44 protein-coding genes and 1 tRNA gene (2 of these 45 running past the window's edge) are annotated in these 57,671 nt (G+C 35.0%); 24 read left to right on the top strand and 21 right to left on the bottom strand.

The window, feature by feature from the left end; all coding sequences use genetic code 11:
* A protein-coding gene (locus tag Dongsha4_RS10850) for a YaaW family protein (protein ID WP_330202411.1) crosses the window boundary here: on the bottom strand, nt 1-729 show its 5' portion. Its footprint begins 105 nt before the window's first position; only the first 729 of its 834 coding nucleotides appear in the window; the start codon lies at nt 727-729; its stop codon lies beyond the left edge, outside the window.
* A gap of 246 nt (nt 730-975) precedes the next feature.
* On the bottom strand, nt 976-1,824 hold the full coding sequence (locus tag Dongsha4_RS10855; RefSeq protein ID WP_330202412.1) for an EI24 domain-containing protein: 849 nt from the start codon (nt 1,822-1,824) through the stop codon (nt 976-978).
* 64 nt (nt 1,825-1,888) lie between these two features.
* Here Dongsha4_RS10855 and cobT point away from each other — a divergent pair, with 64 nt between their 5' ends.
* Complete coding sequence (gene cobT / locus Dongsha4_RS10860; RefSeq protein ID WP_330202413.1) at nt 1,889-2,986, top strand: nicotinate mononucleotide-dependent phosphoribosyltransferase CobT; 1,098 nt, start codon at nt 1,889-1,891, stop codon at nt 2,984-2,986.
* Between the two features lie 48 nt (nt 2,987-3,034).
* Here the strand turns inward: cobT and Dongsha4_RS10865 are convergent, their stop codons facing one another.
* Nucleotides 3,035-3,511, bottom strand: coding sequence for a hypothetical protein (locus tag Dongsha4_RS10865; RefSeq protein ID WP_330202414.1), 477 nt, complete (start codon nt 3,509-3,511; stop codon nt 3,035-3,037).
* A gap of 225 nt (nt 3,512-3,736) precedes the next feature.
* Here Dongsha4_RS10865 and Dongsha4_RS10870 point away from each other — a divergent pair, with 225 nt between their 5' ends.
* From Dongsha4_RS10870 to pheA, 6 genes are all read left to right on the top strand, one after another.
* On the top strand, nt 3,737-4,891 hold the full coding sequence (locus Dongsha4_RS10870; protein ID WP_330202415.1) for an extracellular solute-binding protein: 1,155 nt from the start codon (nt 3,737-3,739) through the stop codon (nt 4,889-4,891).
* 70 nt (nt 4,892-4,961) lie between these two features.
* Nucleotides 4,962-5,339 (top strand): YccF domain-containing protein, encoded by a 378-nt coding sequence (locus tag Dongsha4_RS10875; RefSeq protein ID WP_330202416.1) that lies wholly within the window; start codon nt 4,962-4,964, stop codon nt 5,337-5,339.
* Nucleotides 5,340-5,426: 87 nt separating this feature from the next.
* Nucleotides 5,427-6,227 (top strand): 5'/3'-nucleotidase SurE, encoded by an 801-nt coding sequence (surE, locus tag Dongsha4_RS10880; RefSeq protein WP_330202417.1) that lies wholly within the window; start codon nt 5,427-5,429, stop codon nt 6,225-6,227.
* A 152-nt stretch (nt 6,228-6,379) separates the two neighbouring features.
* Nucleotides 6,380-6,577: a hypothetical protein gene (locus Dongsha4_RS10885; RefSeq protein ID WP_324281977.1), complete on the top strand. Its 198-nt coding sequence runs from the start codon at nt 6,380-6,382 to the stop codon at nt 6,575-6,577.
* 210 nt (nt 6,578-6,787) lie between these two features.
* Nucleotides 6,788-7,126: a 30S ribosomal protein PSRP-3 gene (locus Dongsha4_RS10890; RefSeq protein WP_155083415.1), complete on the top strand. Its 339-nt coding sequence runs from the start codon at nt 6,788-6,790 to the stop codon at nt 7,124-7,126.
* Nucleotides 7,127-7,246: 120 nt separating this feature from the next.
* Nucleotides 7,247-8,116, top strand: coding sequence for a prephenate dehydratase (pheA, locus tag Dongsha4_RS10895; RefSeq protein ID WP_330202418.1), 870 nt, complete (start codon nt 7,247-7,249; stop codon nt 8,114-8,116).
* Between the two features lie 205 nt (nt 8,117-8,321).
* Here pheA and Dongsha4_RS10900 read toward each other — a convergent pair whose 3' ends face one another.
* Both Dongsha4_RS10900 and Dongsha4_RS10905 read right to left on the bottom strand, forming a co-directional pair.
* A complete protein-coding gene (locus Dongsha4_RS10900; protein ID WP_330202419.1) occupies nt 8,322-8,585 on the bottom strand; it encodes a DUF1816 domain-containing protein in 264 nt (87 codons plus the stop codon).
* A gap of 261 nt (nt 8,586-8,846) precedes the next feature.
* On the bottom strand, nt 8,847-9,371 hold the full coding sequence (locus Dongsha4_RS10905; protein ID WP_330202420.1) for a Ycf51 family protein: 525 nt from the start codon (nt 9,369-9,371) through the stop codon (nt 8,847-8,849).
* Between the two features lie 177 nt (nt 9,372-9,548).
* Here Dongsha4_RS10905 and Dongsha4_RS10910 point away from each other — a divergent pair, with 177 nt between their 5' ends.
* On the top strand, nt 9,549-10,697 hold the full coding sequence (locus tag Dongsha4_RS10910; protein WP_330205423.1) for a histidine kinase: 1,149 nt from the start codon (nt 9,549-9,551) through the stop codon (nt 10,695-10,697).
* Here the strand turns inward: Dongsha4_RS10910 and Dongsha4_RS10915 are convergent, their stop codons facing one another.
* A complete protein-coding gene (locus Dongsha4_RS10915) occupies nt 10,698-12,278 on the bottom strand; it encodes a tetratricopeptide repeat protein (RefSeq protein ID WP_330202421.1) in 1,581 nt (526 codons plus the stop codon).
* 63 nt (nt 12,279-12,341) lie between these two features.
* Entirely contained in the window at nt 12,342-13,175 is an 834-nt protein-coding gene (locus tag Dongsha4_RS10920) for a metal ABC transporter permease (protein ID WP_330202422.1), read from the bottom strand.
* A 308-nt stretch (nt 13,176-13,483) separates the two neighbouring features.
* Between Dongsha4_RS10920 and Dongsha4_RS10925 the strand changes: the two genes are divergently transcribed.
* Together Dongsha4_RS10925 and Dongsha4_RS10930 are read left to right on the top strand one after the other, a co-directional pair.
* On the top strand, nt 13,484-16,888 hold the full coding sequence (locus tag Dongsha4_RS10925) for a CHAT domain-containing tetratricopeptide repeat protein (protein WP_330202423.1): 3,405 nt from the start codon (nt 13,484-13,486) through the stop codon (nt 16,886-16,888).
* Between the two features lie 360 nt (nt 16,889-17,248).
* Entirely contained in the window at nt 17,249-17,422 is a 174-nt protein-coding gene (locus Dongsha4_RS10930) for a hypothetical protein (protein WP_330202424.1), read from the top strand.
* A gap of 73 nt (nt 17,423-17,495) precedes the next feature.
* Here Dongsha4_RS10930 and psb28 read toward each other — a convergent pair whose 3' ends face one another.
* Nucleotides 17,496-17,831 carry a photosystem II reaction center protein Psb28 gene (gene psb28 / locus Dongsha4_RS10935; protein ID WP_330202425.1) on the bottom strand — a complete coding sequence of 112 codons (336 nt, stop codon included), beginning with the start codon at nt 17,829-17,831 and terminating at the stop codon, nt 17,496-17,498.
* Between the two features lie 145 nt (nt 17,832-17,976).
* On the bottom strand, nt 17,977-18,624 hold the full coding sequence (locus Dongsha4_RS10940) for a lysophospholipid acyltransferase family protein (protein WP_330202426.1): 648 nt from the start codon (nt 18,622-18,624) through the stop codon (nt 17,977-17,979).
* Between the two features lie 71 nt (nt 18,625-18,695).
* Here Dongsha4_RS10940 and Dongsha4_RS10945 point away from each other — a divergent pair, with 71 nt between their 5' ends.
* The 5 genes from Dongsha4_RS10945 to Dongsha4_RS10965 all read left to right on the top strand — a co-directional run bounded on the left by Dongsha4_RS10945 (nt 18,696) and on the right by Dongsha4_RS10965 (nt 23,448).
* Nucleotides 18,696-19,598: a D-alanyl-D-alanine carboxypeptidase gene (locus Dongsha4_RS10945; protein ID WP_330202427.1), complete on the top strand. Its 903-nt coding sequence runs from the start codon at nt 18,696-18,698 to the stop codon at nt 19,596-19,598.
* Between the two features lie 69 nt (nt 19,599-19,667).
* Entirely contained in the window at nt 19,668-20,048 is a 381-nt protein-coding gene (locus Dongsha4_RS10950) for a DUF3110 domain-containing protein (protein ID WP_330202428.1), read from the top strand.
* 108 nt (nt 20,049-20,156) lie between these two features.
* Nucleotides 20,157-20,696 (top strand): DUF3782 domain-containing protein, encoded by a 540-nt coding sequence (locus tag Dongsha4_RS10955; protein WP_330202429.1) that lies wholly within the window; start codon nt 20,157-20,159, stop codon nt 20,694-20,696.
* A gap of 88 nt (nt 20,697-20,784) precedes the next feature.
* Nucleotides 20,785-21,678, top strand: coding sequence for an N-acetylmuramic acid 6-phosphate etherase (gene murQ / locus Dongsha4_RS10960; RefSeq protein ID WP_330202430.1), 894 nt, complete (start codon nt 20,785-20,787; stop codon nt 21,676-21,678).
* A gap of 183 nt (nt 21,679-21,861) precedes the next feature.
* Nucleotides 21,862-23,448: a site-2 protease family protein gene (locus tag Dongsha4_RS10965; RefSeq protein ID WP_330202431.1), complete on the top strand. Its 1,587-nt coding sequence runs from the start codon at nt 21,862-21,864 to the stop codon at nt 23,446-23,448.
* Between the two features lie 133 nt (nt 23,449-23,581).
* On the opposite strand, the gene cobM is transcribed toward Dongsha4_RS10965, so the two are convergent.
* Both cobM and Dongsha4_RS10975 read right to left on the bottom strand, forming a co-directional pair.
* Nucleotides 23,582-24,367, bottom strand: a complete 786-nt coding sequence (gene cobM / locus Dongsha4_RS10970; protein ID WP_330202432.1) for a precorrin-4 C(11)-methyltransferase — start codon at nt 24,365-24,367, stop codon at nt 23,582-23,584.
* 376 nt (nt 24,368-24,743) lie between these two features.
* Entirely contained in the window at nt 24,744-25,871 is a 1,128-nt protein-coding gene (locus tag Dongsha4_RS10975) for an ISAs1 family transposase (RefSeq protein ID WP_330202433.1), read from the bottom strand.
* An 83-nt stretch (nt 25,872-25,954) separates the two neighbouring features.
* On the opposite strand from Dongsha4_RS10975, the gene Dongsha4_RS10980 reads away from it, so the two are divergent.
* Nucleotides 25,955-27,172, top strand: coding sequence for an RNA-guided endonuclease TnpB family protein (locus Dongsha4_RS10980; protein WP_330202434.1), 1,218 nt, complete (start codon nt 25,955-25,957; stop codon nt 27,170-27,172).
* Nucleotides 27,173-27,250: 78 nt separating this feature from the next.
* Nucleotides 27,251-28,849, top strand: a complete 1,599-nt coding sequence (locus Dongsha4_RS10985) for a flavin monoamine oxidase family protein (protein WP_330202435.1) — start codon at nt 27,251-27,253, stop codon at nt 28,847-28,849.
* A 477-nt stretch (nt 28,850-29,326) separates the two neighbouring features.
* Here the strand turns inward: Dongsha4_RS10985 and Dongsha4_RS10990 are convergent, their stop codons facing one another.
* From Dongsha4_RS10990 to Dongsha4_RS11005, 4 genes are all read right to left on the bottom strand, one after another.
* On the bottom strand, nt 29,327-30,559 hold the full coding sequence (locus Dongsha4_RS10990) for a sensor histidine kinase (protein WP_330202436.1): 1,233 nt from the start codon (nt 30,557-30,559) through the stop codon (nt 29,327-29,329).
* An 8-nt stretch (nt 30,560-30,567) separates the two neighbouring features.
* Nucleotides 30,568-31,242, bottom strand: coding sequence for a response regulator transcription factor (locus Dongsha4_RS10995; RefSeq protein ID WP_330202437.1), 675 nt, complete (start codon nt 31,240-31,242; stop codon nt 30,568-30,570).
* A gap of 159 nt (nt 31,243-31,401) precedes the next feature.
* On the bottom strand, nt 31,402-32,142 hold the full coding sequence (locus tag Dongsha4_RS11000; protein WP_330202438.1) for a hypothetical protein: 741 nt from the start codon (nt 32,140-32,142) through the stop codon (nt 31,402-31,404).
* 162 nt (nt 32,143-32,304) lie between these two features.
* On the bottom strand, nt 32,305-33,063 hold the full coding sequence (locus Dongsha4_RS11005) for a hypothetical protein (RefSeq protein ID WP_330202439.1): 759 nt from the start codon (nt 33,061-33,063) through the stop codon (nt 32,305-32,307).
* 359 nt (nt 33,064-33,422) lie between these two features.
* Between Dongsha4_RS11005 and Dongsha4_RS11010 the strand changes: the two genes are divergently transcribed.
* The gene (locus Dongsha4_RS11010; protein WP_330202440.1) at nt 33,423-33,878 is read left to right on the top strand and encodes a hypothetical protein; all 456 of its coding nucleotides are present in this window, start codon (nt 33,423-33,425) and stop codon (nt 33,876-33,878) included.
* A gap of 73 nt (nt 33,879-33,951) precedes the next feature.
* On the opposite strand, the gene Dongsha4_RS11015 is transcribed toward Dongsha4_RS11010, so the two are convergent.
* Together Dongsha4_RS11015 and Dongsha4_RS11020 are read right to left on the bottom strand one after the other, a co-directional pair.
* Nucleotides 33,952-35,058 (bottom strand): RNA-guided endonuclease TnpB family protein, encoded by a 1,107-nt coding sequence (locus Dongsha4_RS11015; RefSeq protein WP_330202441.1) that lies wholly within the window; start codon nt 35,056-35,058, stop codon nt 33,952-33,954.
* Nucleotides 35,055-35,687 carry an IS607 family transposase gene (locus tag Dongsha4_RS11020; protein WP_330202442.1) on the bottom strand — a complete coding sequence of 211 codons (633 nt, stop codon included), beginning with the start codon at nt 35,685-35,687 and terminating at the stop codon, nt 35,055-35,057. Before Dongsha4_RS11020 ends, Dongsha4_RS11015 begins: the two co-directional genes overlap by 4 nt.
* Before the next feature lie 44 nt (nt 35,688-35,731).
* Between Dongsha4_RS11020 and Dongsha4_RS11025 the strand changes: the two genes are divergently transcribed.
* The gene (locus Dongsha4_RS11025; RefSeq protein ID WP_330205424.1) at nt 35,732-36,007 is read left to right on the top strand and encodes a phosphatase PAP2 family protein; all 276 of its coding nucleotides are present in this window, start codon (nt 35,732-35,734) and stop codon (nt 36,005-36,007) included.
* A gap of 103 nt (nt 36,008-36,110) precedes the next feature.
* Nucleotides 36,111-36,269 carry a hypothetical protein gene (locus Dongsha4_RS11030; protein ID WP_330202443.1) on the top strand — a complete coding sequence of 53 codons (159 nt, stop codon included), beginning with the start codon at nt 36,111-36,113 and terminating at the stop codon, nt 36,267-36,269.
* A gap of 90 nt (nt 36,270-36,359) precedes the next feature.
* On the opposite strand, the gene Dongsha4_RS11035 is transcribed toward Dongsha4_RS11030, so the two are convergent.
* Together Dongsha4_RS11035 and Dongsha4_RS11040 are read right to left on the bottom strand one after the other, a co-directional pair.
* Complete coding sequence (locus tag Dongsha4_RS11035; protein WP_330202444.1) at nt 36,360-37,280, bottom strand: hypothetical protein; 921 nt, start codon at nt 37,278-37,280, stop codon at nt 36,360-36,362.
* A 262-nt stretch (nt 37,281-37,542) separates the two neighbouring features.
* Nucleotides 37,543-37,839, bottom strand: coding sequence for a hypothetical protein (locus Dongsha4_RS11040; protein ID WP_155084180.1), 297 nt, complete (start codon nt 37,837-37,839; stop codon nt 37,543-37,545).
* 196 nt (nt 37,840-38,035) lie between these two features.
* On the opposite strand from Dongsha4_RS11040, the gene Dongsha4_RS11045 reads away from it, so the two are divergent.
* The 3 genes from Dongsha4_RS11045 to proB all read left to right on the top strand — a co-directional run bounded on the left by Dongsha4_RS11045 (nt 38,036) and on the right by proB (nt 42,758).
* Nucleotides 38,036-41,140 carry an efflux RND transporter permease subunit gene (locus Dongsha4_RS11045; protein WP_330202445.1) on the top strand — a complete coding sequence of 1,035 codons (3,105 nt, stop codon included), beginning with the start codon at nt 38,036-38,038 and terminating at the stop codon, nt 41,138-41,140.
* A 147-nt stretch (nt 41,141-41,287) separates the two neighbouring features.
* A tRNA-Phe gene (locus Dongsha4_RS11050) sits at nt 41,288-41,360 on the top strand.
* A gap of 285 nt (nt 41,361-41,645) precedes the next feature.
* Nucleotides 41,646-42,758 (top strand): glutamate 5-kinase, encoded by a 1,113-nt coding sequence (proB, locus tag Dongsha4_RS11055; RefSeq protein WP_330202446.1) that lies wholly within the window; start codon nt 41,646-41,648, stop codon nt 42,756-42,758.
* 195 nt (nt 42,759-42,953) lie between these two features.
* Here proB and Dongsha4_RS11060 read toward each other — a convergent pair whose 3' ends face one another.
* Nucleotides 42,954-44,204: an L-lactate MFS transporter gene (locus Dongsha4_RS11060; protein WP_330202447.1), complete on the bottom strand. Its 1,251-nt coding sequence runs from the start codon at nt 44,202-44,204 to the stop codon at nt 42,954-42,956.
* Between the two features lie 360 nt (nt 44,205-44,564).
* Here Dongsha4_RS11060 and Dongsha4_RS11065 point away from each other — a divergent pair, with 360 nt between their 5' ends.
* The gene (locus tag Dongsha4_RS11065) at nt 44,565-56,000 is read left to right on the top strand and encodes a Calx-beta domain-containing protein (protein ID WP_330202448.1); all 11,436 of its coding nucleotides are present in this window, start codon (nt 44,565-44,567) and stop codon (nt 55,998-56,000) included.
* Between the two features lie 396 nt (nt 56,001-56,396).
* On the opposite strand, the gene Dongsha4_RS11070 is transcribed toward Dongsha4_RS11065, so the two are convergent.
* A protein-coding gene (locus Dongsha4_RS11070; RefSeq protein WP_330202449.1) for an EAL domain-containing protein crosses the window boundary here: on the bottom strand, nt 56,397-57,671 show its 3' portion. The gene runs 891 nt beyond the window's last position; only the last 1,275 of its 2,166 coding nucleotides appear in the window; the start codon falls outside the window, past its right edge; it ends in the stop codon at nt 56,397-56,399.

Genomic DNA, 57,671 nt, shown 5'->3' on the forward strand with positions numbered 1-57,671 from the left:
AAAACAAGCCCATAAAGCAGGAGTAAGAAAAGCAAAAAAACTTCTCACCGCAGTATATCGGGCAGAAGCCATCACCATACCCCTTTTAGCCATTTGTAAGCTGACATAACTTTGTAATTGGTTAGCAGTGGCTAGACTGCCTTTAATCAAAGTATTTTTAGTAACTTGATATGTAGCGAAATGAATAGCAAATTGTTGGGCTATTTTTTGCAATAACCAAGGTTTAAGGAAGGAATTGACGGCAACTAAACTCCCCCCCTTAACTAAAATTTTGAGAGGATCATGTTGTAAACTAACAGGTAAAGGTTGAGGTTGAGGATGATTCGCCAAAGAGTTAATTACCTTTTGTCTTAAAGAATATTGCTCCCTTGGAGACATTTTTTCCCATGCCTTTTGCAACAAATGTAAAAAGATTTCCGACTCAAGTGCGATCGCATCCATACTTCTACTATAAGATATTTGTAGATAACGACATACCCGAATTAAAATATCTTTGTATCTTAAAGAATGATACTCTCTTCGTAAAACAGTGAAACCATCTGCGGCTAAAAACTTAAATCTATTTTCAATATAATCTAAAGATGTTTGCCAATCTAAACTCTGAATATCATGGGGGGTAGGAGTTTGCCAATAATCCAAAGGGTTAAAACGACGACAGAACAAAATTTGAGTAACTTGATGGATTTCTTCTTCGGATGCTAACTCTAATACTTCCCTTAACTCATCCACGACTTTAACCTATCTCACACGCATTTAATTATTCATTTCATTATAAGCAGAAATTAAGAAATGATTATAACTCTTAAGAAACAGATTGAGGAATTTATTAACTTTAGTTTGGTTTCAGAATATCGGATAAGAGTAGGTTTCAGGCTTCAGATTGCAGGTGCTAGGGGATTGGGATGTTAGGGTTTGTGTTAATTAAACATAGAGATTAGAGACATGGCAATAGGTTTCATGTGAAAACTAAGTTGATTATGCAATAGTATTATTTTCTTCATGAGGTTTTATATTGCGATTATTCCGTAATGTATTATACTCACAAATTAATAAAGTACCTGCTGAAACACAAATAGGAATAGCAATTAAGTTAACCAAAGGAATACTTATTAAAGCTAAACAAATCAAACCAAAACCAGTAGTAAGAGGAAAACCTCCCCAAACAAATTTCAGTTTTTCTCGAAAAGATAGTCTTTTTCTTTCTAGGGTAGCATCAAAAAAATCTAAACAAATAATCGTTATGGTGATAGATAATCCCCCGATTAATGAGATTAAATTACCAAAAGCTGGAATAAAATTTAGTAAAAATAAAGGAATACTAAAAACGATAATGAATAATAGTTTTTTTAATTCAAATAAAATAGCCCTAAAAATTTCTTTAACAATATTAATTTCAATTAGATCTAAATTACCTTTTTTCAAAATTTCTACCTTTTCCGACAACTTTCCATAAAAAGGAGAACCCAAAATACCCCCAAATTGTAAAATAATAAAACCAACTAAAATCAATAAAATTACGATAATTATTCCTTTTAAAAAAGATGCGATCGCACCTATGATATAAGTAAGAAAATCTAGCCATTGAGGAAGATTATCAATTAATTGATCAACTCTGAGAATGAGATTATTAGTAAAATTATCATAAAAATTTAAACTAGGATTGAGTAATAAAATATAGGAAGTAATCCCGACCAAAATATTGATCAAAATAGGAATAATTAAATATTGCCATAAAGTTTTATTTTGCCAAATAATTTTAAGTGCTAAAAAAGGATAAAAAACTCCTGAAAAAAAGCCAAATCCTGTTAATATTGATCTACTCATAATTTTAATTAATCTAGTCTTTGTTTCTAATTGCTAATTACTAACTGCCAATTCTTAATTTTTAATGATGCTTTTTAAAAATGATATAAAAATCTATACTCAATTAGAACAGGGAAAGAGATGGTTAAGCAAATATATTAATTGTCTTCCTCTTTTCACTTGCACATTAGGGTTTACAAATACAGCTTTAATTGAGGGCATTTCCACCGCAGGGGCAACCGTTGACTCTCGCCGCTACACTGCCTTAGCTGATGCAGAGTTTTTGGTAAAAGGTGTTCAAACAAAATCAATTTTTCCTTTACCCCCCTTAGATGTAGGAATCTCTCCTACTTTTATTAGTCGTGCAGTGGTAGAAAAATTTAATCTACCTGTAATTATATTCAATGCAGGGTTACTTCAATCTCCCTCCGTTGCCAATATTGACTTAGGAGGAAAAAGTGCTAATTGTGTTTCCACGGGAAAAGCCTTACCCCTAGATACTGTCAAACATCTCTATCAAGAAGGATTACAATGGGGAAAAATCCTTGCTCAACAAGCAGAAGATAGCTATTTAATTCTAAGTGAGTGCGTAGTGGGAGGTACAACTACAGCTTTAGCGGTGTTAACTGCTTTAGGTATTGAAGCTCAAGATAAAGTTAACAGTAGCCATCCTATATGTAATCATCAACAAAAATGGGAGATTGTCAGCCGAGGATTAAAAAATAGTAATTATAATTTTAATGATCCTTTAGAAATTATCGCCGCCGTGGGTGATCCCATGCAAATAGTAGTAAGTGCGATCGCTCTTTCTGCTAGTAAAACAGTGGGAGTAATGTTGGCAGGAGGCACACAAATGTTAGCTATCTATGCTCTAATCAAAGCCCTAAATCGTTACTATAACCTGGAAACCTGTTTAGACAATATTATAGTTGGTACAACTCGGTGGGTAGTGGAAGACTCCACGGGAGACACCGTCGGATTAGCTCAATTAATCGGGGATGTATCTGTTTGTGCAACACAATTGAATTTTAGTAATTCCCGTTTTCCCAGTTTGCAAGTTTATGAGCAAGGTTTTGTCAAAGAGGGAGTGGGAGCAGGAGGAAGTGCGATCGCATCTCATTTATTAGGTATGACAAAAGAAGAATTATTATCAGCCATAGAAAAGATTATTATTCGGTTTTAAATCTAGCTAATTTCAATAAATTTCAGGCATTTAGCCTGAGTTACAATTTTACTGTAAACGATAAAAATCATCATCTCTATGAGCCAAATCATGACGGAATGCCAATAATTGTTCCTCCAAACAGGCAATACGGTAATAAGCGGCGGTTAACTGGGCAGTTAAACGATTAACCTGCTCTTCATAAGATATATTGATATTGTCAGAAACAGAAGAGTAAGAATTAGAAAAAGAAGTCTGCAAAGAATTATCATCCACCAAAATATCTTTATGATTATTTAATAACTGGTGATGCTCGGAAGAAAAATTTTCTCTACCATTAAACTTAGAGGCTTGAAAAGAATCAGAAGAAGATTGATTTAAAAGATCCATTTGTTGAGAAGTTAGATTCATTAAATCATTATCTAAACTCATATTAGAATTATCTATTCCCTGCCATCCGACGTGTTCGGCTAATTGTTTCATCATTAAGTATATTTGGCTAATTCTCTTGTGAATTTTCTTCAAATCTTGTTGTTTATCAGTCATAAATAGAATATCTCGTAAAATTAAGGAAAATAGTTTATCTTTTCTTCTTTCTATGCTAAAGTCTGTTATAAAATTATCCTCAGTATTCCTGATTAATTTAAGATTTATCAACAGTATCTTGTTAACCATTGTAAAAGTAAAAACATAAAAAAATACTTTAAGAAATACAATAAAAAACAAGTTGAAAGTAGATTCCCCTATCGGTGAAATCAAGATCAAATTTTTATGCTTAGTCGTCGCTTATTTTTATTAGGTAGTGGTAGCGTTGCCCTCTCTAGCGTTTTATCTGGTTGTGAAAGTGCCTCTGATTTATCCATTGCCATTTTAGAAGGTTCACTCCCTAACCAATTAATTACAAATATCAAACAAGAATCAGCAAAATTAGGTATTGTCAAGCTAAAACCAGAATCCACCCTAGAAAAACTTTATCAGTCTCTATTGACTCAGCAAGAAAAGACAATTAATAAAACAATTAATAACCTTAATAATAATTTTCAAAAATCCACTCACCAATTATCAATCATCGGCAATAATCAAACGGAAATCAAAAAACAAGATTTAACTACTTTAGGTAACTATTGGCTACCATTTGCCATTGAAAATGAATTGATAGATCCCCTAGACTTAAAAATATTAGAAAATTGGTCTAAATTATCTCCCCTATTCCAAAAATTAGTGACAAGAAACAATCAGGGCAAATTAGATAATCAAGATCAAATCTGGGGCGCACCTTACCGTTGGGGATATACCATGATTGCCTACCGAGAAGATAAATTTCAAAACTTAGGATGGCAACCTCAAGATTGGGGAGATTTATGGAAACCAGAAATAAAACATCGTTTTTCCCTTCTTAATCAACCAAGGGAAGTTATTGGCTTAGTGTTAAAAAAACTAGGTTATTCTTACAATACAAAGAATCTTAAGCAAATTACTAACCTATTACAAGAATTACAAACTCTCAATCAACAAGTAAAATTTTATGACTCTCGTAACTATTTACAACCTCTAATTTTAGGTGATACATGGTTAGCGGTGGGATGGTCAACGGATATAATTCCCTTAATAGAAAGATACCATAACATTAAAGCAGTAATTCCTATTTCTGGTACTTCTCTATGGGCAGATATATGGGTAAAACCTCGCAGTCAATCATCAGAGTTGGAAAAAATTTATAATTGGATTGATTTTTGTTGGCAATCAAAATCTGCACGGCAAATTAGTTTATTTAGTAGTGGAATTTCTCCTGTAGAGACAAGTTTTTCGGAAATTAATCGTCAAATACCCTTAATATCTCCCGAAGTTTTAGCAAAAAGTGAATTTATTGAGCCTCTTGAAAGTCAGTTTTTTGCAGAATATGAAAAAATATGGACTCAACTATAAATAAAAACAAAAATTGGGATGTGATAAAATTCAAAAATCGAGAATCTTCATGAAAAATTAGGGGATTATTATGGCTCTACTTGGCAATATTATTTGGTTAATCTTTGGCGGTTTTGTGAGTGGATTAGGCTATATCATTGGTGGCTTAAGTCTTTGTTTAACAATTATCGGCATCCCTTTCGGTTTACAAACTATAAAAATTGGCATAGCTACTTTAACTCCTTTTGGTAAAATTAATGTCGTTGCTGAAGATTCTAGTAATCTTTTGACCATGATTTTTAATGTTATTTGGGTAGTTTTATTTGGTTGGGAAATCGCTCTTTCTCATCTTGTTCATGGTTTAATTTTAGCTATTACTATTATTGGTATTCCTTTTGCTCAACAACATTTTAAGTTGATTCCAATTGCCTTATTTCCTTTTGGCAGAAATTTGCAAGATGTTAACTAATTACCAATTAATAATTCTTCTTGATAATCTCTTTCTTAATTTCACTTTCAATTTAACTTTATAACCTTTTAATTTATTACTCAAAAAATGCGTATATTAATTAGTAATGATGATGGTATTTTTGCCAAGGGAATTAGAACATTAGCAAATGCGATCGCATCTTGTGATCATGAGGTGACAGTTGTAGCACCAGACAGAGAAAGATCAGCTACAGGTCATGGTTTAACGCTCCATCAACCTATTCGTGCAGATATAATTGAAGGAATTTTTCACGAAAAAGTAACAGCATGGTCTTGTTCTGGTACACCATCAGACTGTGTAAAATTAGCATTAAGTGCCATTTTGAAAGATAACCCCCCCGATTTTGTTCTTTCGGGAATTAATGAAGGTCCTAATTTGGGAACAGATGTCTTATATTCGGGTACTGTCTCTGCCGCCATGGAAGGCACAATGGAAGGAATTACAAGCATAGCTTTTAGTTTAGCCAGTTTTACCATCAAAGAATTTCAACCCGCCGCCAATTACGCCCTAAAGCTAATTCAACAATTAACGGAAAATCCTTTACCAGAAGCAACTTTATTAAACGTAAATATTCCCCCCATTTCTGAACCAGAAATCAAAGGAGTAAAAATCACCCGTCAGGGTATAAGACGCTATACAGAGAATTTTCACCAAAGATTTGACCCCAGAGGAAAAAGTTATTATTGGTTAGCAGGGGAAGTAGTCGAAGAAATTGAACAACCCGAACATATTTACTTACCTCCAGATTTACCCACCGATGTTCAAGCAAATAAGGATAACTATATCACTATTACACCCTTGCAATATAACCTAACAGATGTGGTTACAGTTCAACGGCTAGAACAAAAATTGATCATTAATAACTAGCTTCCTCAAAAAAAGCCTTACAAAAGCTATTAAGAAATATTAAAAATCAGTAATAATAATTCTAATACCACCGAATAATCTTGACTGTTCAGAAAAAAAATGATAAATTCTGAGCTAAACAAACAGGCTATATATAAAATTTTTATCATCCTATGAACTTACCGTCATCTGCCTTTCATCAACACAAAAAAGAGGATGTGAGTGATTATGTAGCTCATTTACAAATACACATGAGTCTGCAATCTCGTAATCTTTTACCCCAAATTGACCAAGTAAAAGATAGTCGTGATAACTTGTTATATCAAACTCAAGCCAATATTGAAAAGCTAACCTCTCGTGAGTTAGTTTAAATCATAGCTATAACTAAAAGAGTTCGGGGTTTTTAATTCTTAATTATCAACTATTTACCTTTGCCCCTTGCCCTTTTAACTTTGCCCCTTGCCCTTTCAACTTTGTCCTATTCCTTTTTGATATTTTAAAGATATTGGTCTGTATTTAGGGTATAATGTTAATTTGTATAAATATTATTTGTATTTAAGTAGTTTTATTCGGAGGTTTAATTGGAAACCACTATAGAAAATCAATTAGAAACAAACATTGACGGTCGTTTCGTGCTAAAGGTAGTTTGGTTAGATAAAAATGTTGCCTTAGCTGTAGATTATGTTATTAGTAAAGGTATCAGCCCTTTAACACCTTATTATTTCTGGCCTCGTACCGATGCTTGGCAAGAATTAAAAGATGAATTAGACACAAAAACTTGGATTACTGAAACTGAGAAAATTGAACTATTAAACCAAGCAACAGAAGTAATTAATTTTTGGCAGGAAAACGCTGGAAAAACTACCATGTTTCAAGCTCAAGAGAAGTTTCCTGCAGTGGTATTTTCTGGTACAAACTAGGATAAACTCTGGAAGAGGGATGAAATCGGTGAAAAATAGAAGAAACCTTGATTCATCCTGCTTCTGCTTTGATAAGATAAATATCGGCAGAAGGCATCATTTCCGACGAGATAAGATAATATGACAAAAATTATTGCCTATTTAGGGCCAGAAGGTACATACTCAGAAGTAGCGACACTTTACTATTCTCGACTCCTCAAAGAAATTCATAACATTGAATCTGAGTTAATTCCTATACCTAGTATTTCTCAAACTTTGCATACTCTAGCACAGGGAAAAGCAGATATAGCAGTAGTGCCAATAGAAAATTCTATTGAAGGCACTGTAGCTATTACCCTCGATACTTTATGGCAATTGGATGGTTTATATATTCGTAAAGGTTTGACTATTCCAATTATACATAACTTGCTTTCTCGTGGTCGTTCTTTAAAGGGGATTAAAACAATATATTCTCACCCTCAAGCATTAGCACAATGTCAGAAATGGTTAGAAAAAAATCTTTCTCAAGCCCGTTTAATTCCTACTAATTCCACAACAGAGGCTTTACATCACCTAAATCAAGAGCCTACGGCAGGGGCTATTTCTTCTTCTCGTGCGGCACAATTGTATGATTTACCAATAAAAGCCAGAAATATTAACGATTATCCTGATAATTGTACTCGTTTTTGGGTTGTCGATCGCATCGGAAAAACAAGAGGAAATCATGTGTCAGTTGGTTTTGCTTTTGAAGCCAATATTCCGGGGGTGTTGGTAAAGCCATTAGAAATTTTTGCCCAGAAACAAATTAATTTGACAAAGATAGAGTCTCGCCCTACTAAGCGTTGTTTAGGAGAATATCTTTTTTTCCTTGATTTACAGGGAGATAGTGACGGAAAACCCATTCAAGAAGCCTTAAAAGAGTTAGAAAAAGTTACAAAAACTGTAAAAATTCTCGGTAGCTACGATGTTGAAAAAGTTGATCTTAATCAATTATATTCAGAGAAATCATAACTTGATCTAGGAAAATGTAGTCAACAGGCAACGAGCAAGAATTTTTTTGAAATACTCACATTATCACCCCGCTAATTATAATAAGAGTTAATGCTCAAAAATTTTGAATTACTAATAGCAATTAACTTTAAATTAAAATCATGTATGCTTAATTTGGTTTTTCTTTTCCCTCTAAGAATAAAAGAAATAGTTATAAGATTTAATCTCAGACAACACTAACAGATTTAGAATAGGATATATCTTCATCGAAAATAGTCAAAGTTTTAGGTTTACAACGCCTAAATTTAGCTATTATTCCGATGGCATTTTCTTCTTTTAAATCCTCAATATAACCTTGGGTATAAGATTGGGCTTCTCTTTGGTTTAAAAAAGGTCCAAAATAATAAATACATTCGGGATGATTAGTCGTAATTTCTAACCAACAAGCTAAACCAAAAAAATCTAAAACGGTAATTAGTTGCTCTCTCATTGAATTCTCCTGTGAATATAGTTTATAAATAATTAAAAATGATGCCTAAAATACAAAAAGAAAGAGCCACAATGGTAACAGCAAATTACCGAGCTAACTTATCTATTAATTTAAGGTTTTATTCTTCGATAAACAAGGGGCAACATACCCAAAAATTTAATTTAATGAAAAATTTTGAATAAAAATAAATAAAATCTGAGCAAAGAAAAATCAACCCAAAGCCTAAAACCTAAAACCCAACTATGATGAAAATTTATCTGCCTAACTCAGGTTAATGAGAGATTGTCTTTTACGTAAGCTATCTTGAAATATTGTAATTTCTGGGTTGTCATCCTCTCTTGTAATTAAAGAGCGTCTAATTTGTCCTAAATATAGAGGATAAGTAGTATTTTCCTTGTGAATCTGCACTCTTGCCCTAATAGTTAATTGATCATCTCCATTACTTGCGGTTCTACCATAAGAGAATAAATCGATCGCAGCTTGTTGTAAAGTAGCTTTTAATTCAGTTTCTGTAATCTCTTCCTCAACGGCAATAACTGCTTGATTAGTACCAGTATCATAGACTAAATTATATCTGAGAGCATTAGGTATTTCCACACGCTCAAATAAACCCAAACTTAAAGCAAATAAGCCTACAGTTAAAACTGCCATAAATCCTGTCACCCCTACAAAACGGAAGCGAAAACCCCATTGAAAAATAAATCCTAAAATCGCTAATAACAAAAATGCGATCGTGCCATATACTGACCATAAGGTATAAGTACTAAAATCCAAAGATAAATCCATTGATCACCCTAATCTTTAAACACTGCCTTTAGATTCTACTGTAAAATCAGACACTAATGTAAGATAGTAATTGGGGATATTTTATATTTTATTAATATTGGTACTAAAGTTTCGGAAAAGGCGATTGTTGTTCTCTAACAACTAGGCATTTATTTCACTATGATTATAACAAAAAATATGTCAGAATTTTTCTCTTATACCTCCAATCTAAATCCAGACATTTTACAATTATTATTGTTTGTTGATAATCGCCATAGTTCTCAAAAAAATATAGAGCAAATCAAAGAATATTTAAACGGTTTAAGCCAAGATTATAATTTTCATTTACAAGTATTAGAAATTAGTGAATATCCCCACCTAGTAGAACATTTTAAATTGGTTGCAACTCCTGCTTTAGTAAAGGTAAATCCTCCCCCTCAGCAAACTTTAGCAGGAACAAATTTAACAGCAAAATTAAAAAAATATTGGTACAAATGGCAAACATCTTTAAGAGAAAATCGGGATGTTTTTCATGATTCTAGTGAGCGAGATTCTCTTTTACAAACCTGTCTTCCTTCTTCGGAGTTAATTCGTTTAAGAGATGAAATTTTCCATTTAAAACAAGAAGTAGATAATCTCAAACAACAAGTACAATTTAAGGATCAAATGTTAGCAATGTTAGCCCATGACTTAAGAAGTCCATTAACTGCCGCTTCCATTGCAGTGGAGACTATCGAATTAGTTCAAAATAAAAAAGACATAAAGCCCAATCATTCTCTATATCAAAAGTTATTTCAACAGGCAAAAAATCAATTTTTGATTATGAATAAAATGATTAATGATTTACTTGCCGCTTCTAAAGATATTTGCAGTCAATTAACCGTTGCCCCAGTAAGAGTAAATTTGGTAAGTGTAACAGAAGAAATTGTAAATAATTTACACAATAAATTGTCAGAAAAAAAACAGTATATTATTAAAGAAATTCCTCAAGATTTACCTTCAGTTTATGCAGATCCAAAACTTATCAGACAAGTTATTATTAATCTATTGGAAAATGCTATCAAATATAGCCCTGAAAATGTACCCATTACTCTCTCAATTATTCATAAAACTACCCAAAAAATACAGGTAAGTGTTATGGATTTAGGTCCGGGTATTCCCACGGCAAAAAAACAAAAAATATTTGAAGGACATTTCCGCTTAAAAAGAGATAGAAACGAAGAAGGATACGGTATAGGTTTAAGTTTATGTCGGCAAATAATTAATGCTCACTATGGTCAAATTTGGGTAGATAATAATGGTAATCAGGGGAGTTGTTTTCGTTTTACTTTACCTGTTTATCGATAACTAATCTATAGCCAAAAAATCAAAGGAACTATTATCAATATTTGATGAATTATTAGCAAAATTTTGTGGGGATGAATTATTTACTTTTTCTTCGTAAGAAACATTAATTATATCTGCTACAGCATGGGCAATATGGGATGATTGTTCATTTTCAGAAAGAATAATATGTCCTTCTTTTTTGAGGAGTAAAACTAAAGATTTATGATTATAAATAGCAGGAATAAAATTTGGTTCAATGGCTAATATTTTTTCATAGGTTTCTATTGAACGTTTATAAAGTCCTAAATTTGCCTCTAAAATGGCTAGGTTATAGTACGCATTTATATGATTAGGATTAATTTTTATTGCTTCTTGATAAGATGCGATCGCCTGTTTGTAATTACTTAATTCCTGATAAAGAATAGCTAAATTAAAATGAGCAGAAGCTAAATCGGGATTAATTTTAAGAGCTTGTAAATAATTATCAATAGCGGCATATTTATCCCCTAATTTATAGTAAATAATACCTCGATTATAAAATGTTTGAAAAAAACTTTGATTGATTTTTACTGCCACATTATAATCATCTAAAGCCTGTACTAAATTATTTAATTTACAATGCACTAATGCTCGGTTAAAGTAAGCAAAAAAATTAAGACCACATATTTTAATTTCTGAGTTATAGTTACTCAAAGCACGACCATAATCACCTAAATCATAATAAATTTTTCCTAACCAATGATAACTTAAATAGGATTCTTGATTAATTTCAACTATTTTAAGAAAATTACTGATGGCATTTCGATTTTGTCCTAAGCGATAATAACATATTCCCTTTAATAAATACAGTTTTTCGGAGGGCAAATTTTTATTATTTCCCTTATTTATTATATCTATAACCTTGTTATATTCTCCTTTTTTAAGGTAAACTTTCAATTCTGAAAATAAGTTATTAATAGCATTGATAAAATAGGTAAAATAATCCCCAAATCCACCAATATATAGCAAATCTTTAACGGATAAATTAATAGCTAAATAATAGTCCTCAGACATATTTTCTTGAATAAACTTCTTAGGGATAAAACCTAGAAATAATATGGGAAATTCAGATTGATAGTCTTCTAAATTATCAGGGCATACACAAAAAACAAATACATCATTTTCTTCAAATTCTACATCAGTTAAATTCAATTGAATATTATCAAAATCACCATGATAAGCCTTTAGTAAAATCTTGATATTATTATTCTTCTTTAATAAAAAATTATGCTGAGTTACGCCTTGAGAGCAAAAATTTATATTTTCTGGATTTGGAGTTTCTAAAGATAATAAATATCCATAATGAGATAGAAAAGCATTTTCTAGTAATTGACGGTAAAAAATAGTGTTTAAAATTTGTTTACGAGGATAATTAAAGTCATATTGACGAATAATATCTTCTGCTATTTGTATAGACTCTAAGGTTATTTCTTCAATGATATTTTGCCCTACCATTACTAACTCTTTAAAATCATAATTTTGCTCATTGAGAGATAATTTATTTTTTTCGAGGCGAGAATAAAAATCTAGCTGTTGTTGACGCAATAAATTAGCAGAATCCATTTTGATTTTTCAGCAGTTATGGGGATAATCAATATTTCTATTCTAAATCAGACCTTTATTCTCTCATCGAGTATAGTTAGATTTTAGTTGCCATTGCTTAATAATTAAGCTGAGAAAATAGACACATCCTGCAACCATAATAATAGTAGCTCCAGAAGTTAAATTAAAAATAAAAGAAAGAGATAAGCCTAATAATATAAAAATAACTCCTAAAATACTACTTAAAATCATCATTTGTTTCATTTCTTGAACATATTGATTGGCAACGGCGGCGGGAATAGTTAACAGGGCAATAATCATAATTAAGCCGACAACTTGCATTACCATAACAATAGTGAGTGCGATCGCACCTACTAACATCAAGTATAATGAATTAACAGGAAGATTACGAGTAGTGGCAAACATAGGGTCAAAAGAAATAGCTAATAATTCTTTATAAAAAAGACATACCATCGTAATAATTACTACATCTAGTATTAACATAATCCATAAATCCTGTTTCGGCACAGCCAAAATACTGCCAAATAAATAACTCATCAAATTGGCTTTATATCCTTTCGTTAAATCTATAAAAATAATGCCGATACTCATGCCCATTGCCCACATTGTGCCAATAATAGTATCTTTTCTTTCTCCAGTATTTCTCTCTACTATTGCCATCCCAAAACCAGATAATAGAGAAAATGCGATCGCACCTATAATAGGATTAAAGCCAAAAAAGTAACCCAAACCGATGCCACCATAAGCAGAGTGGGCTATACCACCGCTAATAAACACAATGCGATTAACTACAACAAAAGTACCAATAATACCACAGGCAATACTTACCAAAAAACCAGCCATAATGGCGTTTTGCATAAACTCTAATTGTAGGGCAGAAAAAAAATTGGTGATCATAAAGAATAAATCGTCAATAATATATACTCTGGAAGGGCATAAGTTGAGTTAGGAGAAGGTAGGCAATAGGCAATAGGCAATAGGCAACAGTTTTTATGTAATACCAGATTATAACCTCTACCAGTATAAATAATTTAATATAGCGATCCTATTTGAGTTGTGAAGATTATTATGGTAGTAGAAATCACCGAGTCAGGATAAAAGTGCTTATAAATCAATGTATTTAGTCTCATCGTCGGGTTTTAGGAAAGGTTTATTATCACGCTTTTATTTTTTACAAATGATTTAGGATTGCTATATAGAAAAAAATGACTCATTTACTAAAAACACTCTTATTTTTATTGTCTCTGGGAGTAATTGATTTTTATATTAATATTTTTCCCCTCAAAGCAATAGCTGTTTCTCAAAATATAATCGTGCAAAATTCTGATAATGAAAAATATACAGAAGCAGAAAAATTATATGAGCAGTTATTCAGTTTATATCAACAAGGAAAATACCAAGAAGCAATCCCCATCGCTGAAAAAATCATTGTTTTAGCCAAAGAATTAGTTGGAGAAAAGCACCCCGACACTGCAGAAGCTATTAATAACTTAGGCACTCTGTATCGAGAAATAGGAGACTATAAAAAAGCAGAAGACTACTATCAACAGGCTTTGAGTATTTATCGGGAGGTAGTAGGAAATAAGCACCCCGGCACAGCTTCTTCTTTAAATACTTTAGCAGGTTTATATTACTATCAAGGTAAGTATCGGGAAGCAGAAAAAATTTATCAAGAAGTATTAGCAATTCAAAGGGAAGTTTTAGGAGAAAAGGATATTGCTACTGCCACCACCCTTAATAATTTAGCTTTACTCTATCAAAATCAGGGTAATTACGAAGCGGCACAACCTTTGTATGAGGAGGCTTTACAGGTTTACTTTTTGGTTTTGGGGGAAAATCATCCCGACACCGCAACAGCGATGAATAATCTGGGGCTACTTTATCAGTATCAAGGAGATTATCAAAAAGCCCAAAATTTCTATGAAAGGGCATTAACCGTAAGGAAACAAGTTTCAGGTCAAAAAAGTCCTGACGTTGCCCAAACCCTCAATAATATGGCTTTATTGGCGGAGAATAGGGGAGATTATCCAAGGTCTGAAGCCCTCTATAAAGAAGCGATCGCAATTTATCGAGAAGTATTAGGAAATAACCATCCTGAAACCGCTACCAGTTTAAATAATTTGGGATTATTGTACTATTATCAAGGTAATTATAGCGCCGCCGAGCCTTTATTTAAAGAAACATTAGCTATTCGTCAACAAATTCTAGGGGCAAAGCATCCCGATGTAGCCTTATCTCTCAACAATTTAGCATTGCTTTATCATAGTAAAGGTAATCATCAAGAAGCAGAATCATTATATCAAGATGCGATCGCAATTCAAAAAGAAGTATTAGGAGAAAACCACCCCAACACCGCCACCAGTCTTAACAATTTGGGGGAATTATATCGTATTCAAGGCAATTACGAATCTGCCCAACCCCTCTATCAAGAAAGCCTTACCATTCGTTTAAAAGTCTTAGGAGAGAAACATCCTGATACCGCCCAATCTCTCAATAATTTGGCACTACTTTACTACAGTTTAGGAGACTATCAAACCGCCGAAGAATTATATCAACAAGCCCTACAAATCAATCAAGAGGTATTAGGTGAAAAACATCCTTTTACAGCCACCTCATTTAATAACTTAGGAGAATTGTACCGTGTTCAAGGAAAGTACGAAACTGCTATACCTTTTTATCAAAAATCTTTAGCCATTAGAAAAGAAATATTAGGCGAAAATCATCCAGATGTTGCTCAATCTCTCAATAACCTAGCCTTGCTTTATTATAATCAGGGTAACTATCAATCTGCTGAACCTCTCTACAAACAAGCCATAACGATTCAAGAAAAAGTTTTTGGCGAAAATCATCCCGACAATGCCACCTATCTCAACAACTTGGCAATGGTTTACTGGGCAACAGATAAATTAGATTCTACCTTAGATTATCTTACCCAAGGTGCAAACGTAGAAGAATTTAACCTTGCTGAATTTCTTAACAGTAGTGGTGATGAATTAAGAAAACAAGCCTATATTAATACCCTTTACGGTACGACAAATTGGACTGTTTCTCTACATCTAAACTATGCACCAGAGAATCAAAAAGCCACAGATTTAGCATTAACTACAATTCTACGCAGAAAAGGAAGAGTATTAGATGCGATGAGTAATATCGTTTCTACTCTACGGCAAAATAGCAATCGGGAAACAGAAAAAATCTTTAACACCTTAGCCGAAAAAAGAAGTCAACTCGCCTCTTTAACCTTACAAGGAGTGGGGAAAATGTCTCCTACTCTCTATAGTGAATTAATTGCTAGTTTAGAGCAAAATATCCGTCAACTAGAAACAGATTTATCCAATAACAGTGCGGAATTTCGGACACTGAATGAAGAAATAACCCTTTCGACTATTGCTCAACAAATACCTGAAAATACAGTTTTAATAGAGTATATTGTTTACTATCCTTTTGAGCCAAAAACAGAAACTTGGGAAAAACCACGTTATGGAGTCTATGTTTTAGATCATAATGGTAAATCTCAGGGTATTGATTTAGGTGAAACAGAAATTATTGATCAATTAGTAGAGCATTTTCGTGGTAATTTAGCTTACGGTGATACTAATGATTTAGATAATCTAAACAAATATGCACAGCAACTCTATAAGCTAATTTTTGAGCCACTTTTACCCTTACTAAATAACAAAAAAACTCTCTTAGTTTCTCCTGATAGTCAACTCAACTTAATTCCTTTTGCCGCTTTACAAGATAATCAAGGTAAATATTTAGTAGAAGACTATTCCATTAGTTATCTTACCAGTGGGCGAGACTTGCTCAGACTCAAAACTCAATTTCAATCTCAATCCCAAGCTATTATCGTAGCTAATCCTACCTACGACTTGAAAATTAATAACGATGCAAATTTTATGGCAATGAGTCGGGGAGCAAATTTGCGGGGAGGAGACTTAGACGCTTTACAATGGTGCTGTACTGCTTTGTCTGGTACAAAAGCGGAAGCCGAAGCAATTATCCCTTTACTATCTCAGCCATTAGTCTATACGGAAAAGGATGCTTTAATTACTAATATCACGGGGATAAAAGCACCTAAAATCTTACACTTAGCCACCCATGGCTTCTTTTTACCCGATGTTAAAAATTCTCCTCCTCCCACTTTATCTGATACCCAAAACAATCTTGAAGCAAATATTATTACAAGCGAAAATCCATTGTTGCGATCGGGTTTAGCCTTAACGGGATTTAATCCTCAAGGAAATCAAATGAGTGGTGCATTGACGGCGTTAGATGCTTCTAGCCTATATTTATGGGGAACAAAATTAGTGGTTTTATCTGCCTGTCAAACGGGAGTAGGAGACGTAAAAAATGGGGATGGGGTTTATGGATTAAGAAGGGCTTTTGTCTTGGCAGGGGCAGAAAGTCAATTAATGAGTTTATGGGATGTTTATGATGAAGGCACAAAAGATTTAATGATTAAATACTATCAAAGACTTACTCACGGGGAGGGAAGATCAGAAGCACTGCGCAACGTACAATTAGAAATGTTAAAGAGCGAAAAATACCATCATCCTGTTTTTTGGGCGGCGTTTATTCCTTCGGGGGATTGGCGAACTATTGAGTAGTAATCATTAATTTGGTTGGTGTTAGGGGGATGGGGGGTTAGGAGTTCGGGGTTAGGAGTTCGGGGTTCGGAGTTAGGAGTTAAGAGTTAGAAGTTATCATCAACTATTTACCTTTGCCCTTTGCTCTTTTAACTTTGCCCCTTGCCCCTTGCCCTTTGACCTTTGACGTTTTTTCTTTGCTTTTTGCCCCTTGCCCTTATTAACTTTTCTCCTTGTGCTAAATATAATTAAAGTTAACGTAAAGTAAAAGTTAAGATCGTCTTCTTAATTACAGTTATCTTGAAAATCATTGCTATCATAGTTATTACTAACAATCTAAAACAATAATATTTAATTAACGTTAAATTTATCAATCTATTTATGGAAGCTGGCGAACCGTCGAGGAAGAAAAAAGGTATTAAGCAAGTATCTGTGGAGATTTTAGGTACATTGATTGCTTTAACAACTTTGACTATACCTATCTTTTTAATCACCAATTTTTCAGATAACTCCAATTCTTCCCCTGCGAAATCTTTGTTATTGATACCAAAATAGTTTTTTCTGTCGATGGTGTCAAGGGAGTCGGCATGATTACCATAATCAACCGAACTCTTATGTCCTAATGGAATTATGATTTAGTGAAACCAAGACCATTCTCTTGAGCGTAACGTTCCATAAAACGCATAAAACGATCCCACTCTTCAGGGTTTTTTATAACGTAGATAGCTTCGATCGCAGTTGGTTCACCATTCACGAATTTACATTTTACCTCACGAGTGACTAACTCTCCTTCTTCATCAATTAAGTACATCCCCGTTACTTCTTGAGTATTACCACTATCGAGAATTTTAGTGCTTTCAAAGCGAAAAGTTGCAGTGCCATTACTACCATCACGGGAACGAGTCATTCTAACATCAGGAATAGATTCTTCTACAACACCTTGTGCAAATTCAATTCTAGCCATTGACAAATTTCCTTTTTTATCTTGATCTTATTAAACTATATACTTATCTATCATCTCACACCATTGGCCATCAAGGTTTAAATTTAGCAAAACCTTTTCGGGGTTAGGGGTTCGGAGTTTGTAATTATCAGTTTTCAATTATCAGTTATTCATTACTCACTAATTGATTAATTGCTGAAGCACATTGGGCGGTAACATTTTCTAAATCTTCCTTTTTTCCAGAGGTTGGAGGGGGAATAATATCGCCGATTTTAATATGGACTTTCACTGACTTGGGTAGTTTTTTACCTTTGACCACTATTTTTTCTGTCCCACATAAGGCAACAGGTAGTAATGGGGCTTGGGCTTTAGCGGCGATGAGGGCGGCCCCTAATTTTGGATCGTGGATTTTACCATCTGGGGTGCGTGTGCCTTCTATAAAAATCCCCGTTGCCCATCCTTCTTCTAATCGGGAAACTGCTTGACGAATGGCTCTGCGATCGAATCCTTCCCTATTGACAGGATAAGCTCCAAGACTTTTAATTAGATTACCAAAAAATCCCTCTGTGAACAACTCTTGTTTTGCCATGTAAGAAACAGGGCGAGGAATCCCGGCAGAAAGTAAAGGAGGATCAAAAACACTTGCATGATTACTGACAACAATTAATTTACCCTCAAGGGGTACTTTTTCTTTACCTGTCACTTTTCCCCGAAAATAAGTACCAAAAATGGGCTTTACCACAAAAGAGTTGACAAGATGATAAACTGTTTTTTTAGTTTTGACTATTTGATTATTGGTTTGATCCTGACTCATTCTTTTCTACTCAAATATAAAGATATTGTTAAAATACTGAAAATCTGCGTTTAATTTTTCAATAAAATCTTATGCCGAAAAAGCGACATCTTCTTAATTGGTTTTCTATTCTCACTGTAGCAACAACGGGTTCGGTTTCTGCCCAGACTATATTACCAGAATTGAATAACTTTGAACCGATACCTCAATCTGCTCCAACTTCTATCACTCCCCAATCAATTTTAATACCAGTACCACCTCCACAACAGTCTCAACCCATGGGGACTTGTAATGCTTTTCTCGCTCCTGCCATTGAAGAAGTAATTAAACGTTATGGTGGTGGTTGGGGGATTTTGGTTGAAAGACTATCTGACGGAGAAGTGCTTTATCATTATAATGCCGATCGAGGTTTTATTCCTGCCTCTAACATGAAAATTTTGACCACTGCGGCGGCTCTACAAAGATTATCCCCTGAAACAAATATTAGTGCCAATAAATCCCTCAAAGAGTGGGTTGAGGTAACTAACTTGAGAAGTAATAATTATTATGCAGATACTTTACTTAAACGCATTGGGGGTGGTGCAACAGCTAAACAAATTTTAGCTAATATGGGCATTAATCCTAATGGTTTTCACTTTGCCGATGGTTCTGGTTTATCTCGTCGTAATCTCGCCACTCCTAGAATTTTAGTTGACACTTTGCGAGTTATGTATTCTAGTCCTCAACGAGATTTATTTTTCGCTTCCTTACCCACTGCGGGGATGAGTGGCACTTTGCGTAATCGTATGAAGCAAACCCCTGTACAAGGAATTGTCCATGCTAAAACTGGTACTTTAACTGGGGTTCGAGCTTTATCTGGTTATTTGGATCATCGAGAATATGGTACTTTAATTTTTAGTATCCTTGCCAATGACTCTCGCCAATCTGGTACTGCTTTAGTACGTGCGATCGATGAAATTGTGTTGATTCTTAATACTACTTCTCGTTGTCAGTAATCCCCTGATTTTCGGTGTTAGGTGTTCGGTTTAAAATCATAATCTTAATTTTTAATGACTAATTAATATATGAAAATTTACGTTCTTCTTTATAATGTCGGTACGGATAATGAAGGCATCCATACTCTACAAATCGGGAACAAAGATATGGTGTTAATGTTTGAATCAGAAGATGATGCCACTCGCTATGCCCTACTGTTGGAAGCTCAAGACTTTTATAGTCCGACAGTTGAATCTATTGATAGCGAAGAAATAGAGGAATTTTGTACAGGGGCAGGATACGAGTGGAAATTAGTGACAGAAGGAATGTTAGAAATTCCACCAGAAATTAATGTTGAAGATACTGACTGGAAAGAAAGTGCTGATTATCCTGACGATGTCTCCTCCGAAGCCCAAATGTCTGCTTTTGAATTAGAGAGAATTCGTCGTCAACTTGAGGGCTTATTATAACTCACATTCTACATTTAGCTTTTTTATCCATCGTCTTTAGTGACCTATATTTCGGATGAAATCTATAATGATTTATAGAGATAATGATTAAAAGTAAATAGTATCGTTATGACAACCACAGCCGATGATGTATGGAAAATTCTAGCGGAATTAGCACAAGCTCAAAAAGAAACTGAGCGCCGCATGCAAGAAACTGATCGCCAAATTGCAAGACTGAGTAAAGAAATAGGCAATTTAGGGGGAAAATGGGGGCGTTTTGTGGAAAATATGGTTGCTCCTGCTTGTGAGACGATATTTTTAAATCGGGGTATTCCTGTACATCAAGTAAGTCAAAGGGTGAAAAAAAAGCTCGATGGTAGAGTTTTAGAAATTGATGTTTTGGTGACAAATGAGGATCATGTTTTAGTGGTAGAGGTAAAAAGTAGTTTAGGGGTGGATAATGTGAAAGAATTAATCAGGGATTTACAGGAATTTAAAGAATTTTTCCCTGAATATAGTCAAAAACAAGTATATGGAGCAGTAGCAGGAATTGAAATCGAAGAAGGGGCAGATAAATACGCTTATCGTCAGGGATTATTTGTCTTAACCCAATCAGGAGAAAATGTGGTGATTGTTAATGGTTCAGAATTTCAACCGAAAACTTGGTGAGAAAACTGTCGGTTTGTTGGTGCGTGTTGACTTAAAATAGGTTTCACATACTAATTATCCTACAAATTCTTATTTCCTAATTTTTTTAATGAACCGAGGACATCTTTTAACAGAACAAATCAACCAAGCTAGTGTTAATTTAGATCAACTTTCTCCCCTTGAAATTGTTGACTTATTTAATCAAGAAGACCAAAAAACCCTAGATGCGATCGCATCTTCTCGTCAAGAAATTGCCCAAACTATCGAAATCACCGCCCAACAATTAGGCAAGGGAGGACGATTATTTTACATAGGGGCAGGTACGAGTGGAAGATTGGGTGTTTTAGATGCGGCTGAGTGTCCCCCCACGTTTTGCACTCCTCCCACCATGGTACAGGGCATTCTCGCAGGAGGAAAAGAAGCATTAGTAAAAAGTTCCGAAGCCCTCGAAGATAGACAAGAAGACGGGGCAAAAGCCATGATTGACCATAATATCGGCAACCTTGATGTGGTAATCGGTATCACGGCTGGAGGTACAACCCCCTATGTTCATGGAGCATTACAAGAAGCAAAAAAAAGAGGTGCGATCGCAGTTGCCATAAGTTGTGTACCAAAAGAACAAGTATCCATACCAGCAGACATTGATATTCGTTTGCTCACGGGAGCTGAAATTTTAGCAGGTTCAACCCGTCTAAAAGCAGGTACAGTAACAAAAATGGCATTAAATATTATCTCTACAGGAGTAATGGTGCAATTGGGCAAAGTTTACGGTAATCGCATGATAGATGTTTCCGTTACCAATAGTAAATTAGAAGACAGAGCATTGAGAATTATCTCTGATTTGACAGGTTTGGATAGAGAAAAAGCTCAAAACTTGTTATCGGCGAGTGGATCTAAGGTAAAATTAGCATTATTAATGTACTGGACTAATACAAGTAAAGCAGAAGCCGAAACTTTATTAGCTCAAAATAACGGTAATTTACGCCAAGCAATCAATAATTAGGAATTAGGAATTGGGAATTAGTATTACCAATTATTGCTAAAAAAAGTGTTAAGTGTTAGGTTAAATCAAAAAATCTTAAACCTTAACCCTTTTATTCTGAATAGTTAACATTTAATTAATATAAAAACTAATTTATTTAGCTTATTTCAATATTATTATCCTTACTAAATATTTAAAATAATTATGTTTAATTTATCCGATAACGTTGTTATCATTGTTGTTTCTGTAATGGCTATAGCAATCATATTGTGGGGATATAATCGAGCTAAACCTTACGGAGAAATAGGTGTTTTAGCTTGGTTACAATCCCTTGCTTTAATGACTCCTTGGTTAGTGTTTTTCGCACTGTTAACATTAGGAATTTATGTTAATTTAATTGGAGTTATTTTCTTATTAGTATTGTCTGCAGGTGCTTATATTTTTTTAGGAACTTTGATTAGAAATAAAGCAAAAGAACAAATCAAATCTAATATTGATAATATTTTTAAACCTAATTTAAGCTCAGAATCTGACTCTAATAATAATGAAAAAAAGGAAACAGAAGAGCAAGAGAAAAATAATTTATCCTTAGACAAACCAGAAGACAAAGATAATAAACAAAGTAACTATACCTCTGTAAAATTAGCTCAATTAGAACCAGAATTTAATCCTATTCAAGAAGAAGATTTAAAAGAAATAAAAACTATTTTTGGCATAGATACTTTTTTTGCCATTGACACTATTCCCTATCAAGAAGGAGTCATTTTTAAAGGTAATTTACGAGGAGAAGCAGAATATAGTCACCGCCATTTAACAGAAAAATTAACAGAAAAATTTGGGGATAAATACCGTTTATTTTTGGTGGAAACTCCAGAAGAAAAACCCGTTGTAATTATTTTACCAAGTGCTAACGATCCAAAACCATTGACTTTAGCTCAAAAAAATCTGGCTTTAGTATTGCTTTTAGCGACAATTTTCACAAGTATGGAAGCGATCGCACTTTTGTTAGGATTTGACTTAGTGGGGAGTTGGAACCGTTACCCAGAAGTATTACCATTAACAGGAGGATTATGGTTTATTCTCCTCGCCCATGAAACTGCCCATCGCATTATCGCAGAGAAAAATAAAGTCAAAGTAAGTTTACCCTTCTTCTTACCATCCTTGCAAATCGGTAGTTTTGGAGCAATTACCCGTTTTGAGTCTTTAATTCCTAATCGTAGTGTTTTATTTGACGTTGCCTTCGCAGGACCTGCCGCCAGTTTTGTGGTATCTCTGGGCATATTATTATTAGGTTTTATCCTCTCCGCACCCAACAGCAGTTTTGAGATTCCTACCAGTTTTTTCCGAGGTTCAATTTTAGTGGGAGGATTAGCAAAATTATTCTTTCAGTCAGGATTAGAAGCCGATACCATTGGGGTTCATCCTTTCACCGTTTTAGGATGGTTAGGTTTAGTAATTACCGCTATTAATTTGTTACCCGCAGGACAATTAGACGGAGGTAGAATGATACAAGCTATTTATGGTAGAAAAACTTGTCGTCGCACTACCGTTGGCACATTAATAATTTTAGGAATTGTGAGCATCTTTAACCCCGTCAACTCTTTGCCCTTTTATTGGGCTATTGTTATCCTTTTCCTACAAAGAGATTTAGAAAGACCTAGTTTGAATGAACTAACTGAACCTGATGACACCCGTGCAGGATGGGGATTATTCTTAATTTTTCTGTCTCTAACAACTCTTATTCCTATTACTCCTAGTCTTGCTTCTCGTCTAGGAATAGGTCTTTTTTAAAAGAGCAAAGGGCAAGGGGCAAGGGTAAATAGTTGATAATGAATAACCTCTAACTCCGAACCCCGAACTCCGAACTCCGAACCTCAAACCTATCCTTATCCAATATTCTTAAACCGAACTAAAGTTATTTTCACTATCGAGGTCGAAATAAATGGTTATGACTAGGATTATAAAGTTTTGATCTCGATTGGTATGACTCCCCTTTTAAAGATTGTTGCTGAGGAAGTATTTTCAGTGCAGGACTAATAAGATAAAGAGTAGTGCGAATAAAACCATAATCATAAGTAGTTTGAGCCATTTTTGTTAAAGGCACAATGATGATTTTTTCATCTTCCCACCCCACTCGGTAACAAATAGCCACAGGGGTATCGGCAGGATAATGTTTTAGTAAATCCTCTTGAGATTTTTCTACATGACGGGCGGCTAAATATAAACATAAACTAGCTTCATGGGCGGCTAATTTCTCTAATTCTTCTTTTTCTGGCACTTGAGAAGCCTTACCACTCACCCTCGTTAAAATAATTGTTTGTACTAAATCGGGAATCGTCAATTCACTGGCAATTTTTGCCGCCGCCGCTTGATAGGCACTGATTCCGGGGATTAACTCAAAGGGAATATCCGCTTCTGCTAACAATCTCATTTGTTCATGAATGGCACTATATAAACATAAATCCCCTGACTGCAATCGCACCACTGTTAACCCCTGTTTCTCTTTTTCAATCATTAAAGGGATTATCTCTTCTAATGTTTTATTGCCTGTGGCGATTAATTCGGCATTTTCCTTGGTGTCTTTTAAAATTTGTTTCGGTACAAGGGAATCGGCATATAGAATAACATCGGCTGATTTTAGAATTTTGTAGGCTTTTAGAGTTAGTAAATCTGGGTCTCCGGGGCCTGCTCCAATAAAATATACTGTCATACAGTTAAATCATTAAGTAAAGTTAAGCTAAAGATAAAATTATCTTCTATTGAATAGTAATTAATGTATTTTGAGAGTAGAAAATAATATTTTGGGTCAAATTTACCAAAATAATGGGTCAAAAGCCTCGCCCTTTTAGGGCGACTTTAACCAATAAAAGGCGATGAGCCTACTCCTTTAATCTTATCCTCCTAATAAAATCTCTCACTACCTCTGTTTGATTCCTCCCTGTTTGCTCACAATATAACTTGAGCTTTTCTTTTTCTTCTATTGTTATCAAAATCGTTAGATGAACTTTTTTATTTTGTGGGTTAATTTCTCTTTTTTTCCGTTATCATACCAATATATACGGTGTTAGTCCAGGGCAAACGCATACTCAAGCAGACAAAATCTTAAGTAAATAATCGTTATCCCATCCAGCCTTAAGTCGTTTTGCCTTTTTACCTCGAGAGCAACTCTTTTCCTTATTCAACAAATTTAAAGCAATATGTCTAATAACTGCCATGTTTTCACTACCCTGACCTTTTCTGATTCGACTCTCATCCTCTCTAAACCCGACATCTAAGCACCAATGTAATTTATTCTCTATTCCCCAATGACTCCTGATTCCTTGGGCGAACTTTTCTACTCCTTGGTCTAAACTGGTTAAGTAGTACCTTCTTTCCAATGTGGCTTTTTGTCCTAATAGTTTTCTCTCTGATTCTACTATTCCGATCGTTTTTAATCCCACCCATTTTTCCCTGTCTATAAAATCTGTACCCGAATTTATTAGCCAATAACGGCGTTTTTCTATTCGACCATGATTCTTTTCTATCGTTTCATATTTTTCTTTGATAATTTCTTGATAGTTATTTTTTAATGTCCAATCAAATAATTGTTTGACATCCTCAAATAAATTACCTTGATTACCTTTGAGGCTCAGAATATAGTCTCCACCTTTCTCTATAATATTTTTGGCTATATTCTTTTGACACCCCATGGCATCAATGGTCACAATACAACCATTAAGTTCTAAAACTGCCAATAACTTGGGAATTGCCGTAATTTCATTGGATTTATCTTCCACTTTTAACTGCCCCAAAACCAAGTTATTATTACTAGCCCAAGCACTTACCATGTGAATGGCACTTTTATTTTGACTCCAATCATAAGAACTCCGTAATGTTTTACCATCAATGGCTATTATTTCTCCTTGCGTTATTTGAGCAACATGGTTAATCCAATCTAAGAAAGCTGATTGCAATTGCTTTGGACATAGACGAGCAAATAAACGAGCGATAGTATCATGAGAAGGAATACCATTGGGCAGTTCAAGAAACCTTTCGAGCCAAGATTGTTTACTTTTACCATATTCTTCAATTTCTACCCAAGAGTCGGCACCACAAATTACCGCCAGAATTGTTAATGCTACAATGTCAACTAATTTATGTTCAATTAAGTAACTGGTTCGTGGGTCTTCAATATTTTCAAAATGTTTCCACAGGTATGATTTCTCAGAAATCACGGCTATTAATTCCCTCTATAATCTTTACTATATTACTTTCTCATAAATTTTTAGTATGCGTTTGCCCTGGGTGTTAGTCTAACATGAAACAACGATATAACTATAGAATTTATCCTACGTCACAGCAAGAACAGTTGTTAGCTCAACTGTTTGGTTGTTGTCGTGTGGTTTATAATGATGGGGTAGCGTTGTGTCAGCAAATCTATAAAGAAGGAGGTAAAAAACCAAGTAATAGTGAACTGCAAAGACGACTCATAACTCAAGCAAAAAAGACTAAAGAAAGACAATGGCTATCTGATGTCAGTGCTATCCCTCTTCAACAGGCTTTAAATGACTTAAATCAAGGCTATTCCAACTTTTTTGATTCCGTAAAAGGGAAAAGAAAAGGACAAAAAGTAAACCCTCCTAAGTTTAAGTCGAGAAAATCAAATCAATCAGCACGGTTCACTCGTGGTGGTTTTAAAGTTGGGCAACATAAAATTAAGTTAGCAAAAATAGGTAAAGTAAAAATTATCTGGTCAAGAGAATTGCCTAGCCTTCCATCATCGGCAACAGTCATAAAAGATTCTGCTAGTCGGTATTTTATTTCTTTTGTGGTGGAGACAATCCCTGAAAAATTACCTGATAATGGTCAAAATGTTGGAGTTGACTTAGGAATTGAAACCTTTGCTACTCTAAGCAATGGGCAAAAGATAAAATCTTCTAAACCATTAAAGAAATATCAAAGAAAACTAAGACGTTGTCAAAGAAATTTAAGTAAAAAGAAAAAAGGAAGTAAAAGATATGAAAAAGCAAGAAAAAGAGTAGGGAAAGTTCACAGTAAAATAAAAGACACTCGCACTGATTTTCTACATAAATTGTCAACGGATATTATTCGTGAAAACCAAACAATAGTACTAGAAGATTTGAACGTCAGTGGCATGGTAAAAAACCGTAAATTAAGTAAAGCAATTAGCGATATGGGATGGCGCACATTTAGGACGATGTTAGACACAAAATCCGTAATGTATGGTAGAGAGTTTATTGTGATTGATAGGTGGATACCAACATCTCAAGTATGCTCTAATTGTGGATTTAATGGCGGTAAAAAAGAATTAAATATAAGAGAATGGACTTGCATTAATTGCGGTGTAGTGCATGATCGTGATGTTAATGCGTCAAAAAATATTTTAGTCGCTGGAGGGCATTCAGAGACTCAAAACGGACGTGGAGCAGGGCGTAAGACTACCACAATGGTAGCAGTAGGCGATGAAGCGTCAACCCACCGAGAGATTAGATTTAAGCAGTTAAGTCTATTCTAGTAGGAATCCCGTCGCCTTCAGGCACGGGAGGATGTCAACATTATTCGGTCTTGAATTTTGATAAAAACAGCAAATCAAATGTCTTCGCAAACTACAATCACAAAAACTATTGCTGACTTACTTTCTCTTGTGGAAAATAAGTATGGTGTTGGGGTAGGGTTAGAATTATTACGGCAATTAGGGGGACATAATATTATCTCTGATAAGGGTGAACCTCCTGATGTACCTTCTATAAGTAATGGCAATCATCCTCAAGTTGTGATTGTGGGAGCAGGAATTGCAGGATTAGTTTTGGCTTTGGAGTTGAAGGAAAGAGGTGCGAAAGTTATCCTTTTAGAAGCATCATCTCGATGTGGAGGCAGAAATTTAACTATTCGCTCAGGAGAATTAATCCAAGAAGAGGGTTTTCCTGCTCAAAAATGTAATTTACCGTCTGGACAATATTTTAATGCGGGGCCGGGGCGGATTTCTCATCATCATCGGGCTGTTTTACATTATTGTCGTCGTTTTGGTTTATCATTGCGTCCTTATTTTACTCTGAATAGGGGGGCTTTGCTTCACCGTTGGCTACCTCAGACTAATCAGGACATTTTTATCAAAAATAGACAAGTGCTGTTTGACGGGCTAGGAAGGCTCTCTGAGTTAGCTTTTAAGGGTTCTACAAGTCTGAATTTACAAGAATCTTTACCGCAGGATTTGGCTTTGGCCTTAAATGACTGGTTACAAACTTTTGGGGGAGTTGATGAGAAGGGTAATTATCAAGAAGATGGAAAAAGTGGCTATCAACTAATGCGAGGGGGGCGCGATGATAAGGGAAAACCTTGCTCTGCTATGGAATTGGAACAGATTTTAGGTTTGAGATTATGGTATGATGACCCTCGCCGTAGTCCTGATGTAATTGATGAGCAGTTAACAATGTTTGAAATTGAAGGGGGTAATGATGGTTTAGTTACTGCTTTGGAGTCAGCTTTAGGGGATTGTATTCGTCTCAATCATGGGGTAGAAGAAATAGTCCAAGATGAAGGGGGAGTAACCCTGAAAGGTTCACTTACTAATGATTCTGGGCAAACTTTTCAATTAAAATGCGATCGCATTGTGATTACTGCTCAACCTCCTGTTTTAAAAAATATGCGTATTGATGTGGGGAATGCTTGGCTAGAGGCATTTAAAGCTCTACCTCCTCGGTTTGCGGTAAAAGTTGCAGGATGGATGAAACGACGTTTTTGGGAGGAAGATTTAGGGATTTATGGGGGAATTACGTTTACTAATCTACCTATTCAACAAATTTGGTATCCCAATAATGGTTTCTTAGAGCAAAATGGAGGCTTATTGGTGTTAGCCTATAGTGCCTTGGAATATGGAGAAGCCCTTGGGAAAATCGCCCCTGATATTCGTTGTCTGGCGGCACAAGAATTAGCCAGTCGCATTCATCCACAAATAAAATCTGAATCTAGTCATCTAATGACGATTGCTTGGCAAAATATTCCCTATATTTACTCCCCTTGGATGGCTTGGACTCCTGAAAAATATAATCAATACTTCCATCAAATTACAAGATGCGATCGACGTATTGCCTTCGCTGGAGATTGGTGTAGTCATCTTCCTGCATGGCAAGAAGGAGCGATTCGTAGTGCTTATGATTTAATTGAGTGGGCTTTATATGGCAAAGAGTCTTAACTAATTTGAGTTCGACAAATTTTCAGTGCTGTAAATTATTTCAATAACCTGAGTTTTGGATAAGCTGAAAGTATTATTTTCTCGTAGTCAGAAAGCCTTATAGCTTCTTAGAAATAACGATAAAATTGCCTTAATCCGAACTGACGTTAAATATATTCAACCCTTACTACCCCAAAACTCTAAGCCTCTACTTTCCCCTCTCACCCTCTCTCCTCATCACCCTAACACCTGAAACCTGACACCTAGCCTTATCGGATATTCTTAAACCGAACTGAGGTTTCAATAGTAATTAATCTGAGTTTCGGATAAATTTTCATCTATGAGCAAAGTAAAAAGGGTAAACCCCTCTGTGTCTCACCTCTCGAGCCAAGGTTTTTTCAAAGTAGTGGTAAAATTAAAAATTAAGTTGTTTGCCTTAATGTTTTTAGCAATGACTGGGGGGTGTTGACAGGGGAATGGTTGCATGAGCAAATACCTTTAATGAATCGGTAAAAAAATAGTAAAACAAGTACCTTTTTTTAATTGACTGTTAACGGTAATTGTGCCCTTATGTTCAGTAACAATACTTTTAACAATTGATAATCCTAAACCAGAACCACCACTCCAATGACTACGGGATGTATCCCCTCGCCAAAATCGTTCAAAAATTTTCTCAATGTTTTCTGGTGCAATGCCAATTCCCGTATCTCTTATTTCTATTTCTATAGAGCTTTTGTGTTTTTTTCCTCGAATGTAAATTATCCCTAGTATTGGCGTATAATAAATGGCATTATCTATTAAATTTTTTAATAATCTTTCTAGTTTTAAAGTATCTCCCAAAACCAATAAAAAAGGATCTAATTCTAAGTTTAAATGAATCTTTTTTTCTCTAAGTTTAACTTGATATTGTTGGACTAAATTTTTGAGAATAATTGCCAAATCAATCTTCTCTTTTATAAGAGGTTTTAAAGTATCAGAACGAGCTAACAATAATAAATCTTCCGTTAAACGAGTCATTTGTTCTGTGGCACTGGCGATCGCATCAAAACTTTCTCGATCGCTATCTCTCATACCATCTGGATATTTCAGAGAAACAGTAACGTTGCTATCAATTACCATCAAAGGATTACGCAATTCATGGGAAGCATCAGCAGTAAACTGTTTTAAGCGTAGAAAACTCTCTTCAATAGGTTTCATTGCCTGATTAGTTAATATAATTCCGCCGATTCCACTGGTAATTACAGCTAAAATGATACTGATGGTTAATCCTCGATCTAATTTGTTTAACGTTTCTTCTGAGTCTTTTAAGGATTGACTAACTCTAACATAACCAATTAACCGATCAAGATCGCTATCAATAACGGGTAAAGTAACCCCTTGAATCTTCGGATTTCCATTTTGAGTTTGAATTAAATCTGTTGATGAAAAAGGTAAACTCATCACGAAATTACCTTGCTTTAAAATTGAATTACCTTGTTGATCAAACCATTCTAAAGATTGATGGTTTTTGTCTAAATCTTGAAGCCGAAAATCATTATCAATTTTTAACTGATTATTTTCCCATTCTGCATTGGCTGTAGCACCATTTCCTAATGCCCTTAAATTGGCGATCGTTTGTTCTTTTAAACTATGAGCAAAGATTAAACGAACTCCTAGGGCAAAAATGCTTAAAATTGAAGCTAAGATAAGCAAATAAGATAAAAGTAAGCGAGAACGAATCTTGTTAAACATTAGAGCCATTAAATTGCCATTAAACGATAACCTACCCCATAAACGGTTTCAATTAAATTATGAGGACTTCCTGCATTTTTCAGTTTTTTGCGTAAATTAGTTATATGAGTTCTCACGGTTTCCTCTCCAGATAGATCATCAAAAGTCCAGATTCTATCTAAAATAGCCGATCGAGTTAAAACTTGATGAGGATTTCTTAAAAAATATTCTAAAATCATGTACTCTTTCGGGGTTAAGTCAAGAGCATTTCCTGCATAGGTGACTAATTGACTTTGAGGATTTAGCTGTAAATCGCCATGAGTTAAAACAGGAGGAGCGATTTCTGTGTATCTACGGGATAAAGCACGGATTCTTGCTGATAATTCCTCTAATTTAAACGGTTTAACTAAATAATCATCCGCCCCTGCATCAAGCCCAATCACTTTATCTTCGGTAGTATCTTTTGCCGTTAACATCAAAATTAAGCCCTGATAATTTTCTTTTCGGAGTCGCTGACACAGGCTAATTCCATCGAGTTTAGGTAACATTAAATCTAATAAAATTAAATCATATTGATTTGCTTGAGTATATTGCCATCCTTCTATTCCATCTTGTGCTAAATCCACAGAATGACATTGGTAGCTTAAATCTTTCGCAAGAGGTTTAGAAATCCTCACATCATCTTCAACGATTAAAATTTTCATAAAATGTTAGATAATTTTTCTAAAAAAAGGAAAGATTATGATTACTATACAAAAATTGAATCAACAAACAAAACGTTTAAAAACTAAGTAAGTTATTTGGATTGTCAACTAAAACCCGTCTAAATCATCAGATGAAGGTAGGAGCAAAATAAAGTCTTCTTAAGTTAGAGGTATTCTTTTCTTCTTTTTTCTGACGGAGAAAACGAGAATCACAAATAATAAAAGTAGAGTAATAATTGAAGCATAGCCTCTAGGTAATGCTAAACCGCCATCGGTCAATGGTTTAGTAAGAAAATCGCCAAAAGTTGCCCCAAAAGGACGAGTAAAAATGAAAGCAATCCAAAATAGTAAAATATCGTTTAATTTAGTCATATAGTGCAAAGCAATGACGACACCAATAACCGTTGCTGTTAAAAAAGCACCCCGTATATAACTTAACCCTAAATTACTGGTAATATAATCTCCAAAAGCAGTTCCTAAACTATTAGAAAAGACGATCGCCAACCAGTATAAAGTTTCTTTATCTTTTTTGACGATAGGATAAACATCAAGCTCTCCATCCCGATAATACCAAATACTTAGAACAAGCAAAAGTCCTGTAACCAAAATGAGAGAACCTGCAGTATAACCTAATTCAAATGATCGATCCATCATATCGGAAATTTCCGTTCCTGCGGTTGTAGTAGCAATGATCGCTGTCCAATAAAAGATGGGGCGATATTTATTCATGCTAATTTGTATAAACAGAATTGCAACTAAGGCAACAAATGTAATGGCAAAACCTACATAATAACCGAGATTTAAAGACATGGAAAGAAAATCACCTGCGGTTTCTCCCAAAGTTGTGGCAAGGATTTTCATGATCCAGAAAGAAAAGGTAACTGCGGCAACTTTATTCATTTTATTTATCCTAATTTTTAATTAAATTTTTCCGATCAAGAAATAATCATTTATAGAAATTTTGAGTGTCTTACAGGAAGTTTGAGAAGTCCATTTTTCATTCTGAGTGTAGAGATACTTCACTGTCGTAAACCATGACATTAATACTTTTCAAACAACTTCTTAGTCTTCTGAATTGGCAGAAAATGAGATTCCTTTTCTGGGCTTAAGACTTAAATAAATAACCAAGCTAAAAATGATACAAAGAAAGAGCATACTTGTTCCTACAGTTCCATAACCAAATCCACCATCTTGAGTTGGTTGAGAGAGTAAATCCCCGATCGACGCTCCCAAAGGACGAGTTAAAATATAAGCTAACCAAAATGCTAAGACTGCATTCATTGTCCAGTAGTAATAAGAGATAGTAATTAAGGCGATCGCACTACCAAAGACAAAAGCCGATGGGGCATAACCTAATCCTAATGCTTCGGCTAATAAATCTCCAGTAGAAGTTCCTAACGCAAAAGTTAAGAGAATCGCAATCCAATAAAAAAGCTCTCTTTTAGGAGTATTTATCGAGTGCATCGCCAAGGTTTTTTCACTTTGATACCAGAAACCAAAAACCCCCAATAACATCACAGTAAAAACGAGAGTTGTTGTCTGTAAACTAATTCCAAAATCATCTACTAATTGATCAGTTATTAATGTGCCAACGATACTAATTAAAACGACAACTAACCAATAACTTAAAGGAATATATCGTTTTAGCCTAAACTGATTTAAAAGTGCGATCGATAATAAAGCACCCATTATCAATGAGGTAAGACTTAAACCAAAATTGAGTGTGATAGAAAGAAAATCTGCTGCTGTTTCCCCGACGGTAGTAGCTAAAACTTTAATTATCCAGAAATAAATTGTTACTTCCGGAACTCTGTCTAACATTTTTCTCATGATATTTTTGCAATTAACTTTTCACAAAACTTAGTTTTCAACTAATCAAAGTGTTAGAGTTTAATGATTAGCAACAAATTTATGATCGAGAAAAAATATTAAGAACTTAAAAAGATTTACGAAAAACATAAAAAATTTTTCTTTCTTTTGCCGACTTTAGTAAATAGACTACGTAAAACAAGTTTTATCTGATATTACACACTATTAACGTTGAAATATTGAACTTTCTTAGTCAACTGACGGCTATAACTCTTATTGTACCGTTATGAAATTATACTTTCTGGAGATGTCTATTCCTTCAAGCAAGAAATGTGGTAAACCAGAGAAAACATGATTAAGAAGATTTTTATATGAGTTTTTGGCAACAAATTCGCTCATTTCTAACCATTTTTAAAAATTGGCTAATTGCTTATCATACCGAGCTAGTTATATTATTACTTGGTGTTTTTATTCCATTATGGATATTTGGAGAATTAGCAGAAGAAGTTTGGGAAAATGATGGAGGATTTGCATGGGATGTGCCGATTCTTCTAAGTATTCACTCCATTGCTTCCCCTCAACTTGACACTTTCGCCAAGATTTTAACTAAATTGGGGGTTTTTTGGGGTGTTTTTCCAATAGCAGTTATTATTTTATCTATTCTGTTGCATCAGCGTCGTTGGCATCAAATAACTTACTTATTAGTAACTCTACTAGGAAGTATTATTATTAATCGAACAGCGAAGTTATTGTTACATCGAGTACGTCCACACTTATGGGAATCTCCTGCCCGCTCTAAAGAACTTATGATAATCAAGAAAATCTAAGATTATCTGTCAATTTTCTGCTTCACCGTGTCCTAATAATCTAAATTATTAGTTTGTCTGACACTCCACAGACTTACACGGTAGAGCTTACCGCATTTTCCAAATTAATTGAAGCATTTAAGTCTCTATCAATAATTAGTCCACAGTAAGAGCAATTAAAGGTTCTATCTTTTAGCTTTAAATCTGATTTAATTTCATTGCAATTAGAACAAGTTTTAGAAGATGGAAAACATCTATCTACGATGTGTAAAATTGCCCCATACCAGTCACATTTATACTCTAATTGTCTTCTAAATTCATAAAATCCACAGTCTGCTATGGCACTGGCTAATCGGTGATTTTGTAGCATTCCAGACACATTCAAATCTTCAATCACTACCTCACTGTGGTTTTTAGTGAGGTAATGAGTTAATTTGTGAATGGCATCTTTCCGAATACAACTAATCCGATAATGGAGTTTTGCCAATTTTACCGATGCTCTTTTATAGTTAGTAGAACCCTTTACTTTCCTACTTAATTCTCTTTGTAAATGTGCTAACTTTTTCTTGACAGTTCTATAGGCTTTAACATTGGGAAATACTAACCCATTACTCAATGTAGCTAGTTTTTTTATGCCAATATCACAACCGACTCTACCAAAAGGATGTTCTATTTTTTCTGGCTCATAATCTACTTTGTAAGAAATAAACCATCTATTAGCCCGTTTAGAAATTACACAATTACTCCCTGATTTTTTTACTAAAATTGAAGGAATAAATTTTTCATAAGTTTTAACCCAACCAATTCTAGGTAATTTAATTTTGTTTCCTTTGATTTGGATATTACCTTCGAGATAGAAACTATCTCTGTTATTTTTCTTTTTAAATCGAGGTGGTTTAGCTATTTTGTTAAAAGATCTATCCCAAGCAATTCTTAAGTCTCTAAGAGCCTGTTGAGGGCTACATTTTGATACTTCATAATACCATTGATTTTGACTTTTTACTTCTGCTACTAATCGTTTATGTAAATCAATAGCACTGGGAAATTTTTGTTTATTTTCAGGGTTTGCTTGATTATAATCAAGTATTTCCTTGCAAATAGCTAATCCCCAATTATAAGCATGACGTGCAACTCCTGCGTGTTTTGCCATAATTGTTCGTTGCTTATTATTCAGTTTTAATTCCGTTTTGAAACTAATCATTTTTTCTGTACTTGTTCAAATAATTTGTCTCCTTCTTCGGTTAATGCTGACATTAGTTTTCTATGCTTACGACTTCTTGAACCATAAAGTCTAGCACTGAAAACAGTAATTATTTCCAAAACGTCTTGTGCTAATTCTTCTTCAAAAGTCGGTTGATCTCCTTTATGAATAATTACAATCTCGATTCCTTGCAATTCACACAATGTGAACACTAATTCAGAACCAAAACGAAGCAACCTATCTTTATGAGTAATAACGAGACGTTTCATTTGCTTCTTTAGTATTTTTTCAAGCAACAAAAGCAATCCTTTCTTGTGATAATTCATGCCTGAGCCTAAGTCTTTAATTATTTCAGTTCTCCAACCTTTAGCTGAACAATAGGCTTCCAACATTGCTTGTTGTCTTACTAAATCTTCTTTTTGGTCGTGACTAGAAACACGAGCATACCCTATTGTGGGATAATCTCCAGAATCTAAATTCATCAGTTCAGCAACATCGTAATATCTAGTACCGCCTTTAGTTTTTCTAGTCGGCACTATTTCTCCTGTGGCTTCCCACTTTCTTAGAGTGTCTGGGGTTGTTCCTAGTATTTTAGCCGCTTCTCCTATCTTAACTAATCTTTTTTCCATATACATAGATTAGCATAGATTTTACTAAATAACAACAAACTGTTATCTACCCTGAATTTGATTTTGGGTTTCCTAGTGGTCATGCAATGTCAAGTATGACAATAGTTGCGGCTCTAGTCATTCTAACTTGGAGCAGTCGTTGGTGCTGGTTAGTATTAATCAGTGGAGGAATATTTGTTCTAGCGATCGCTTGGACTCGGTTATATTTAGGAGTCCATTATCCTAGTGATATTTTAGCGGGTTGGGTTGCTTCTATTGCTTGGACAGTAGGGGTTAGATTATTAATTAAATTTCCATCAAAAGGCAAGAGCCAAGAATGAAAAAAAATCGACTATTTTTCAATCAAAATTGATTTTCTGGGTTTAGTTTATTGAGTACTATTGTACTTTATGTAGGATCTCAGATTATCATTCTATTGCACTATTGGATGAAGTAATAGCGAATCAATCTCCAGATAATTTAGACAAGTTAGAAAATTTATTGATATATCGTTGTCAAAAGCTGATGAAACAAAAAGAATTAATCAAAGGTTTAACTTGTTATCATTGGTGGCCAAAAACCGGAGACGTTATTTATAACTAATTATCCGAACTTGATATTATTCCCGTAAAACTATAAAGTTTTCAGAATGGGGAAGAATAGTATTTTCCTTTTATCCTGAACTTAGCTTATTTAAGCAGAAAGTGCTATCCAGAAGAAAAAACCAATACATAGCACCAAAATAACAACCAAAAAATTTAAACAACCTAAATTACTACGTAATCCGCTAATTTCTTTATCTTGTTGGGCTATTTTATCGCTTAATTGTCTATCCATTTGCATTACCCTTTCAAGAATAGATTTTTCCTTAACATCGATAAGAGAATAAACTTGTCTATTATTGGAGATGAATGTGTCATTTAATTGAGTTATTTTTTCTTCTAATTCAACAATATTTTCAGACTCAATATATAATCTATCTTTAACTTTTAAGGTTTCATGATAATAGCTATTCAAAACATCTAATAATTTGCTGATACCATCTGGAATTTTCTTATCTTCACCTTGAAAATTAATTAGTTCTTTTAATAGTAAATCAGAAGGGGTAATTTTACTGATTATCTCTCCTTTTTCTCTCAAAATCCAAGATAAGCCATTTGGTAAAATCTCTAAATCAGCACATTTTATCAAGGAAAAATTATTACCTATATCTAAACAATTACCATGAAGTGTAAATAGGAAATTAATATAGTTTTGTAAACGAATAAAATTAATTTTTTTATTCCCATTAGGTAGTAAATAGTAATTTTTTATCCCTTGATTTTCTAGTAAAATTACCCAATAATAACCATTATCTTGATAGTCTAACTCTATATCTTCTGTTTTTTCTCTATAAGTTTTGATACTAAGAGAAACTGGTGTGGCGTATTCACTTAATATCTGAGGTATATAGTTATAAATATTGACTAATTCTTCTAATGTAATATTAATTGCTTTTGGTTGTTTATCTAGTTTTCCTCCCGTAATGATAATTCTATCTGCTTTTTTCTCTAATTCTTGAAGTTTTATATTGATTTCATGAAACTTTTTGTAAATTTCTTCTAATTCACTCAAAATTATTACTCCTTCATTAGGTTAAATTGATTTTTATTAATTTAGCAACAATTGAATATTTTATTTTTGATCTCTTATTATAAGTTTGTCAATTACAGATCAGGATAAATACAAAGCAATAATAGTTTTTTAAGAAAAAAATAATAGTTTTCTAGTAAGTTTTACCCATTTTAAGATTAACTGCCAAAACATAAAAAAATCGCCTCATGAGAAGACGATATTGAGTTTGTTATTTTACACTAATTTAGTATTTAATAAAAAATTAGTTTTTAATCAAATTTCGCCAAGCCCTTAAATGATTTCCGTCTCGAAAAATAATTGATTTTGCTAATCCAAATCTTTCCATCACATCCAATAAAATAGAGACGTTTTCTTTAACGATTTCCAATGAGTAAGGGCAATTCTGAAAATCGAGACAAATCACGGTGCGAGAATCCCAAGTTTCCCTATGCACTTCACATTCACTCGGTAATATTTCAACGAGAACACGGAAACGAGCTAATACTTCTTGTTCAAAATCATAGCTAGTGGACTTGAAAAAGGATTGTGACTCAGACATAAAAATCACCGGAAAAAGGTTTCTAATTTAAACCTAGCACTGTTTATTGAAGATAAAAATAAAATGTTAATAAAAAATTATTTCAAATTGGTTACGAAAGAAGAAACGATATTTACTTTGTTATAATTTCCCTAGGTTTGTTTACAAAAATTAACACTAAAAGCGACTGCATCCATATAGCCTAAATTATAAGTCTATGTCATTTCACCTTTCTACTTGGTCTGTTAAAAATCCTGTTTCCGTCCTAGTTTTATTCCTTTTCTTTAGTATTTTTGGTCTTTTTTCTTTTTTTCAACTAGGAATAAATGATCAACCTAATGTTGATGTGCCTGTAGTTCAAGTTACCATAACCCAAAGGGGGGCGGGGCCTGAAGAGCTAGAATTTCAAGTAACGCAAAAGGTAGAAGATGCAGTGTCTAGCGTCAATCTTATCGATAGTATTTCTTCAACGGTTAATGATGGGCGTTCGGTTACTACTATTAATTTTGAACTAGAAGCGGATGCAAATCAAGCTACTAATGATGTACGTAATGCTATTGCTCAAATTCGTCAGGATTTACCCGCAGATATAAACGAACCCATTGTCCAAAAATTAGAGTTTGCTGGAGGTGCGATCGCAACTTATGTAGTATCTTCAGAAAAAAGAAGTGTGGATGAATTAACCGATTTAGTAGATCGTCGTATTGCTAGGGATTTGGCAAACGTTGATGGAGTAGCACAGGTAAACAGAATTGGAGGCAAAGATAGAGAAGTTAGAATCGACTTAAATCCTAGCCGTTTACAGGCTTATAATATCACTGCCACAGAAGTAAATGAACAAGTACGCAATCTAAATCTTAACTTATCTGGGGGGCGATCGAATCTAGGAGAAGGAGAACAAAATATTCGTACCATTGGCAGCGCCCAAACCGTCAGAAGTTTAGCGAATTATCCCATTATTCTCAGTAACGGTGATACCATACCCTTAAAAAATTTAGGAGAAATTAGAGATGGTTTTGCCGAAGCCCGTCAATCAGCTTATTTGGATAACGAGGCTGTAGTAGGTTTTTCTATTTTACGCAGTACAGGAAGCAATCTTGTCACCGTCGCCGATAGTGTCGAAAAAAAACTAGAGCAAATTAAACAAAATCTTCCTGATGACATCAACATAGAACTAATTTTCACCCGTGCCACCGCCATCAGAAATTCTTATGAAGGTACTATTGGCTCTTTAATTATTGGTTCAATTTTAACGGTAATTAGTGTCGGTATTTTTCTGCGGGATATTCGAGCAACTTTAATTACAGGTTTAGCCCTACCATTATCTATCATTCCCACCTTTTTGGTGATGCAAGTGCTTGATTACACCCTCAACGGTATGACATTACTAGCTTTAGCTTTGGCTATGGGTAATTTAGTTGATGACGCTATCTGTATGATTGAAAATATTGACCAACATTTAAACATGGGCAAAAAGCCCTATCAAGCGGCAATGGATGCGGCAAGGGAAATCGGTTTGGCGGTAGTGGCTACCACAGCAACTATCGTGGCAGTATTTTTACCCGTTGCCTTTATGGGGGGAGTGCCGGGGCAATTTTTCCAACCTTTTGGGGTAACAGTAGCGGTTGCAACTATGTTTTCTACCCTTGTGGCAACTACCATGACTCCCATGTTAAGTGCCTATTTGCTTAAATCTAAACCTGTTCACAAACGATACAATCATCATGATATAAACCCTTCAGGAAAATGGCATCCTTATCGTGGCCTGTTGAAATGGGCGTTGCGTAATAAAATTTCAACCCTTTTAATTGCCTTCATCTTCTTCATAGGTAGTTTACAGTTAATCCCTTACATTCCTAAAGGTTTATTTACTGAACCAGATCAAGGTTTGAGCTTAGTAGAGGTAGAATTACCTCCGGGAGCAAGTTTAGAAAACACAGAAAGAATAGTCTTTGATGTTACTAACAAGTTAACAAGTCAAAGTGCAGTAGAAAATGTTTTAGCAAATATTGGCGAAAATGATGTCAGTAATGCTTTATTATACGTCAACTTATTACCTAAAGAAGATCGGGATGTTAGTTTACAGGACTTTCAATCACAGATGCGTCCTATATTTAAACATATACCGGGAGCAAGAGTTACTTTTCGCTCTCAAGGGGCAGGGGGCGGAAGTAAAGACCTTACTATTGTCTTAAAAAGCGATGATGGGCAAATTTTGACCGAAACTGCCCAAGAATTGGAAAAACAAATGCAGTCTATCCCCGGATTAGTGGAAGTATCTTCCAGTGCTAGTTTAGTTAAACCAGAAATAATAATTCAACCAGACTTAGCAAAAGCAGGAGATTTAGGAGTTTCTGTAAATGCGATCGCTCGTACAGCTTCTTTAGCTACCATTGGCGATAATGATTCTAATTTAGCAAAATTCAATCTGCGCGATCGGCAAATTCCCATAAGAGTGCAAATTAATCCGGAATATCGTCAAAACATAGAAACCATCAAAAACTTAAAAGTACCTACCAACGATGGCTCATTAGTCACCTTAGATAGCGTTGCTTCCATTCGTTTAGCCACAGGCCCTGCAGAGATTCAACGCTACAACCGACAAAGACAAGTAGAATTAGGAGCGAATTTACAAGGTATTTCCCTCGGTGATGCCCTAGACGCTGTGAAAGCCTTACCTATTATGAATCCTCTGCCTTCTGAAGTATCAGAAGAACCCGCAGGAGATGCAGAAATTATGAGAGATGTATTTACCCGTTTCCTGAGTGCGGTATTTTTAGCCATTAGCTGTATTTATGCCATTTTAGTCTTACTCTATGGTAATTTTCTTTATCCCTTTGCAATTCTTGCCGCTCTCCCCCTTTCCATTGGTGGTGCATTATTAGGATTGTTAATCACTCAAAAAGAATTAGCCTTATTTGCCCTAATTGGGATTGTCTTGTTATTAGGTTTAGTGACTAAAAACGCTATTTTATTAGTGGATTTTGCCCTCTCAGGGATGAAAGAAGGAAAATCTCAACGAGATGCTGTTATTTATGCAGGCGTTTCTCGATTACGCCCCATTGTTATGACCTCTATTTCAACTATTGCAGGAATGTTACCTATCGCCTTAGCTTGGGGAGCAGATGGAGAAGTCAGAAGTCCAATGGCGATCGCTGTTATTGGTGGTTTTACAACTTCCACTCTTTTAACATTAATCGTTGTCCCTGTAATTTTTTGTTATGTGGATAACTTTATTCACTGGCTAAGTAAATTATGGAGAAACGAACAAGCAGAGGAAGTACAACAAGTTTTAAACTTAGAGGAAACTCTAAATAAATAAAATAACTGACGTTACGCAGTCAAATGAGAAATTAAGGTGGATAGTGCGTAACATCCGTAAAATAATGTGGAGAAATTTATCAGAAAACCACAAAAAAAACTTGCCAAAACAAAAACTAATCGTTAGAATATAGAAGTGACCAAAAACGGCAGGATAGCTCAGTTGGTAGAGCAGAGGACTGAAAATCCTCGTGTCGGCGGTTCAATTCCGCCTCCCGCCATACTCTATATCCACACAGTAGATAAATAATTTTATGCTCTCTACTAAATATCAGTTGCTAGGTAGAATAACGCATTTTAGAGATTAACATAGCAGAAAAATTTAAGTAATAATCATGTGTAAAATTCCTAAGTAATTTCTAGTTGATTAGTTATTAGAAGAAAACTCAAAGATACCATTAATCTTGTTTGTGTGAACGTTTGCTCTTGCCTTTGACCACAACATAAATTACACAACTCAGATAGGATTGCTATATTTATTCATTGTTCATAATTTTAATTTTTCTATGTCCAAAACTATAGTTGTCAAAATTGGCACTTCTAGCTTAACCAGACTGGAAACAGGTAATTTAGCCCTTTCAACTATTGCTAGTTTAGTGGAAACTCTCACAAATTTACGTCAACAAGGTAATCGGGTTATTCTCGTTTCTTCTGGAGCTGTAGGAGTAGGCTGTGGGAGACTTTGTTTGACTGAACGCCCCCGTAATATTAACATAAAACAAGCGATCGCAGCCGTTGGACAAGGAAGACTAATAAGAGTTTATGATGATTTATTTAGTAATCTCGGACAACCCATCGCCCAAATTCTCTTAACTAGAAGGGATTTAATGGATAGAAACTCTTATGTGAATGCAAATAATACCTTCAATGCTTTATTTGAGTTAGGAGTAATTCCCATCGTCAATGAAAATGATACTGTTGCTACGGATGAATTGAAATTCGGTGATAATGACACCCTTTCCGCATTAGTAGCGAGTTTAGTAGAAGCGGATTGGTTGTTTTTATTAACGGATGTGGACAAACTTTATTCGGCAGACCCTCGTATTGTACCCTCTGCTGTTCCCATTGATCTAGTTAATAGTGACGAATTTGCCCAACTGGAAATAAATGTTAGTGAAGGAGGTAGTGGTTGGGGTACTGGTGGTATGATTACAAAGTTAAGGGCGGCAAAAATTGCTTCTAGTGCTGGAGTAACAACGGTTATCACTAACGGAAAAACACCCTATAATATTAGCAAAATTATAGCAGGAGAGGCGATCGGAACAAAATTTACGGCTCAACCAAAAACAGAAAATGCCCGTAAACGTTGGATAGCGAATGGCTTGGTTTCCACTGGTAGAATTCATTTAGATAATGGGGCAGTTAATGCTCTTTGTAAACAAGGAAAATCTTTACTGGCGGCTGGAATTACTACTATAGAAGGCAATTTTAGCGTTTCTGATGCTGTTGACCTAATCAATTCTCAGGGAGAGATTATCGGCAAGGGTATTGTTAATTATAGTTATGATGATTTAGATTTAGTCAAAGGGCAAAAATCAGCCAATATTTCCCAGATTCTAGGTTATCAAACCCCTGACACTGTTATTCATCGAGATAATTTAGTTATTTTTGATAATTGACTCTATTTCGGGATAAATTTTCATCTATAAGTGATGGCGAAAAGGGCAAGGGGCAAAGTTAAAAGGGCAAAGGGCAAGGGGCAAAGGTAATAAACCATTAGTAATTATTAACTTCAGCACTTTAAGAATTAGTTTCTTCTAATCCTCTAACACAATACCCCTAACTCGCTTCTCCTCCAATCTTCCAAACCTCTATTACTCGCTGTAATCTTTTGAGCTAGGGGGACTTTTGAGGGCAAATTGGGCGATGAAAATACCAATAATTCCTAAGAAACCCATAATATAAAAGCCATAAGTATAACTGCCAAACAAATCTCGCATTTGTCCGACAAATACTGTGCCAATCAATGCACCCATACCATAAGCGGTAAAAACAATACCATAGTTTTGAGCATAGTTATCAGGATTAAAAAATCGGAGTGTCATTGTTGGTGCCATGGCTAACCATCCTCCTAAGCAAAACCAAAATAGGCAAAAGGCAATTAAATAAGTCGTAATATCTCCTGCTTGAGCGGAAATCATAAGGGTACAAGCTATAATTATTATAGTAAAAGATGCGATCGCAACTTGACGAGGGGAAAAACGATCTGTTAACCATCCAAATAAAGGGCGACTAATGCCATTAAATAAAGCAAATAGAGAAACACTCCGAGCGGCAAAATTAGAATCAATCTGGATAATTTCTTCCCCCACAGGGCTAGAAATTCCAATGGCACTCAAACCCACTAATGCACCAATGGCATAACAAAACCATAATCCATAAAAAGAAGTAGTTTTTAACATGGGAGTGTAGTTAACCATAACAGAAGCATTATTTACAGACGTAGAGGAAAAAGAGAGATTCCAATGGGAAGGTGGTAACTTAAGTGCGATCGCCATTGTGGAAATAATGAGAATAAAAGTAATCCCTAAAATTCTTAAGGTTGAGTTAACTCCATAAGAGATAATTAATTGATTAGATAAAGGTGCACTAATAAGTGGAGAAAGTCCAAAGCCAATGATTGTTAAACCTACCGCCAAACCTTTTTTATCAGGAAACCATTTCGCTACCACAGCCATCGGCACACCATAGGCAATACCCACCCCCGCACCAGCTATTACACCATAACTAAGAGTCATTAAAGTAATATTAGGAGCAAAACTAGCCAAAATATAGCCTATACCAACTATTAACCCTCCTATGGCGGTCATAATTCTTGTGCCAATTCTAGTAATAAAAAAACCAGTAATGGGCATTAAAATTGAATAAGACAATAAGCCGATCGTGTAAGGCAATAAACTTTCCGTCGCAGTTATATTTAATTCTGTTTCCAGAGGTTTGCGAAAAATACTCCAAGAGTAAACACTGCCCAAACAAAGCAAAACGATTATCCCCACAGGAATTAATAACCATCTACCTTGTTTTGCAGGAAGGTTAAATAATTTTAAATCTACGCAACTATCCATTTAATCAGTTAAGTAAATGTATATATCATTTATCTTAATCGATTTATAGGCAATGAGTGATATAAACTTTTTGATCTTTCACTAACCTGAGTTCGGGATAAATTTCTATCTATTTTATCTATTAGTGATGGCGAAAAGGGCAAAGGTAAATAAAATAGCTGATAATTAATAACTCCGAACTTTTAACCCTTTTCTCCCTAACACTAAGAAAGCCTATACCTTAATTCAGGAACCCCGAATGATCTAATTCGGTGTTATTTGCCTATTTCATCGAATATTAAGATACATAAATAGCTTTTTATTTCTTGAGTTATTATGTAATAGCTTTTAATTAGTAACTTTAGAGTCAAATATAAATGTATGGCGATCGACCTCTCTTCCGGGCTTTCTGCAATCGCAGTGGATTCTTTTTCTGGTAAAACTCATATTGTTTGGGTTGATAATGGATTTCTCTGGCACGCTGTTTATGATGAGAATGCACAGAAGTGGGTTGAAGGTGAAAGCATCGCTTATATTGGCTCTGGAAAAGTCACAAATCTCAATTTAGTTGCTGATAGTCTTGTCAAAAGTGGAGATAGTTCTTCCCATGGCTTAGTAATAACTTGGCAACAAGGAGAAGACAATGATTCTGATATTTACTACACAAGTGGAAGATACGTCACTGATGGGGAACTCCAATGGTTAAACACACCTCAACCTTTAACCTCAGATCATGTCGCTGATCTTGACTCAGAGATTCTTTTTAGACCAGATACCGCTAGTAAGGGGATCTTAGTTGTAGAATCAAAAATAAATACTGAAAATGCCGACAACCTAGGAATAACAGAAGACTCAGATCTATATATACAGCAATTCTCTGTTACAAGCGACTTATTCCCAACCTATACAAGTCCTTATTTAAAAACTTCCGATAGTAGAGCAGTACAACCAGATTTAACAGTAGATTTACCCCCCACTGACGAGGAAGATAAAAGCAACTCTGACAGTGAGGCTTATCAAGGTTTAGGTACTAGCTGGAATGTCTCTTTAGAATTCAGTTCATCAGATATTAAAGATTGGGGTCTTTATAATGCTGTTCCTGATAATGTAATCCTTCAGGGTCTTACAGAAGGATTTTTTAAGGATGTTACTATCTCTGGTGCTATCAAAGGTAGTAACCAACTCACTTTAAGTTCTTTTGGACAGGACGCTGCCGTTGGTGATTTAAGTTTAGACTTAAGTGCATCGGGAAGCTACGGGAAAAAAGTAGGTGATGAATTTAATTATCCTTGGGAAGACTACCGAGATCCTGATTCTTTTAGCATTATAAATACAAACGACGAAGAATTTTTTTTACAAGGTGCAGGAGGTTTGGTAGTTAGCCAGAAAAAACAGAACAAAGTTACAGTAACTGTTAATTTAGGAACTAATTATAAATATGCTTCTCAAGATCCTTTTAACCTCAAATCCATAACCAATAGTTTTGGTATTACCGTAGGACTTGTGAATATTCCCATTGTAACTAGAGAACAAACTTATGGTTGGGGGGATATAAAATTTTCAGGCAGTTTAGGTTTTAATACCAGTCTTAAATATGTACCAACAGATAACTCAGGCAATTATTACCCAAAAAATCTATATCCAGGTTTATTTTCTATTGGTGCAGGAACTGGTACAGCTGTGGCAGGAGGAGTCATCACGGGTTTAGTTTTAAAGGGAGCAAAAGCAGGAAGTATTGCTTATGTCGGGCTATTAGGAACAACTGTTGCAGCAACGATGGCAGGATTTATCAACGGTTTTGCTTCAGGTTTAGATCTTGATTCAGGTGTAGTTACTTTCCCCATCATCAGCACTTCCATAACTGGGACACTAAGTCCTCCCAGTCCTAAACCTACCAGCACAGGTCAAGTTCAAGGTCTGCCTTTCCCCGCTGTCATTCTAAAAGGCGGAGTTGATATGAGCTTTGGCTGGGGACTAACTCCCAAAGATCCTAGTGTCTTTAACTTAGCTTTTCCTCTGTCTGCCACCTTGAAGTTATTTGGACCATTAAAAGTCGGGTTCGGAATCAAACCGAGCTTTAAATGGACTATGATTGATAGTAATGTCACAGAAAGTCTTCCCAAAACAACAATTAATGGTAACGATAATCTTCCTGCTTCCGTAGAAGGTTCCTTACTAACCATTGACTTAAAGCAAGAATATGCAACCCTTCCAGAAGCGGATGATTTTACAGTCAAAGTTTTTGACATTTCCGCAGAGGATAGTAATGATTTCACCGTAATTCCTGTTTTTAACGTTGTCCCTGGAAAAACAAAAACCCAAATAGTATTGCAGTTAGAACAGGAAATCTCTCCCTCTCTTAATTATGATTACACAACTTCTGATGACCCAACTCCCACTTCCGACCAAATTAGAGTGGACTTTAACAACCAAGAACAAGTAAAAGATATTCAGGGTAATACCATCCCTTCTTTTGTTAATGTCGAAGTAGAAAACAATACCCCTATTACTAACAGTTATTCTTATCGACCTACCAGTGGTACAGACGAAAATTATAATTATCCCACCCTTAAATTAGATTTTACAGTGCCTCTGGACACTAATAATGTTCCAAACCCTAGCCAGTTCTCCGTCACTTTGCGTTCTACGGGTAACCCCATTACTGGTAGTATTCAAGGAGTTTTAGTAAAAGAAAATCAAGTTACTTTGCTATTTGATTCATTCACTAAAAACACAGATCTTCAAGATGTCACCGTAAAATACAATAATCAGTCCGCCACCGATCAACAATTAAAACAACCTGATTTTATTGACGAAAATGGCGATACCGTGAAAGGTGAAGTTATTTCTTCTTTCGAGATTAATAACGGTTTAAATGCCCAAGTGTCTCAGTCTGTTATTATCATAGACGATCTCAACCCCTCAACTTCCCTAAATCCGTCTCTAACTCAGAGCAACGTAACTGTCTTGGCAGACGGAACAAACTATTTGGTAACAAACATCGAACAACAGGGAAACACCACAATTTTATATCTCAACGACAGCATTCCTGCGAATACAGAAACCACAATAACTTATGGTACAGGCACTCAGAGTTTGAAAATAGATTCCCAAGTGTCCGCATCTGTTCCCCCTGCTATAGACACAACTGCCTTTTCCAGCCAAATCAATTTCGATTATGGACTGGAAGGGACTCCTGTACTAGCTCAAACTTCCCTCAATAGCATTTTAGCCGCTTGGATATCCGAAGTTCCTCTGATTACCCCTATTGCGGCTTTTATCAGAGGACGAGAAGTAACCCTCACTTTTGCAGATCCAATTGATAATAAAACTCAAAATCAGGATGTTCCTCCAAATCCAAAATTTACGGTCAGTGATGGTACAACGAATTATCAATACTCCAACAATGTAGAAATCAAAGGAAATTCTTTAGTCATTACTTTACAAGAAGTTCCCCTACAACCTTCTCAAATCAAAGTTAGTTATGAACAGGATAAAACTAACATCAACAACAACTATCACTTCAGCGATTCAACTAATACGAAGTTATGGATAGATGACTTTTTTCAATTCCCCGTTGAAGTGGGTTCAGGCATTAATGATAGTCCTAATATTATAGGTGCCGCCTCTATGATCGGCTATAGCAACAATAATCAAGAATTTTTCAACTTGATCACCCTTGTTTTTGACCAAGATGTCACAACTGCAAATAATTCAGAATTTCTGGTAGAAAGCAATGGAGTCAAATTTGATGTTGTTGATAATACCAATGTTGATGGTAGAAATACTCTCATCTTAAAAGCTGTACCCAGTCAAGATAATGAACAAGAAGATATACCCCTGATTGGTGCTGGGGATGTGGTAACGGTAACATATCAAGGAAATACCCTAAAAGCAAAAGCAAATAATAACATTTTTGTTACCCCTTTTACTCAATCAGTTATAACTGCACCACCCGAACCGACAACAGTTTTAAAATACGGTTTTGGTCCAGTAGGAAATAATTTTCTAAGCAGTGCAGAAAGTATTTTAGGCTCTAGTGGTTTAAACTTTGACCCGACAGTTATATATGATGATGCAACAAAAAATAACGTCATAGCTTGGATCCATTCAGAAAATGATGGAATTGATAACTCCAATTTAATTGCAGGGGAATATTATACCGATGAAGACGCACAAGATAGTATTACAAACAACTTAGTTAACTCGGATGTTTATTTTGCTATTTATGATAGTCAAGGAAACAGAAGCATTGCCGCACCAATTGCTCAGACTGATGGTTCTGATGGAAGTGTAACTCTGGGTAAAGGACCAAACAATCAAATTATGGCAGCATGGTTAAATGTGGACGATGACAATATTGCTGAGATTTATTGGTCTAGTCTAAACTATGTAAATGGTAAACCTTTATGGAGTGAACCGGAGATGCTATTTGAGGCATCTTCTCCAGACCCTTTAACGGAACTTCGTATCAATTCTTTGAATGGACAACCAGCAGTATTTTGGACGGAATCAAAACCTCTTTCCTATTCCAATTTAACAACTTCAGAATCACCTCTGGTTTATTTTCGCCTTTCCGAATCTTATGGTACTGTTGCTATTAATGAGGGAATATGGGGAGATAATGCCGATGGAGTATATGAAGGAAATATTCAATATCAAGAGGATGGAGCCTTAAAGAATTTAGAAGACGGAACAGGAGATGCCAATGAGGCAGTAAAGTTTGAACCCGGTTCAAGTATGACAGTCCCCAATGATATTTTTCTTTACAGTAACTCATTTTCCGTAGATTTCTGGTTTAAAGTCGATAATACACCCTCTGGAATTATTAATTTAGTGGATTTGAAAAATCTAGCAAGTATTAGCTTAAATGGTAATACTCTATCTCTGAATTTGTCTTTAGAAACACCTATATCTTTGACAAAATCATTGGACAATGAACTATTGAAATCTCAAGAATGGATTTATGTTAGTGCAACCTACGATGGGGAACAAGAAATAGCAACCCTATATGTAAATGGTCAACCGGTTGCAACTCAAACGGGAATAACCTTCGACTCTTTCCTTATTTTTAATGAGGATTTGACAGGTTCAGCTAATTATTTCACAAATATTATTCTTGCAGGGGAGACAAATCAAGAAACGGTATATTTAGATGAAGTTGCTTTCTATGATAGTGTTCTAAGTTATAGTGAATTAACTATAGATGATTACTTGAATGACCCAGATTTAACAGGTTATCAAATACAAGAAATACTCTTTTCCTCAAACGATATTGGATCCAAATATGAAGCCCAATATACAACACCAGTAGTTTCTGGTCCGCAGACTTACTATTTGGTCTATGATTCTGAACAAGGAGAATGGGAAAATAGTTCTTTTGCTATTGATCCTAGTTTAAAAATAGTTCCCACCACCTTAGCCGATGCTAATCTTAGAAAATGGGATGTAGTTTCCAATAAAAATCAAACTGATGATCGTATTTCTCCTGACGGTAATGAAGACACCCTTTATGAAATTAATTTAGGATCATTTGGGATAGTTTCAGGTTTAACAGTAACAGCGATACAAATAGAAGCTAATGGTTCTGTATGGAGTGTCGGTAGTGGTACAACAGGAAGGCAGTTAGGGGTCATTCAAGGTAATAATTTATTAAATAATTTAACGTCTGGAATGGGCAATGAGTTTAGTCATAAGGTGTTAAGTAATGCGGAAACATTGATTTTAGCTGTTGATGGTGGCTCTAGTTTTTCTTTTCCTGATCTGGCAAACATAACAGTGAAAACAGAAACTGATTCGATAACAGGTACAGCCCAAAAGGTAACATCAGACGGACAACCAGTGTCTCCTGGTTCTGCTCCCGTAATCGGAGTAGCAACAGTTTCGGAGGCCAATGATTATAGTTTAGCAAATATTGATAGTGGTTTTGTTATTGATACAACTAATCCTGCGGTGGGTGCAGTAATTGTTAATGGCAATATTAATGGACAAAAATTAGATGACTCAAGCCCTGCCAATCAACTTATTGTCGGCAATCGTGGTTATGTGGATGATAAGGGACAACCAAAAAATAAAGGTTCTATTCAAGTTCTTTTTCCTGGTTCAGGTGGTGAGTTGGATATTTATAATGGTAAAGTCAAAGATGCTCCTCCTAATCCTTTAACTCCTCCAGATCCAAAATTTGCCAGTGGAGTTGTTGCCAAAGAATTTACCATTACGGGAATTGAAGATTATGGCGATTCTTATGGGGATTTTCCTTGGACTATGACAATGGCTGACTTGAATAAAGATGGTTTTGATGATTTTATTATTGCTACGCCTAATGTCAACAATAAACAGGGAGTGGTTTATGTTATATATGGTTCTCAGAATTTTAAACCAGGAACAAGCATAGATCTTACTAATGGTAAAATCCCTAGCAATGCCCAAGGATATATAATTCAAGCACCTCAAGAGGATATAGAAAATTATCTCCTATTCGGTTTTTCTGTTGATGTGGGTAATTTTGATGGAGATGGTAAACTAGACATTATTATTGGTGCACCGGGGGCAAATGAACAAAAGGGAAATGTTTATGTTTCTTACGGTAAGGATGCAGGACTCAATGGGGGAACAGTCAGAGCTAAGAGTATTTATCGATCGCAACAAATGGGAGAACTGGCCGGTTATGCTGTAGCTGTTTCTACTGCTGTTGATGGGGGTTCAAAAAGTTTTACTGGTAATAGTTCTGATGATGTGATTATTGGTGCCCCTGGTTTTAATGCCACTATTACGAACTTATGGGATGGTTATAATGGATTGCCGAAGGGAGCAAATGATCAGGATAGTTTCCCCAGTACTGATACGGCACAAGTAGGTAAGACTTATATTTTCAAGAGTAATGGTGGTGTAAATAATACTTTCATGACTGATCCCACTTTTACTTATCAGGGTTCGGATCAACCTTCGTCTAAAAATGGAACTGCTTATGATTCATTAGCTGGAAGTGTTTTAACTAGCGATGATTGGGATGGAGATGGTATTAAAGATTTAGCTATTTCTGCTCCCACTGGCAACGATGGTAATGGTTTGGTTTATATATTAAAAGGTGGTAAAGCAGGAGTTGTTACAAATAACAAATTGGATGGCGTGGCTGATTTAACAATTGTCGGCGGTTTACCCAATGGTCAGACAGGAACTGTAATTACCTCGGTTGGGGATGTTAATCCTCCTTCTCAAAGTAAAGGGTATGCCGATTTATTGATTACTACACCCCAGGGAATTTTTGGAACTGGTCAAAGTCATATAGTTTTTGGTTCGGGGGAATTTTTTGACAATAAAACTTTTGAACTCAATGCCGTAGAAAATGGAGATAAAAAAACGGTTGTGCTAAATGGAATTTCTCCTTATCAATTATCAGGCAATTCTGGTTCTGGCATTGGTGATATTAATGACGATCAAGTTAATGATTTAGTTGTTTCTACTCCCTATGGCAACCAAATTTCTACGGTTTATGGTCATCCTTGGTTGGCAGATATAGGAGGATTGAAATTAGCCTATCTTTCTTCCACGAATGGATTTGTCATTGATGGTAACAGTTATGTTGTTAATTCTGTTCCTCTTGCTGGTAATGGTAGAACTTCCACTATGTTGGGAGACATTAATGGGGATGGTGCTGCTGACGTTTTTTCGGGAGGTCAAAGACAAGGCGCTGTAATTGTTTTTGGACAAGGTTCCCAGAGTTTGTCTGTCAATCAAAATGATCTGGTGATTTCTAAGAATTTTGGAACTGGAGACTCTGGTCTATCTGGAGACCAAATCCCAATATCGGGTGATTTCAACGGTGATGGACTGATGGATTTCATTCTTAACGTGACTGATAGTAATGGTAATGATGTTGCTTACTATCTGATTTTGGGAAATTCTAGTCTTAGTTCTTTAAATACCCTAAAACTTTCTCCAGATATTGGCATTCCCTATTATGATTTTAGTAATGGGAAAGTAAATAGTGTTAGTGTTAATGCTTATAGAACAGGAGATGTAAACGGAGATGGTTATGATGATATTCTTTTCAAACAAATACCTATCAGTAACGGTTCTCAGACATCTTATTCTATGTATTGGGGTAATCAAGAAGGAAGTTTTACGGCAAAAGATTTTACACCTTTATCACTGGATAAACAAGAGGTTCGGGGAGGTGGAGATGTTGACGGAGATGGCTATAGTGATTTAATAAAACTTATTAGAGGTGCTGAAACTTCCACCAGTATTGGTAACACGGCAAATTATTCATCCTCCTTGGGTCCTTCTAATATCCGATTTAACGAACTTAAAACTTTATTTGGTAACTCTACACGCAAACTGACTGAAGCACAAAATCAACTTGTTAATACTTCGGGAAATGTTTTTTATGGTACGGCAAATGGAAAAAGTACAAATACTTCTTCTATGGGAGATTTTAACGGAGACGGAATCAATGACTTAATAGTGGGTAAAGACTCGTCTTCATTGTTACAGGCTTGGAAGAGTAATGATGATAATAAAATTAGATGGAATTATTATGATTATATTACCAACGAAATGCTAGTTCCAAAATTGGATATGGGACAAAATTCAACTGCATCGCCTAGTCTTGCTTCTTTTAAAGGTAAGAGTTATATGGCGTTTGAGGGAGACAGCAGTAATAGTATTTATATTTTTAGTTTATCTCAGGATGGTAATAATAAATGGTCAGGTATAAAATTAAGCGATAAATATCAAACGACTGCGGGACCGAGCTTAGTTAGTACAAGCGATTTTCTTTACCTTGGTTTTAAAGGAAAAAGTACAAGTAATTTTTATATATCTTCTTCACAGAATGGAACTACATGGAGTTTACCCGTAACAGACAATTCTAGTAAAATCAATATAAAATCTGGCCCTGTCAGTCTTGCTGCTTCTGGAGATAATTTATATCTAGCATGGCTTGGGAGTGATAATAGTATCAACATCAGTTATTTGAAAAATCCTTCTGATCCTAATTCTTGGGCTAGCACTAAAACTCAATTGTCATCGAGTTCGGGCATTTCTCCATCTCTAGTCTCTCTTAATGGCAAACTTTATTTAGCTTGGAAAGAGAAAGATAATTTCACTTATTGGGCCAGTACTGATACAAGCACAGATGTGACACAGCTTTTTAGTAATGCTCAAAAAAATCTTGCTTTTGGCTCTAATGTTGTTGGGGGAACAAGTAGTAGTGGTCCTACTTTGACTGCTAGTAATGGCACTCTTTATATGTCTTGGGCTTATAATGGCAAAGACAGTGATTTGACAGATTTGAAAGTTGTTAATAATGGCGAGGGTCTGACTGGTTCTTTAACAAATGGTATTCTTTATTCAGCTTTAATTAATGGTCAGTGGCAAACTCCCATTCGCTATGGTCCTCATACAAGTGGTTCCAGACCAACTTTAAACCCTCAAATCAGTGGCGCTGAAGTTTCTGTGGTTATGGGAAGTCCAGATGTTGAAAATAATGGTTCAACTTCCAACGTGCAAATAGGATATTTTTCCGCTATTGATCCTTACAACTCATCTAATGTTGATAATACTAAGTTACGTCCTGATACTTCTCTAGCTAATGAACTAACTTATATCGGGGATGTAAATGGAGATGGATTTGACGATATTTTAATTAATCAACCACAAGGTGTTGTCAACTCTAATTCAAATACAGGAATAATGTATGTGGTTTTTGGTACTGATAGTCAGGAAAAAATAGATTTAAACGAGTTGATAGCAAATCAGTTTGGAGGGAGTTCTGATAAGGGATTTGTGATTACTGGTCTTCCCAATAGTCAGTCTGGCATCTCTATTAGTGGGGGTGAGGATGTTAACGGCGATGGTTTTGATGATATGGTTATCGGAGCACCCGGTAATGATGATAATTTAACTTATGTGGTTTATGGGTCTGATTTCACCAATATTGTCAATCAAATTGGTACTAGCGGTAATGATATTATGCTTGGCAGTCCCACTGGAGAAACTTTTGTAGGAGATCAAGGAAGCGATCGCATCTATACTAATGGAGGTATTGATGTTGCTTATGGTGCTATGGGAGATGATTATATTACCGTCAGTGATATCTATTTTCGTCGCTTAGATGGAGGAGCAGGTAATGATGTTTTAGTGTTTGAGGGTTCAAAAGATCAGGATTGGGATTTAACCACTCTTTCTCCTGGACTGAGATTAAGAGATTTTGAAATACTAGTTACAGAGAATTATGGAGCAAACATACTGACATTGAACTCTTTAACTGTCACTCAATTATCCAGCAATAATATCTTGACGGTAGTAATGGATGAACAAGATACTTTAATGTTAAGCTCTGATTTTAGTCTTGTGATCGATAATCAAGGTAATCCTGATACCGTTTATCATTACAGTCGAGATTTTTATAAATATAAATCTAATAAGTCTGCGGCAACGATTTTGGTTAATATTAATAATGTTCCAGATCCTGCTCAAAGTGGAGTATCATTGACCAATATACCTCAAGACATTATTTATACTCCCTCAACAAATAACTCTGAACTATTAGAACAACAATCTAACATATCAACGGAATTTAGCAGTTTTCTTACTGTCGATGACGATTATTCAAGGGAGACTTTCAATTCCTTTGAAGAACAAGTTACTCAGTTATCTGTCTCAAGTCCAAAAGTATCAGAAGTGGATGAACAAGCCACCTTTACTATTCGTCGCACGGGAGATTTGAATAACTATCTTTGGGTTCAATATATTACACGAGATCGTGATGGTAAAGCAGGAAATCGTTATTTGCCGACTTTTGGAAGGGCTTTGTTTGAACCAAATCAAATGGAACAAACAATTACGGTTGATATTCCGAATGACGACGTTTATACGGGTGAACAACAATTTGAGTTATTAGTTTCTTCCATTGCGGAAGAAAAAACAAAAGAAGAACTCCCAACAAAAATAGAGGATTTATCTTATAACTACAAATTGACAGTTGATGCTAATGGGGAGCAAATCCGTCATTGGAGTAATTTATTGAGTAACCCTCTTCATGAACATAATTCATTAAATAAAATTCCTTTTGAGTTCAGGGTAACAACAACAAATGGACAAGCAGAAATTAAATTTTATCTACAAAGTGAGAAAAAAACTATTGTAGATTTTTCTCTTTTCAATGGAATTACAAACAAAATAGATAAAATTATTGATGATGGGGTTATTGTCAACAATAATCAGGGAATCTCGGTAGAGACATTTGACGAAGATAACGACAATTTTGCAGATGGAGTAATTATTAACATTGATGATAATAGTCCTTACGACTCTGATAGTAGTGAAAATGGCTTAATTTTTCAACAGGGATATTTAAGTTTTGAAGATACTTCAGAGGATCTTTTGAATACTCCTATGTATCGTTTCCGTACGGGTGATGCAACTTATATTTATGTAGGAGAAGAGGAAAGAGAAAGTATTTTAGAAGGGGGATATAATTTTGTGGAAGAAGGTGAAGCCTTTAAGGTTGCAACACAATTCAATGAACTTTTGAATCCTATTTATCGCTTCCGAAATAATGACTTTGTGGGAGCATATTTATATGCAGGAGAGGAAGAGCGTCAAAGTATTAGAGAAAACTATACCAATTTTATTGAAGAAGGTTTAGCATTCTATGTTTATGGTGCTGACGCTCAACAAGCCGATGACATTTACCGTTTTCAAACTCAACCAGGTGGATACATCTTTGTTGGAGAAGCGGAACGTGAAAGTATTTTAGAGGGAGATTACAATTTCACTGAGGAAGGAATAGCATTTGAGGCATTAAGCTAGTAGTCTATCAACTTTAATTTGAGGGATAAAGTTTCTTTAATTTAATACGAGCATGGCGTAATATTAACCTCAGTTCTGTTTAAGAATATCCGATAAGGTTAGGTGTCAGGTTTCAGGTTGCAGGTGTTAGGATTATGACCAGATGGTAAGAGAGGATGAGAGGAGGAAGTAGAGGCTTAGGGTTTGGGGTGGTAGGGGTTGAATATATTTTTAACGTTAGTTCAGGTTAAGGCAATTTTATCGTCATTTCTAAGAAGCTATAAGGTTTTCTGACTACGAGTTGGGATGCTTTCAGCTTATCCAAAACTCAGGTTAATAATAGTTAAAATCGGAAACTGACAAAAGACGGATAACTCCCTGACATCACTTTTTTTATCAACCCCTTTTTACCAACCCCTAATTATTGATTGTCTTTTGCCCATAACTTGTCATAAAAGCCATAAAATCTTCTCTAATCAAAGGCTCACTAACTAACCATCCTTGAATTAAATCGCACCGAAAATTTTTCAAAATTGTTTTTTGTTGTTCAACTTCCACTCCTTCTGCCACAACTTTCATATCGTAACCTTTCGCCAAAGTAATGATAGCCGAAACTAAGGCTTGATCTTGAAAATTAGTAACTAAATCTGTGACAAAAGACTTATCTATTTTAATAAAATTAAAAGGAAACTTTTTCAAATAACTTAAAGAAGAATAACCTGTACCAAAATCATCGAGAGAAAATTTAACTCCCAAACTAGATAATTCCTTGATAATTGTTTCTGTTTTTTCACTATCCTGCATTAAGATACTCTCTGTAATTTCGATTTCCAGATACTGAGGATTGAATTGTGTTTTTCTTAAAATCTCTTTCACCTTGTCAGCAAAATTGTCTTGTTGAAACTGTTTTCCCGAAACATTAACCGCAATCATAATCGGGGGATAACCCAAATCAAGCCATTTTTTGCCCTCTCGACAAGCCATTTCTAAAACCCATTCTCCAATAGAAATAATTAACCCTGTTTCTTCCGCTAAAGGGATAAACTTAGTCGGTGACACGATACCCAATACAGGATGTTGCCAACGCAATAAAACTTCAACTCCTTCAAGAGTATTGGTTTTTAAGTTAAGTTGAGGTTGATAAGTTAAAAATAATTCTTTATTTTCAAGGGAATTATATAAACCATTTTCTAACTCAAATAATAAAGTTTTTTCTTTATTAAGAGTGTTCGTATAAAATTGATAATTATTCCTACCCATCTGTTTTGCACGATAAAGGGCAATATCAGCATTTTTAATTAAATGTTGTTCATCATTACCATCTTCTGGATATATAGCAATTCCAATACTACAAGTAGTAAAAATCGTATATTTTTCAATAGAAAAAGGCTCTTTTAAAATATTAATAATTTTTTCAGCTACCACTTGAGCAGAAGTTTTTTTGGTTATTTTTCCCGAATCTTCATGGTTGATTAACTCCAAAGGGGTAATTAAAATAAATTCATCTCCACCCCAACGGGCTAAAAAATAGTCAGAAGGAATCACAGATACAAGTCTATGAGTAAAATACTCTAGCAATTTATCTCCGACGCTGTGACTCAATGTATCATTAATATTTTTAAATCTATCAATGTCAATAAACAAAACAGCAAAAAACTGTGAAAGTAGGCTTTCTTTTGCTTCTTGAATATT

Source organism: Cyanobacterium sp. Dongsha4 (assembly GCF_036345015.1).
Lineage (GTDB): Bacteria > Cyanobacteriota > Cyanobacteriia > Cyanobacteriales > Cyanobacteriaceae > PCC-10605.

Coding starts and splice junctions, on each gene's coding strand:
- Dongsha4_RS10965 (WP_330202431.1), top strand. CDS start 21,862: ATGTTTAATTTATCCGATAACGTTGTTATCATTGTTGTTTCTGTAATG.
- Dongsha4_RS11060 (WP_330202447.1), bottom strand. CDS start 44,204: ATGGATAGTTGCGTAGATTTAAAATTATTTAACCTTCCTGCAAAACAA.
- surE (WP_330202417.1), top strand. CDS start 5,427: ATGCGTATATTAATTAGTAATGATGATGGTATTTTTGCCAAGGGAATT.
- Dongsha4_RS10885 (WP_324281977.1), top strand. CDS start 6,380: ATGAACTTACCGTCATCTGCCTTTCATCAACACAAAAAAGAGGATGTG.
- Dongsha4_RS10900 (WP_330202419.1), bottom strand. CDS start 8,585: ATGAGAGAGCAACTAATTACCGTTTTAGATTTTTTTGGTTTAGCTTGT.
- Dongsha4_RS10865 (WP_330202414.1), bottom strand. CDS start 3,511: ATGACTGATAAACAACAAGATTTGAAGAAAATTCACAAGAGAATTAGC.
- pheA (WP_330202418.1), top strand. CDS start 7,247: ATGACAAAAATTATTGCCTATTTAGGGCCAGAAGGTACATACTCAGAA.
- Dongsha4_RS10905 (WP_330202420.1), bottom strand. CDS start 9,371: ATGGATTTATCTTTGGATTTTAGTACTTATACCTTATGGTCAGTATAT.
- Dongsha4_RS11040 (WP_155084180.1), bottom strand. CDS start 37,839: ATGTCTGAGTCACAATCCTTTTTCAAGTCCACTAGCTATGATTTTGAA.
- proB (WP_330202446.1), top strand. CDS start 41,646: ATGTCCAAAACTATAGTTGTCAAAATTGGCACTTCTAGCTTAACCAGA.
- Dongsha4_RS10955 (WP_330202429.1), top strand. CDS start 20,157: ATGACAACCACAGCCGATGATGTATGGAAAATTCTAGCGGAATTAGCA.
- Dongsha4_RS10875 (WP_330202416.1), top strand. CDS start 4,962: ATGGCTCTACTTGGCAATATTATTTGGTTAATCTTTGGCGGTTTTGTG.
- Dongsha4_RS11005 (WP_330202439.1), bottom strand. CDS start 33,063: ATGTTAGACAGAGTTCCGGAAGTAACAATTTATTTCTGGATAATTAAA.
- Dongsha4_RS10855 (WP_330202412.1), bottom strand. CDS start 1,824: ATGAGTAGATCAATATTAACAGGATTTGGCTTTTTTTCAGGAGTTTTT.
- Dongsha4_RS11010 (WP_330202440.1), top strand. CDS start 33,423: ATGAGTTTTTGGCAACAAATTCGCTCATTTCTAACCATTTTTAAAAAT.
- Dongsha4_RS10990 (WP_330202436.1), bottom strand. CDS start 30,559: ATGTTTAACAAGATTCGTTCTCGCTTACTTTTATCTTATTTGCTTATC.
- Dongsha4_RS10930 (WP_330202424.1), top strand. CDS start 17,249: ATGGAAGCTGGCGAACCGTCGAGGAAGAAAAAAGGTATTAAGCAAGTA.
- Dongsha4_RS10920 (WP_330202422.1), bottom strand. CDS start 13,175: ATGATCACCAATTTTTTTTCTGCCCTACAATTAGAGTTTATGCAAAAC.
- Dongsha4_RS11045 (WP_330202445.1), top strand. CDS start 38,036: ATGTCATTTCACCTTTCTACTTGGTCTGTTAAAAATCCTGTTTCCGTC.
- Dongsha4_RS11000 (WP_330202438.1), bottom strand. CDS start 32,142: ATGAATAAAGTTGCCGCAGTTACCTTTTCTTTCTGGATCATGAAAATC.
- Dongsha4_RS10985 (WP_330202435.1), top strand. CDS start 27,251: ATGTCTTCGCAAACTACAATCACAAAAACTATTGCTGACTTACTTTCT.
- Dongsha4_RS11020 (WP_330202442.1), bottom strand. CDS start 35,687: ATGGAAAAAAGATTAGTTAAGATAGGAGAAGCGGCTAAAATACTAGGA.
- Dongsha4_RS10915 (WP_330202421.1), bottom strand. CDS start 12,278: ATGGATTCTGCTAATTTATTGCGTCAACAACAGCTAGATTTTTATTCT.
- murQ (WP_330202430.1), top strand. CDS start 20,785: ATGAACCGAGGACATCTTTTAACAGAACAAATCAACCAAGCTAGTGTT.
- Dongsha4_RS11015 (WP_330202441.1), bottom strand. CDS start 35,058: ATGATTAGTTTCAAAACGGAATTAAAACTGAATAATAAGCAACGAACA.
- Dongsha4_RS10945 (WP_330202427.1), top strand. CDS start 18,696: ATGCCGAAAAAGCGACATCTTCTTAATTGGTTTTCTATTCTCACTGTA.
- Dongsha4_RS10870 (WP_330202415.1), top strand. CDS start 3,737: ATGCTTAGTCGTCGCTTATTTTTATTAGGTAGTGGTAGCGTTGCCCTC.
- cobM (WP_330202432.1), bottom strand. CDS start 24,367: ATGACAGTATATTTTATTGGAGCAGGCCCCGGAGACCCAGATTTACTA.
- Dongsha4_RS10980 (WP_330202434.1), top strand. CDS start 25,955: ATGAAACAACGATATAACTATAGAATTTATCCTACGTCACAGCAAGAA.
- Dongsha4_RS10910 (WP_330205423.1), top strand. CDS start 9,549: ATGTCAGAATTTTTCTCTTATACCTCCAATCTAAATCCAGACATTTTA.
- Dongsha4_RS10940 (WP_330202426.1), bottom strand. CDS start 18,624: ATGAGTCAGGATCAAACCAATAATCAAATAGTCAAAACTAAAAAAACA.
- Dongsha4_RS11065 (WP_330202448.1), top strand. CDS start 44,565: ATGGCGATCGACCTCTCTTCCGGGCTTTCTGCAATCGCAGTGGATTCT.
- Dongsha4_RS10995 (WP_330202437.1), bottom strand. CDS start 31,242: ATGAAAATTTTAATCGTTGAAGATGATGTGAGGATTTCTAAACCTCTT.
- Dongsha4_RS10950 (WP_330202428.1), top strand. CDS start 19,668: ATGAAAATTTACGTTCTTCTTTATAATGTCGGTACGGATAATGAAGGC.
- cobT (WP_330202413.1), top strand. CDS start 1,889: ATGATGCTTTTTAAAAATGATATAAAAATCTATACTCAATTAGAACAG.
- psb28 (WP_330202425.1), bottom strand. CDS start 17,831: ATGGCTAGAATTGAATTTGCACAAGGTGTTGTAGAAGAATCTATTCCT.
- Dongsha4_RS10925 (WP_330202423.1), top strand. CDS start 13,484: ATGACTCATTTACTAAAAACACTCTTATTTTTATTGTCTCTGGGAGTA.